At 59.1% G+C, this 55,625-nt stretch carries 65 protein-coding genes and 1 other RNA gene (2 of these 66 only partly in view); 62 read left to right on the top strand and 4 right to left on the bottom strand.

Annotation, left to right across the window (positions count from 1 at the left end):
* The 7 genes from rnr to ssrA form a co-directional block, all read left to right on the top strand.
* Positions 1–1,638 carry the 3' portion of a ribonuclease R gene (gene rnr / locus E0E00_RS05125; protein ID WP_130811434.1) on the top strand. Its footprint begins 414 nt before the window's first position, so 1,638 of the gene's 2,052 nt are visible here — the last part of the coding sequence; the start codon falls outside the window, past its left edge; the stop codon is at positions 1,636–1,638.
* Between the two features lie 83 nt (positions 1,639–1,721).
* Positions 1,722–2,666 (top strand): hypothetical protein, encoded by a 945-nt coding sequence (locus tag E0E00_RS05120; protein WP_130811433.1) that lies wholly within the window; start codon positions 1,722–1,724, stop codon positions 2,664–2,666.
* Positions 2,650–3,126, top strand: a complete 477-nt coding sequence (smpB, locus tag E0E00_RS05115; RefSeq protein WP_130811432.1) for an SsrA-binding protein SmpB — start codon at positions 2,650–2,652, stop codon at positions 3,124–3,126. The genes E0E00_RS05120 and smpB overlap by 17 nt, the downstream gene beginning before the upstream one ends.
* Before the next feature lie 57 nt (positions 3,127–3,183).
* Complete coding sequence (locus E0E00_RS05110) at positions 3,184–3,870, top strand: flavin reductase (protein WP_242622130.1); 687 nt, start codon at positions 3,184–3,186, stop codon at positions 3,868–3,870.
* Positions 3,871–3,958: 88 nt separating this feature from the next.
* Complete coding sequence (locus E0E00_RS05105) at positions 3,959–4,102, top strand: rubredoxin-like domain-containing protein (protein ID WP_032111290.1); 144 nt, start codon at positions 3,959–3,961, stop codon at positions 4,100–4,102.
* A gap of 252 nt (positions 4,103–4,354) precedes the next feature.
* Positions 4,355–5,077 (top strand): YoaK family protein, encoded by a 723-nt coding sequence (locus E0E00_RS05100; protein WP_130811431.1) that lies wholly within the window; start codon positions 4,355–4,357, stop codon positions 5,075–5,077.
* Positions 5,078–5,346: 269 nt separating this feature from the next.
* Positions 5,347–5,717: a transfer-messenger RNA gene (gene ssrA, locus E0E00_RS05095) on the top strand.
* On the opposite strand, the gene E0E00_RS14310 is transcribed toward ssrA, so the two are convergent.
* The 3 genes from E0E00_RS14310 to E0E00_RS05075 form a co-directional block, all read right to left on the bottom strand.
* Positions 5,671–7,161 carry a recombinase family protein gene (locus E0E00_RS14310; protein WP_165443558.1) on the bottom strand — a complete coding sequence of 497 codons (1,491 nt, stop codon included), beginning with the start codon at positions 7,159–7,161 and terminating at the stop codon, positions 5,671–5,673. The genes ssrA and E0E00_RS14310 overlap by 47 nt on opposite strands.
* A gap of 93 nt (positions 7,162–7,254) precedes the next feature.
* A complete protein-coding gene (locus tag E0E00_RS05080; RefSeq protein ID WP_130811429.1) occupies positions 7,255–8,154 on the bottom strand; it encodes a 3'-5' exonuclease in 900 nt (299 codons plus the stop codon).
* 15 nt (positions 8,155–8,169) lie between these two features.
* Entirely contained in the window at positions 8,170–8,412 is a 243-nt protein-coding gene (locus tag E0E00_RS05075) for a helix-turn-helix transcriptional regulator (RefSeq protein ID WP_130811428.1), read from the bottom strand.
* A 156-nt stretch (positions 8,413–8,568) separates the two neighbouring features.
* On the opposite strand from E0E00_RS05075, the gene E0E00_RS05070 reads away from it, so the two are divergent.
* The 55 genes from E0E00_RS05070 to E0E00_RS04810 all read left to right on the top strand — a co-directional run bounded on the left by E0E00_RS05070 (position 8,569) and on the right by E0E00_RS04810 (position 54,899).
* Positions 8,569–8,772, top strand: coding sequence for a helix-turn-helix transcriptional regulator (locus tag E0E00_RS05070; RefSeq protein WP_130811427.1), 204 nt, complete (start codon positions 8,569–8,571; stop codon positions 8,770–8,772).
* 82 nt (positions 8,773–8,854) lie between these two features.
* Positions 8,855–9,268, top strand: a complete 414-nt coding sequence (locus E0E00_RS05065) for a hypothetical protein (RefSeq protein ID WP_130811426.1) — start codon at positions 8,855–8,857, stop codon at positions 9,266–9,268.
* A complete protein-coding gene (locus E0E00_RS05060; RefSeq protein WP_130811425.1) occupies positions 9,255–9,713 on the top strand; it encodes a hypothetical protein in 459 nt (152 codons plus the stop codon). The genes E0E00_RS05065 and E0E00_RS05060 overlap by 14 nt, the downstream gene beginning before the upstream one ends.
* Positions 9,689–9,988, top strand: coding sequence for a hypothetical protein (locus E0E00_RS05055; protein ID WP_130811424.1), 300 nt, complete (start codon positions 9,689–9,691; stop codon positions 9,986–9,988). Before E0E00_RS05060 ends, E0E00_RS05055 begins: the two co-directional genes overlap by 25 nt.
* Positions 9,981–10,424, top strand: a complete 444-nt coding sequence (locus E0E00_RS05050) for a Lin1244/Lin1753 domain-containing protein (protein WP_130811423.1) — start codon at positions 9,981–9,983, stop codon at positions 10,422–10,424. The genes E0E00_RS05055 and E0E00_RS05050 overlap by 8 nt, the downstream gene beginning before the upstream one ends.
* A gap of 272 nt (positions 10,425–10,696) precedes the next feature.
* The gene (locus E0E00_RS05045; RefSeq protein WP_130811422.1) at positions 10,697–11,242 is read left to right on the top strand and encodes a hypothetical protein; all 546 of its coding nucleotides are present in this window, start codon (positions 10,697–10,699) and stop codon (positions 11,240–11,242) included.
* Positions 11,243–11,857: 615 nt separating this feature from the next.
* On the top strand, positions 11,858–12,157 hold the full coding sequence (locus E0E00_RS05040) for a DUF3310 domain-containing protein (RefSeq protein ID WP_207302663.1): 300 nt from the start codon (positions 11,858–11,860) through the stop codon (positions 12,155–12,157).
* Between the two features lie 150 nt (positions 12,158–12,307).
* Entirely contained in the window at positions 12,308–12,523 is a 216-nt protein-coding gene (locus tag E0E00_RS05035) for a hypothetical protein (protein WP_130811421.1), read from the top strand.
* Between the two features lie 171 nt (positions 12,524–12,694).
* Complete coding sequence (locus tag E0E00_RS05030) at positions 12,695–13,912, top strand: site-specific integrase (protein ID WP_165443557.1); 1,218 nt, start codon at positions 12,695–12,697, stop codon at positions 13,910–13,912.
* A 137-nt stretch (positions 13,913–14,049) separates the two neighbouring features.
* Positions 14,050–14,301: a hypothetical protein gene (locus E0E00_RS05025; protein ID WP_130811419.1), complete on the top strand. Its 252-nt coding sequence runs from the start codon at positions 14,050–14,052 to the stop codon at positions 14,299–14,301.
* A 12-nt stretch (positions 14,302–14,313) separates the two neighbouring features.
* Positions 14,314–14,637 carry an integration host factor, actinobacterial type gene (gene mihF / locus E0E00_RS05020; protein ID WP_130811418.1) on the top strand — a complete coding sequence of 108 codons (324 nt, stop codon included), beginning with the start codon at positions 14,314–14,316 and terminating at the stop codon, positions 14,635–14,637.
* Positions 14,634–15,035, top strand: coding sequence for a single-stranded DNA-binding protein (locus E0E00_RS05015; protein WP_130811417.1), 402 nt, complete (start codon positions 14,634–14,636; stop codon positions 15,033–15,035). The genes mihF and E0E00_RS05015 overlap by 4 nt, the downstream gene beginning before the upstream one ends.
* 170 nt (positions 15,036–15,205) lie before the next feature.
* Complete coding sequence (locus E0E00_RS14305; protein WP_165443556.1) at positions 15,206–15,382, top strand: hypothetical protein; 177 nt, start codon at positions 15,206–15,208, stop codon at positions 15,380–15,382.
* Positions 15,383–15,386: 4 nt separating this feature from the next.
* The gene (locus E0E00_RS05010; RefSeq protein ID WP_130811416.1) at positions 15,387–15,836 is read left to right on the top strand and encodes a hypothetical protein; all 450 of its coding nucleotides are present in this window, start codon (positions 15,387–15,389) and stop codon (positions 15,834–15,836) included.
* 116 nt (positions 15,837–15,952) lie between these two features.
* Complete coding sequence (locus E0E00_RS15160) at positions 15,953–16,270, top strand: HNH endonuclease (RefSeq protein WP_130811415.1); 318 nt, start codon at positions 15,953–15,955, stop codon at positions 16,268–16,270.
* 164 nt (positions 16,271–16,434) lie between these two features.
* Positions 16,435–16,860: a hypothetical protein gene (locus tag E0E00_RS05000; RefSeq protein ID WP_130811414.1), complete on the top strand. Its 426-nt coding sequence runs from the start codon at positions 16,435–16,437 to the stop codon at positions 16,858–16,860.
* A gap of 31 nt (positions 16,861–16,891) precedes the next feature.
* On the top strand, positions 16,892–18,571 hold the full coding sequence (locus E0E00_RS04995; protein ID WP_130811413.1) for a terminase large subunit: 1,680 nt from the start codon (positions 16,892–16,894) through the stop codon (positions 18,569–18,571).
* Between the two features lie 2 nt (positions 18,572–18,573).
* A complete protein-coding gene (locus tag E0E00_RS04990; RefSeq protein ID WP_130811412.1) occupies positions 18,574–19,863 on the top strand; it encodes a phage portal protein in 1,290 nt (429 codons plus the stop codon).
* Positions 19,844–20,491 carry an HK97 family phage prohead protease gene (locus tag E0E00_RS04985; RefSeq protein ID WP_130811411.1) on the top strand — a complete coding sequence of 216 codons (648 nt, stop codon included), beginning with the start codon at positions 19,844–19,846 and terminating at the stop codon, positions 20,489–20,491. The genes E0E00_RS04990 and E0E00_RS04985 overlap by 20 nt, the downstream gene beginning before the upstream one ends.
* Before the next feature lie 3 nt (positions 20,492–20,494).
* Positions 20,495–21,727 (top strand): phage major capsid protein, encoded by a 1,233-nt coding sequence (locus E0E00_RS04980; RefSeq protein ID WP_130811410.1) that lies wholly within the window; start codon positions 20,495–20,497, stop codon positions 21,725–21,727.
* Positions 21,728–21,745: 18 nt separating this feature from the next.
* A complete protein-coding gene (locus tag E0E00_RS04975) occupies positions 21,746–22,066 on the top strand; it encodes a DNA-packaging protein (protein WP_130811409.1) in 321 nt (106 codons plus the stop codon).
* On the top strand, positions 22,063–22,371 hold the full coding sequence (locus E0E00_RS04970) for a hypothetical protein (protein WP_130811408.1): 309 nt from the start codon (positions 22,063–22,065) through the stop codon (positions 22,369–22,371). The genes E0E00_RS04975 and E0E00_RS04970 overlap by 4 nt, the downstream gene beginning before the upstream one ends.
* A complete protein-coding gene (locus E0E00_RS04965) occupies positions 22,364–22,744 on the top strand; it encodes a hypothetical protein (protein WP_130811407.1) in 381 nt (126 codons plus the stop codon). Before E0E00_RS04970 ends, E0E00_RS04965 begins: the two co-directional genes overlap by 8 nt.
* The gene (locus tag E0E00_RS04960; RefSeq protein WP_130811406.1) at positions 22,741–23,070 is read left to right on the top strand and encodes a hypothetical protein; all 330 of its coding nucleotides are present in this window, start codon (positions 22,741–22,743) and stop codon (positions 23,068–23,070) included. The genes E0E00_RS04965 and E0E00_RS04960 overlap by 4 nt, the downstream gene beginning before the upstream one ends.
* Positions 23,071–23,082: 12 nt before the next feature.
* Positions 23,083–23,691 (top strand): major tail protein, encoded by a 609-nt coding sequence (locus E0E00_RS04955; protein ID WP_130811405.1) that lies wholly within the window; start codon positions 23,083–23,085, stop codon positions 23,689–23,691.
* A 14-nt stretch (positions 23,692–23,705) separates the two neighbouring features.
* The gene (locus E0E00_RS04950; RefSeq protein WP_130811404.1) at positions 23,706–24,140 is read left to right on the top strand and encodes a hypothetical protein; all 435 of its coding nucleotides are present in this window, start codon (positions 23,706–23,708) and stop codon (positions 24,138–24,140) included.
* Positions 24,141–24,422: 282 nt separating this feature from the next.
* Positions 24,423–27,164 (top strand): phage tail tape measure protein, encoded by a 2,742-nt coding sequence (locus tag E0E00_RS04945; protein ID WP_130811403.1) that lies wholly within the window; start codon positions 24,423–24,425, stop codon positions 27,162–27,164.
* Positions 27,154–27,891: a distal tail protein Dit gene (locus E0E00_RS04940; protein WP_130811402.1), complete on the top strand. Its 738-nt coding sequence runs from the start codon at positions 27,154–27,156 to the stop codon at positions 27,889–27,891. The genes E0E00_RS04945 and E0E00_RS04940 overlap by 11 nt, the downstream gene beginning before the upstream one ends.
* Positions 27,882–29,810, top strand: coding sequence for a phage tail protein (locus E0E00_RS04935; RefSeq protein WP_165443555.1), 1,929 nt, complete (start codon positions 27,882–27,884; stop codon positions 29,808–29,810). Before E0E00_RS04940 ends, E0E00_RS04935 begins: the two co-directional genes overlap by 10 nt.
* Before the next feature lie 9 nt (positions 29,811–29,819).
* Positions 29,820–30,257 carry a hypothetical protein gene (locus E0E00_RS04930; protein ID WP_130811400.1) on the top strand — a complete coding sequence of 146 codons (438 nt, stop codon included), beginning with the start codon at positions 29,820–29,822 and terminating at the stop codon, positions 30,255–30,257.
* Complete coding sequence (locus E0E00_RS04925) at positions 30,254–30,988, top strand: BppU family phage baseplate upper protein (protein ID WP_130811399.1); 735 nt, start codon at positions 30,254–30,256, stop codon at positions 30,986–30,988. The genes E0E00_RS04930 and E0E00_RS04925 overlap by 4 nt, the downstream gene beginning before the upstream one ends.
* A gap of 9 nt (positions 30,989–30,997) precedes the next feature.
* Entirely contained in the window at positions 30,998–31,900 is a 903-nt protein-coding gene (locus tag E0E00_RS04920) for a DUF6273 domain-containing protein (protein ID WP_130811398.1), read from the top strand.
* 65 nt (positions 31,901–31,965) lie between these two features.
* Positions 31,966–32,373, top strand: coding sequence for a hypothetical protein (locus tag E0E00_RS04915; protein ID WP_130811397.1), 408 nt, complete (start codon positions 31,966–31,968; stop codon positions 32,371–32,373).
* Positions 32,374–32,385: 12 nt separating this feature from the next.
* The gene (locus E0E00_RS14945) at positions 32,386–32,523 is read left to right on the top strand and encodes a DUF6273 domain-containing protein (protein ID WP_256386403.1); all 138 of its coding nucleotides are present in this window, start codon (positions 32,386–32,388) and stop codon (positions 32,521–32,523) included.
* Between the two features lie 210 nt (positions 32,524–32,733).
* A complete protein-coding gene (locus E0E00_RS04910; RefSeq protein WP_130811396.1) occupies positions 32,734–33,843 on the top strand; it encodes an RNA-directed DNA polymerase in 1,110 nt (369 codons plus the stop codon).
* Between the two features lie 69 nt (positions 33,844–33,912).
* Positions 33,913–34,359 carry a carbohydrate-binding protein gene (locus tag E0E00_RS04905; RefSeq protein ID WP_130811395.1) on the top strand — a complete coding sequence of 149 codons (447 nt, stop codon included), beginning with the start codon at positions 33,913–33,915 and terminating at the stop codon, positions 34,357–34,359.
* A gap of 5 nt (positions 34,360–34,364) precedes the next feature.
* Positions 34,365–34,715, top strand: coding sequence for a hypothetical protein (locus tag E0E00_RS04900; protein WP_130811394.1), 351 nt, complete (start codon positions 34,365–34,367; stop codon positions 34,713–34,715).
* A complete protein-coding gene (locus tag E0E00_RS04895) occupies positions 34,708–34,977 on the top strand; it encodes a phage holin (protein WP_130811393.1) in 270 nt (89 codons plus the stop codon). Before E0E00_RS04900 ends, E0E00_RS04895 begins: the two co-directional genes overlap by 8 nt.
* 55 nt (positions 34,978–35,032) lie before the next feature.
* Entirely contained in the window at positions 35,033–35,674 is a 642-nt protein-coding gene (locus E0E00_RS04890) for a C39 family peptidase (protein ID WP_165443553.1), read from the top strand.
* Positions 35,655–36,701 carry a GH25 family lysozyme gene (locus E0E00_RS04885; protein ID WP_130811391.1) on the top strand — a complete coding sequence of 349 codons (1,047 nt, stop codon included), beginning with the start codon at positions 35,655–35,657 and terminating at the stop codon, positions 36,699–36,701. Before E0E00_RS04890 ends, E0E00_RS04885 begins: the two co-directional genes overlap by 20 nt.
* A gap of 286 nt (positions 36,702–36,987) precedes the next feature.
* Positions 36,988–37,881 (top strand): patatin family protein, encoded by an 894-nt coding sequence (locus E0E00_RS04880; protein WP_130811390.1) that lies wholly within the window; start codon positions 36,988–36,990, stop codon positions 37,879–37,881.
* Positions 37,882–38,209: 328 nt separating this feature from the next.
* A complete protein-coding gene (rplM, locus tag E0E00_RS04875) occupies positions 38,210–38,650 on the top strand; it encodes a 50S ribosomal protein L13 (RefSeq protein WP_130811389.1) in 441 nt (146 codons plus the stop codon).
* Positions 38,651–38,653: 3 nt separating this feature from the next.
* Positions 38,654–39,049, top strand: coding sequence for a 30S ribosomal protein S9 (gene rpsI, locus E0E00_RS04870; RefSeq protein ID WP_130811388.1), 396 nt, complete (start codon positions 38,654–38,656; stop codon positions 39,047–39,049).
* Between the two features lie 225 nt (positions 39,050–39,274).
* On the top strand, positions 39,275–40,612 hold the full coding sequence (gene glmM, locus E0E00_RS04865; protein ID WP_130811387.1) for a phosphoglucosamine mutase: 1,338 nt from the start codon (positions 39,275–39,277) through the stop codon (positions 40,610–40,612).
* A gap of 171 nt (positions 40,613–40,783) precedes the next feature.
* The gene (glmS, locus tag E0E00_RS04860) at positions 40,784–42,634 is read left to right on the top strand and encodes a glutamine--fructose-6-phosphate transaminase (isomerizing) (RefSeq protein WP_130811386.1); all 1,851 of its coding nucleotides are present in this window, start codon (positions 40,784–40,786) and stop codon (positions 42,632–42,634) included.
* A 3-nt stretch (positions 42,635–42,637) separates the two neighbouring features.
* Positions 42,638–43,240 (top strand): holo-ACP synthase, encoded by a 603-nt coding sequence (gene acpS / locus E0E00_RS04855; RefSeq protein ID WP_130811385.1) that lies wholly within the window; start codon positions 42,638–42,640, stop codon positions 43,238–43,240.
* A gap of 6 nt (positions 43,241–43,246) precedes the next feature.
* Positions 43,247–44,869 carry an NAD(P)H-hydrate dehydratase gene (locus E0E00_RS04850; protein ID WP_130811384.1) on the top strand — a complete coding sequence of 541 codons (1,623 nt, stop codon included), beginning with the start codon at positions 43,247–43,249 and terminating at the stop codon, positions 44,867–44,869.
* Between the two features lie 11 nt (positions 44,870–44,880).
* Positions 44,881–46,038, top strand: coding sequence for an alanine racemase (gene alr / locus E0E00_RS04845; protein WP_130811383.1), 1,158 nt, complete (start codon positions 44,881–44,883; stop codon positions 46,036–46,038).
* A gap of 43 nt (positions 46,039–46,081) precedes the next feature.
* Entirely contained in the window at positions 46,082–46,699 is a 618-nt protein-coding gene (locus tag E0E00_RS04840; RefSeq protein ID WP_130811382.1) for a uracil-DNA glycosylase, read from the top strand.
* Positions 46,700–47,203, top strand: a complete 504-nt coding sequence (gene tsaE, locus E0E00_RS04835) for a tRNA (adenosine(37)-N6)-threonylcarbamoyltransferase complex ATPase subunit type 1 TsaE (protein WP_130811381.1) — start codon at positions 46,700–46,702, stop codon at positions 47,201–47,203. It abuts the gene before it with no gap.
* A 220-nt stretch (positions 47,204–47,423) separates the two neighbouring features.
* A complete protein-coding gene (locus tag E0E00_RS04830; RefSeq protein WP_165443552.1) occupies positions 47,424–48,890 on the top strand; it encodes an RNA-binding domain-containing protein in 1,467 nt (488 codons plus the stop codon).
* Positions 48,891–49,298: 408 nt separating this feature from the next.
* Complete coding sequence (gene tsaD, locus E0E00_RS04825) at positions 49,299–51,728, top strand: tRNA (adenosine(37)-N6)-threonylcarbamoyltransferase complex transferase subunit TsaD (protein WP_130811379.1); 2,430 nt, start codon at positions 49,299–49,301, stop codon at positions 51,726–51,728.
* 220 nt (positions 51,729–51,948) lie between these two features.
* Positions 51,949–52,890, top strand: a complete 942-nt coding sequence (locus E0E00_RS04820; protein WP_130811378.1) for a transporter substrate-binding domain-containing protein — start codon at positions 51,949–51,951, stop codon at positions 52,888–52,890.
* Between the two features lie 19 nt (positions 52,891–52,909).
* Entirely contained in the window at positions 52,910–54,109 is a 1,200-nt protein-coding gene (locus tag E0E00_RS04815; protein ID WP_130811377.1) for an amino acid ABC transporter permease, read from the top strand.
* Positions 54,110–54,218: 109 nt separating this feature from the next.
* Positions 54,219–54,899, top strand: a complete 681-nt coding sequence (locus E0E00_RS04810) for an amino acid ABC transporter ATP-binding protein (protein WP_242622162.1) — start codon at positions 54,219–54,221, stop codon at positions 54,897–54,899.
* Here the strand turns inward: E0E00_RS04810 and E0E00_RS04805 are convergent.
* Positions 54,894–55,625: the final stretch of an ABC transporter ATP-binding protein gene (locus E0E00_RS04805; RefSeq protein ID WP_130811375.1), read on the bottom strand. The gene runs 915 nt beyond the window's last position; only the last 732 of its 1,647 coding nucleotides appear in the window; the start codon falls outside the window, past its right edge; the stop codon is at positions 54,894–54,896. The two genes, E0E00_RS04810 and E0E00_RS04805, sit on opposite strands and share 6 nt — an antisense overlap.

Here is a 55,625-nt window from a genome sequence, read left to right as displayed (position 1 = left end):
GCTCGCATTGTGGAATACCCTACGCGCAACAGTGCTGCAGTGGTGACGCTTGAGCGTCGCGTGGGCTCTTCGGATGAGCTTGACCTCAACATAGAGTCGGTCATCGCCTCCTATGGGCTGGCCACGGAATTCCCGGCAGCGGCACTTGCCCAGGCAGGGTCCATTCGCGCGGACGTCGAAGGTGCGCTTGAGCGCGATTGCACCCGTCGTGACCTGCGCTCGCTTCGTTGTGTGACCATCGATCCCGTCGATGCGCGCGACTTCGATGACGCGGTCTTTGCCACGCGGCTGTCAGGTGGGGGCTTCGAGCTGTGGGTCCACATTGCCGATGTGACGCACTACGTAGGCTGGGACACTCCCATCGACCATGAGGCCAAGCGCCGTACCTGCTCGGCTTATCTTGTCGACCGCGTGCTGCCCATGCTTCCGGAGCACCTCTGCAACGACGTGTGCTCGCTTAAGCCGGGAGAGGACCGCCTGACCATGAGCGTGCATATGAAGCTCGACGCCGCTGGCAACCTCATCTCGGCTACAGCCATGAACTCGGCGGTACGGTCGACCGGGCGGCTTGACTACGACACCGTGGATAACTTGCTCCAGGGTCGCGTGGATGCCTCGGTGCTGCACGACGATTCGACGGATGCCGTCGCCCTGGAAGATGCCCTGCGCACGCTCGATTGCATCCGGGGCCTTCGCGAGCGCATACGTCAGGAGCGTGGGTCCATCGACTTCGATACCGTTGAGCCCAAGGTGGTCCTGGACGAGGAGGGGCATCCCACGAGTGTGACCGTGCGTACGCGCACACGGGCAACGGGGCTGGTGGAGGAGGCGATGCTTCTCGCCAATGAGTCTGTTGCCCGGATGCTTGCAGACCGTGAGGTGCCCTGCGCCTACCGCGTGCACGAGCGTCCGTCGCCGGAAGACCTCCGCGCAACGGTGCGCCCCCTCATGGAACTGGGACTTATTGGGGGGAACGACCAGCGAGACGCTCTCATCGCAGGTGAGCCTGCGGCGATAAACGCCGTGCTGGACGCAGCCCGTGGGACCACCGGCGAGTACCTTGCGAGCGCCCTGCTCCTCCGTGCGCAGAAGCGCGCGGTCTACCTTCCGACCAACCAGGGCCACTACGCGCTTGGGGCACGGGCGTACTGCCACTTCACCTCGCCCATCAGGCGCTATCCGGACGAGCTGGTGCATCGTGCGCTCAAGGCGCTTCTCGCTGGGGCGCTCGGGAGCTGTGAGCAGGAAAACATAGCGAGCCAGCTACCGCAGCTTTGCGCTACCTGCTCGCAGATGGAGCGCGCGGCAGATGGGGCCGCGCGGGACAGCCAGCGCATCAAGATGGCCGAGCTCTACGCCGACCACGTGGGTGAGGTCTTCTCGGGCGTGGTCTGCGGCTGCGAGCGCTTTGGCCTCTTCGTGATGCTCGACGACACCTGCGCTGAGGGGCTTCTTCCCGCGCGTGCCCTTGGCGGCGAGTGGCTCGAGTACGACGAGGACCGCATGACACTTATCGGTGAGGAATCGGGGCGTGTGTGGGGGTTGGGCACGCGCGTGCGCGTGGTGGTCACCGAGACCGATGTCCCACGCGGCAGGATAGACTTCGCGCTCGCCAACGCGCGTGGTGGCGAGCGATAATGGGAAGACTATCGGGCAGGCGGCGTATATGCCGCGCACCTCGCGCGTTGATGTTTGGTCCAGCGGGGCCAGGGGAGAGGGACATGGATCAGGAGCAGAGCCAGGGTACGCTAACGGATGGCCTCGAGCAGGCGGAGGGCCTCATCCTTCAGGGGCGGGATGACGCAGCGCGGGAGCTTCTCGCCCGTCTTGCCGAGGACGCCGAGGAGTACGTGGACCGCAACTGTGCAGCTACGGAGACCGACCAGTGGTTTAGCTTCCCTACGGTCTTCGACCGCCTGTGCTATCGACGCGTGGAGCGGGACCCCCGTACCCTGCACGATGTCGGCGAGCCACTGGACCGTCTCTATGCCGACCTGGCCCTTGCCTGCGTGCGTGCGGGTGACTACAACGCTGGTACCGAGGCTCTCAAGCAGGCTGTGCGCTGGAACCCCATGAACTGTGGCTATCGCCTTGACCTGGCCGAACTCTTCCGCACCAACGGTGACATGCAGGAGTACTTGGCGCTCACATACAGCTGCTTTGAGCGTGCGAGCGAGGCGCGTCACCTTGCGCGCGCGTTTCTCAACTTTGCGGGCTACTTTGAGGCACAGGACAAGCCACGCACCGCTGCGGCGGCGCTTCGCGCGGCAAGGAGGCTCGAGGTGAAGGACTCCGCGCTCGCAGCGGCGCTTGACCAGGCCGGCGGCACCGAGCGAGACCCTGATGGCGTGAGTGACAAGGAGGCCGCAGACTTTCTCTCCGCGGAGGGGCTGCCCGACGGGGCAAACGCTGAAGTGGCCGTCTGCCTTCTCATGTGCGCCCAGGATGCCGCTGCCGCAGGTGGGCGTGACGTGGCAACCAACCTCACGCTGCGTGCCCGCGACCTAGTGGGCGAGCCTGCTGCCATGGCGCTGTTGCAGCTCATCCGTGACACGGACGCCGAGATGGCCCGCGAGTCCGCAGAGGGCTCCGCTCGGGATGACGCGCCCAACATGTCAAATGCGGCGCAGGGCGATGGGGGTGCGGGCGATGTCCAAGCCAACTAGGCGAGAAAGAAGGACCATCGCACGCAACCGCGCCGCGCGTCACGAGTACTTTGTAGACGAGACCTTCGAGGCGGGCGTCGAGCTCACCGGCACCGAGGTCAAGAGCCTGCGTGAGCGCGCGTCACAGATTACCGACGCCTTCTGCCTCGTCCGTGGGGGAGAGGTGTGGCTGCACGGCATGCACATCCACCCATACTCAAACGGTGGCGTGTGGAACGTGGATCCCGACAGGAAGCGCAGGCTCCTCCTCCACCGCCATCAGATCGACTACCTCGACGGCAAGCTCCGCACAAAGGGCATAGCGCTTATCCCGCTGGAGCTCTACTTCGACGAGCACAACCGCGTGAAGCTCTGCATTGGCCTGTGCCGCGGCAAGAAGCTCTACGACAAGCGCGACGACATGGCCCGCCGTGATACCGACCGCGAGATTCAGCGCGCGCTCAAGGAGAGGAGCCGATAAGATGAGACAAGGGAGACAAGGGGACAGCCCCTTTGTCTCACGTGGAGTCTGGTCCGCATGGCTGAAGAGAGGAGACCGATGGACGCAAAGGCGCTGTTTAGCTTCTCGTATGGGCTCTATGTTGTATCGGCCAACGATGGCGAGAACGTGGGTGCGTGTCTCATCAACACGGCTCTCCAGGTGACAAGCAACCCGCTGCAGGTAGCGGTTACGCTCAACAAGGAGAACCACACTACCCAGATTGTGAATGAGGCGGGGCACTTCACCCTTACGGTGGTCTCCAAGACGGCTGATATGCCGTTCATTGGTCGCTTTGGCTTCAAGAGCTCGGCCGACGTCGACAAGTTCGAGGGCTTTGACACCAAGGCCTCGCTGCTCTTCGACCCCTACACGACCGAGCACGCCTGCGCGATGGTCTGCTGCGCGGTTGTGAACACCGTTGACCTTGGCACCCACATCATGTTTATTGGGGAGGTCTCCGACGCTGAGCGCATCTCGGACGAGGAGCCCATGACCTACGCTTACTACCACGGCGTCCTCAAGGGCAAGACGCCGCCCAAGGCATCCTCCTACATTGAGGGCGAGGACCCAACCAAGCCCGTGGTGTCCGTCTCGGCGCCCAAGCACCACTTCCGCTGCAACGTCTGCGGGTATGTCCATGAGACTACCGATGGGGAGCTTCCAGCGGACTTCCGTTGTCCCATCTGTGGTGTCGGGCCAGAGAACTTCACAAAGATTGACTAGGGTTCTACCCGTGGTGCGCCACGGTTGATGTACGTTTGGCAATGGCATGTGTTGGCAAGGTATGCGTGTTCAAGAGAGAGGAACTACCATGGCTGACGAGAAGAAGACCTACACCTTCCGCTGCACCGTCTGCGGCTACGAGGTCACCGTCGACACCCCCGAGCTTCCCGAGGACTACGTCTGCCCCGTCTGCGGCGTTGGCCCCGACATGTTCGAGCTCGTCGAGGAGTAACTCGGAGCTCCAATCACAGACCGCCTCGCTCTGATGGGGTGACCCTGGCGATCCCGAGCTGCACATGCGGCATGGGATCGTCTCTTTTTCGGTCTCTTTACATGCGGGTGGCTATCCCCTGTGGCTTTCGCCAGGCCGTTCGTCCCGCGCTACAATGGCGAAGCCGTGGCGGCTTGGGACGGCCGCTGCGGGTGCGACCAGCAGGGCGCAAGGCAGTGGGATGTGCTCTGAGAGGCAAGGAGGCCCTGGTAGATGAAGCGCGCTCAGCAGACATCGGAGTCCATCGAGCTGGCGGCGATCCTCGCGTTTTCGGGTGGGCTCATGGATGCCTATTCGTACCTTGCGCGCGGGAAGGTCTTTGCCAACGCACAGACCGGCAACATCCTGCTTTTTGGCGTGAACCTCGCCGATGGCGACGTGCATGGCGCCCTCCACTACGCGGTTCCCGTGGTGGCATTTGCGGTGGGCATTGCCCTTGCGCACTCCATCAAGCTCCTCTCAAGGGAGCGCCGCCTTCACTGGCGGCAGACCGCCCTTTTCGTCGAGGCAGCGCTTCTCTTTGTGGTGTCATTTGTCCCCGACGACCTCAACCTCATCGCAAACAGCCTTACCTCGTTGGGTTGTGGAATTCAGGTCCAGGCGTTTAGAAAGCTCCACGGCAACGGCTTTGCCACCACTATGTGCATTGGTAACCTGCGCAGCGGAACCCAGCAGCTCATTGACTATGCGCACGAGAAAGACCGGGCTCACCTTGAGGGGAGTCTTCTCTACTACGGGGTGATTCTCTGCTTTGCCATTGGGGCGATTGTCGGCAGCCGTGCCATTGGCGTGCTAGGGTCCAAGGCGATTCTCGTAAGCACGGCATTGCTTCTGGTCGCCTTCTTCGTGATGTTCCAGGACCGCGAGAAGCGCGCCCGCGAGCGTGCGCGAACCACCGTAGCAGAGAAGGCTGACGTCACGCTTGGGCAGCGCTGATGCCTTGCAGGTATGGCGAGAAAGGCCACTTCCGCGTATGCATGACGGGGCTTTTCTGTCATCCGGGGCCTCTACGGGCCTCGGCCTGTCAAAACTTCCGCATCGTGCGTATGCATGTCAGTTGCATGTGCTGGGGGTTGCCCGCCGAGAAACCCCTTGCGTCCTCTCGCCACGTCCGTGGCGCGCCGTTTTGGGTACACTATCCCATGCGGCTGCATGCCGTTGCTCTTTGATAACGCGTATGGTGGCAGCGTCCCCATTCCATCTCTGGGGGTGACTGGTTTCGACAGGGTGCATCTGAGATGGGCAGCAGGCCGTGGTCTCCTCGCCACGCTAAACAGGGGAACCGTCAAATTGAATTGACGACAATTCTTCTTACGAGCCTCAGTTGGCTCTCGCTGCTTAGTCTTACTAACCAGTGCGTCAAACCGGGGGTCTCTCCCGCTCCCGGGGCGGCGTCATTCTAGGGAGACGCTCGCGCGGATGTAGTCGGTATGCCGCGCGCTAAGACCAAACCGGCTGGGAGGCCAAGCGCGGGCTACCGGGTGCGCGGCCTCCAAGATCTAACCGGCAGCTGAGCCTGGAGACACCTGTCAGGGATGTGCCTTGGACCGGAGTTCGATTCTCCGCACCTCCACCATAAGAGAATTACACGAACTAGCCCGCTTCTTGGCTAGTTCGTGTCTGTACTTCGGCGGCGTGAAATCATCGCCGTAGTAATCGAAGGCAAAAAACAGCCTTACAACGTCACCCTCGATTTCGGCGGCGCGAATGAACATCTTCAAAATTTCTTGTGGCGTCAGATGTTCCGCCATATTGTCGAGCCAACTTTTTAGATCGTCGTAGTTCGGTTTTGCCGATTCGTTGGCTTTCGCTATATGGTATTCGGTTTCAAGTTCGGTCTTGCGTTCCCGCAATTCCTGAACCCGTTCTTTGCCATCAGGCGGCGCGATGCCGTCTTCTATGGCTTGCCAGATTCTTTCAAAGGCGTTGTCTATGCGCCTAATTTCCCCTTTTATTCTTTCGCTTTCAAGCGGCGTATCATCGCATTGCGATGCCTGATATTGCGCCATGCCATACGCGATGTTCTCGCGAATGTCGGAGCGCTTCACCGCTTGGCAAACCATATCCACAATTGCATCTTCCAAAATGTCGCGCCTGAACGTGCGCCCGCACTTGCCGCACTTGTAATAGGCGTATGTCTTGCCCGTGGCGCTTGTGCCGCTGGTTCCGAACAAGGTTGAATCGCAGCACACGCACCACAGCTTACCGGTTAGCGGCCATTCTGACGCGCTATCAATGCGCCTATGCGGCTTATGGCGGCGTTTCAGAATGGATATGATCATGTCTTGTTCGGTCTTCGACCAGAGCGCGGGCATTCCGCCATCAACGACAACGCCCGCATAAGAGTACGTGCCGCCGTTATGCACCCTTAGAAGAAGCTTTGTGGCGGTATCTTGCGTCAGCTTCTTGCCGTTGCGCGTGCGCATGGCAGAGACGCCGCGCACGACTTCTGCCATGGTGGAGCCGCTAAACAACATGTTCTTCATCTTGCGCAGCCAATAGGCTTCACGTTCGTTGATTTGGTATTTGCCGTCTACAATGTCCCAACCGTAGAGCGTGCGCCCGTTCGCCATGCACCGTTCGGCATTCTTCTTGATGCCGTCCCGGATGCGTTCGCTATCAATTGCGCTTTCGTATTCGGCTAGAACTTCCAACATCCCAAGCTGCAAAACGCCGCTGGAACCGTCGGATATTTCCTCACCGGCATAGAGGATTTCGACGCCGGACTTGCGCAGCATGATTCGCGCGAGGGACATTTCATCACGGTTGCGCATGATGCGCGTCACCTTGTAAATGACCACGTAATCGAACAAGCCCATGCGGGCATCTGCCATCATGCGTTGAAATTCGGCGCGATCAGTGTTGCGACCGGTCTTTGCGTAATCCGTATAGGTGCGCACGACCTCAAGCCCATGTTCGCGGCAATAGGCTGTAGAGTTCTCAACTTGTATTTCGATTGATTCCGAACGCTGGTTATGAGACGAGAAGCGGGCGTAAATCGCGGCGCGGTTCTTACTCATGCTAAACTCACTTCCTAGAGCGAGCGCCACAAAGCGCCCTGCTTCTTGATTTGCCCCACGTGCGTTCTGCCAAGTTCCCGCGTGGGGCTTTGTCTATTTGTTTCCCTTTGCCACAAGCGCCAATATCACGCCAAAAGCCAAAAGCAGAATGCCAACGACAGGAGCACCCGAGAAGGTTATTAGCAAGCCCACGATGACGCACAGAACGCATACAACCACAAGTGCGGGCTTTGCCTTGCCAAGCTGTTTGCTTGCTTCCTGATGCGTTTCAGGTTTTGGAGTGACGCTTTCGTATTGCGTGTTGGTGTCGGTAGATGACGCATTCTCTGCAGTCTCTTCGGCATACCCGCTAGAAACAATCGTTCTGTATTCTTCATCGTCATATTCGGGGTACGTGTCCCCGAATTCGTCTTCAACCATCTTTGGGCGGCGGCGCGGCTCTTCAAATAGAAAATCATCGAGAATAGATTTATAGCAATGAGAAGTTGCCTTCACGTCAGCCAATGCGTCGTGCGCTCCAAAGTCTCGATAATCGTAATACGCGGCGCAGTCTTCGAGCTTGCACCATTGCCATTCTTCAAATTGCGGGTTCCATTCGCCATGAATCTTCGCAAATTCCTTCATCACGTCGAATGTTTGATGTTCTGGCACATCAAGACCGGCTGCACGCAAGAAGCCTAGGTCGAAGTCTGCGTTATAGGCGACATAGAGCCTTGCGGATTTGAATATCGGTTCAATCTCGCCCTTGCGTTCTTCTATCGTCTGCTTGTCCTTCACCATGTCGGGGCTAATGCCATTGATTGCTTCTGCCTTTGACCAACGCTTGCGGTGCGTAGGCTTGAACGTGTCATAGAAGAGAACGTCACCAGCTATGTTCATCACTGCAAGCGATAGAACTTCATCGTTTCCGCCAACGTTGGTGCCGGTGGTTTCCGTGTCGAAGACGATTACATTCTTCGGGTCTAGCTTCTGCAAGGTCTCTTTACGTGTCATGATCAGCCTTTCGACTTATTTTTCCCTGACAGTCAATGTGTCAGATAACCCCAAAATGAAATTAGCTGAACAGCCTAGCAGCTCAACCAACAAGCGTATTTCCTCGCCATTGGGTACGCGTTCGCCGCGTTCCCATCGCGAAATAGTCTGTTTGTGAACGTTAATTGCCTTTGCTACTTGATCTTGGCTCATGTCAGCTGCTTTGCGTGCTATGGCGATGCGTTGCCCAATCAGCCGCTTTAAGTTCCCTGCTTCCATTGCCGAATCCCTTTCAACAGTAATCGTTGCGGATAATTGTATACAAATAATTATTGACGCGCTAGACCGTTCGGCTTATTATCGAATCTGTAAAGTAAGCCGAATGGCTTACTTACAATACAAAACGGATTACAGCTTGTGCGAGGGGGTGAGCTGATGAACAACTACCGCAAGGCACGTGAGCAAAAGGGATACACCGCGCAGGAAGCCGCAACATCACTTGGAATTTCAATCACAACGCTTAGTTCATGGGAGAACGACAAGACCTATCCAACGGCACTGAAGCTTATTGAGCTTTGCAGGCTTTATGAGTGCTCAGCAGATGAATTGTTGGGGGTTGAGCCGTTGAAACACGTGTAGGGCTTGACGGTCTAGCGCGTTACCACAGCTTAGCCACCGCCAAAACCAAAAGTTTTCAGGAAGGAAGGAAAGGAGAAGTTGAATGAGAACCACGACGAAAACCATTGGAATTACCAAAGGTTTAACCAATGGTAATAACGTACACCGTAGACCGACGCCGCGAGCATCAGGACGCTACGCAGAAGGCTTTCTTTCACAGTCTTGCGAACGGTACGGATTGCCGGAAAAAAGAAGCAAGCGCACGGCTGGAACTCGCACGCTTACAAGCCAAAACCGCTACCCGCGATTTGACGAACCCATTATAACGCCGCTGGATTGGCTGAAGAAAGGCGTCTTGTACGCCTTCACAGTGCTCACAATCACCGGCATTCTGCCAATGGCTGTTGCTGTCTTCCAAATCCCCCTGATGGACGTTTACGGCGATGCGGCGTTTCTTGCAGCCATGGGCTTTGACGCGGCGTTGTTCTATGCGGTGGTGCGCTATGTCAACCGCTAAGACGCTTGAAGCGCCGCAAATCAACGTCGATGACTTCACGTATCCCATTGAAGCCGTCGTGGCGCAGGAACGCGCGGCAACCTACCCGATACCGCTTAAGGCTCGAAGCTACGTAGATCTGTTCATGGCGTGGCTCAAGGCTAACCCGAAGGCGGCTCATGAGATAGAAGCCGTTGCGCTTGGCATCGACGCTAGGGGCTTGACCGTATCGACCAAGTACCTAATCGAGCGCCAACGCTACGAGGGGCGCACACGCCTTGTTGCGGTGCCTTACATCGACCAATACGGCGCAGAGCACAACTATTGCATCAACAACACCGTTACGCCGCTTCTGGCGCGTTGGCTGCTTTCAATGCACCCCACGTTGCGGATTGAGAAGCGCAAGTCAATGTTCGATGACCTCGAAAAGGAAATAGCAGAATGCCTAAGAAATCAGAGCAGATAGCAAAGCGAATCGAGACGCTTTACTGCCTTGCATACGACACGGATTGCACCGTCGATTTGGTCAACGGCAAGACGCACGAAACCATAACGCTCGACAAGTACGCCATCAAGGCGGGGTTTCTCGCAGGGCTTGCCGCCGCTGGTTCGATTGTCGATGACGTGAGCGCGGGCGACAGCACGCGGATTGCAGAGTGCTACAAGCAAGCGATTCTCGCGGCGGGCAAAGCCTACGTTGAAATGACGTTGGACGAATCGGGCGTAGTGGATCATGGCTAAGCTCGCAACAGACGCAGTAGCCGCCCTTGCCCTAAAGCCGATGAAGTTCTTCCCTCACGATTCTAACGCGTCGGCGGACATTAAATGCCAACGGCTCATTAGGCGCATGGGCTATGAGGGATACGGGCGCTGGTGGCGCTTGTGCGAACATCTGGCGGCTTCTGACGGTCACACGGTGCCTTTCAGCACAGCCGAAGACAAGCTGATTCTTGGCGGCATCTTGGGGTTCGACCACAGCAACTTCGAGGAAGTAATAACCATCGAGGAAACCACCGCTTTTGTTGATTGCCTTTTCGAAATCGGTCTGTTGAACCAAGCGGAAAACGGCGAACTCTACAGCAAACGAATGTTTGAGAACTCACTCTATTTCGGGCGCAAGCGTGCCGGTGGGCGCATGGGTGGCAGACCAAGGAAAAACAGCGACAAGGAAGAGTAAAGGAGCCGTCACGGTGTTTGAGATTAGAGCAGAAAGCACAGTGAAAACCATTGCTAAACCTTTGATTTCCGTTGTGGCTAAGCAACTAAACAAAACAAGACAAGACAAGACGGTTTGGTTTGGTACTACACCAAACCAAACCAAACCGTCGTACTTGTGGCGTTGACTAACAAGAACGGTTTTCTTCCTTGCTTCTTCCTTCTTTTTGAATCCACAGAGTTTTCAACAGGTTTTCAACCAAGTTTTCAACAACGCCAAAGGAGCGATGAAAAGTGATTCTCAACGAAACCAAGCTGACGCGTGACCAAGCGCGCAAGCTGTTCAACGACAACCTGACCTATTCGAAGGTTTCAGCCAACGACGTTCGAGCGCTTCAGGGCTTCTTGTGCATCGAGTACGCACAGCATGAGCGCAACGGCGAGCACATGGAAATGCGGCCTTCCTATCGCAAGAGGACCGCGCCGCAAATCACCGTTGCCGAATCAGGCATAGGCATTCAAAGCGCCTACCTGTTCGTTTCAGGCTTCTACTTCCACGGAAGGGAAGCAATCAGCTTCAACGATGACGGCTATATCGGCTTTGCCGGTTGGGCTAATGGCACAACTATACAGCCCTTCTTGCGTGCCTTCATGCGTTGGATTTCCGAGTGGATGGGCGTTGAACGCGCCGTCTACCGCACGGCGTCTGCAAATGCCGCTTCAACCGGTCTTGCACCGGCTTGCTATGGGACGGACGCAATGGGCCACGGAGAAGCCGCGAGAGCGACGGAAACAACGAAAACGGAAGACACACCCGCAAAAGGACGCGAAAGAGCCTGAGACGTGAAATTAGACGGCAATGCGGGCACTTCTGGAACACGCGGAGGGCGGAACTTGAAGAACAAGAGCGATTACCGCGACGTGTGCGGCATCTGCAAGCACTTCGAGCGCGATTTGAAGCGAGAGCGTAGGCGTACAGAGATTTACCCGTGGATGGAAGGTCAAGAGATTTGGAGGTGCAGCGAGCACGGCATAAGGGTTGAGCCGTTCGACAGTCCGAACAACTGTTGCAGCGCTGCTTGTGGGTGCATGGAGTTCGAGCCGAAGAGACGGAGAAAGGAACGGAAGCATGAGCGATAACACGTGCGCACGAAAACAGCGGGTGAATCAAGCAGCGATTCTTCCGACACGTTGGAGAGCGTCACACGCGACCTTTACGCGTTCGCTGACGAAGCAATCAACAGCGGACACCACACCAAGCCGAAAGAGACGCTAGAGCGCTTCAAATCGCGTCTTGATGCGCTGGGGGGTGTCGGTCGATGGATGACGTGAGCGCATCACAGCCCGAAGCATCAGCAGCCAATGGATGGCACATCGAACTAACAGCGACGTTTATTGACAAGCAGTTTCTAAGCGAGCTGGTAAAGCAATCAAAGCAGAGAGAAGGATCGCGCAATGAGCGAAAAAAACGGAGCTATGAACGCTATTTCGCACCCGTCCCATTACGCCAACGGCGATATTGAGTGTAAGGACGCTATGAGGGCTGCAATGGGCAACGATTACCTCGATTGGTGCAATCACGCAATCGAAGCAGTGAAGTTCTTTTCGCCGATGGCGTTCTATTGGTGGGGATGCGCATTCAAATACCTTTGGCGTTGGGACAAGAAGAACGGCATCGAGGACTTGCAGAAGTGCAAGCAGTGCATCGACTTTCTGATTGAAGAGATCAACGGCAGAGATGGCGGCGAGCAGTGAGACGCCGCAAAGCCATTCCGTTTGTTATCGCCATTGCAGCCGCTACATGCGCGTTGCTGCTTGTCTTGTGGGCTATCGAGCAACTAAGGCTTTTCATCCTTGCAGTTGCGTTCATTACGTCAATCGTTGCCACGTTCTAAGGGGTATTTCATGAACTCAAAGACCATCGAAAACAACTTCTCATACCACGTGCCGAACCAAGACCAAATCGAGCTTTACGAGGAAATCAGGTCACAGGCTAAGGGCTTTGCGCTAACCATCCTCAAAGATTGCCCCGAAAGCCGCGAGCGTTCGTTGGCTAACACGAAGCTTGAAGAATGCGTCATGTGGGCTAACGCGGCAATCGCCCGGAACGAAGAGGAATAGCGATGAATAACGGTTGTCTAGCCGTCGTGCTGCTTTTCGTCGTTATCCCTATCGGAGTTGGAATCGCCGTCGGCGTCTTCTGTGGCGTCTTGTTCGGGCTGCTTGCCTATGTGCTGACATGCCTTGCGTCATTCATGATAGCGGCTTATGGCATCGGAAGGGCTATCAAAAATGGCTGGCGTTAAGGTCAAATGGGACGAAAGGCGCGGCGTCTGGGTGGCACGTCTGTTCATCGGGCGGACGGATGACGGCAAGAAGGTAGAGAGACAACACGACCTTCCGGACGCTAAGACCGAAGGGCAAGCAATCAAGCTTGCGGAAGCGTGGGAAGCCAGCCAATACGCCAACGGTCTTCTTGGCGGTGCCCTGCTTTACAACCTGCTTAACGAGTTCATAGACATGCGTTCGCTTAAGGGCTACTCACCAAACAGCGTGCGTGCCTACAGAAGGTTTGCAAAGTATGTTTCCAAGTACCTTCCCGGCGTCAACGCCCGTGACGTTAGCAGCTTTGATCTATCACGCTTTGAGCAAAGGTTGCTCACGCCAAAAGACAAAGGCGGGCAAGGCTTGTCGCAGAACAGCGTTCGCGGCGTTCATGACTTTCTCAACGCCACCTTTACCTTCTTCGTAAAGATGAAGGTTTGCGATTCGAACCCGCTGCTAAGCGTCGATAAACCGAAGCTTGTTCATCATGATGCGCAAGCGCTGAACATAGGCGATTTCAGGACTATTGAAGCACAGCTAAAAGCATTGCTTAAACCATCAATTATAAACCGCAAGACGTACAGAAAAGCAATGAACGCGTTTGCCGCTTGGATGGCGCTCGAAACCGGAATGCGCGTTGGAGAGGTGTGCGCCGTGCGCAACTGTGACTATTCGAAGGATGCGCAGAAGAACAAGAATCCGCAAATCATCGTTGGCGGAACCGTGCAAGAAGAGACAGGAAAGAAGCCCTATAGGCGCAATGAGACAAAAGGGCGTGTCTCACGGCCAATCACCCTTAACAAGTCAGACATTGAAACGATAGATGGCTACATACAACTACGCACCTCATTCTGTGGCGAGCTTCCTCCAGACGCGCCGCTGATCACCTTCGATGGCGGCTATTGCAGACCGACCACCATATCGAAGGCGTTTAAGCGCATCGCCGAACAGTCAGGAATGCCCAAAGGCTTCACGTTCCACGACCTACGACACACACATGCCACATGGCTTCTTATGAGCGGCGTTGCGGTTCAAGAGGTATCGCAACGCTTGGGTCATGGAGACGCGGCAACCACGTTGCGAATCTACGCACATGTGCTTCCGGGAAGCGATGCCCGCGCCGCAGCGGTGTTTGAGGAAGCCGTCAACGACGTAATGGCAAGCGGCGAAAGTGTGTCGGGATGAAGTCGGGATGGCTATTTTTCACGCATGGCAGAGAACCGCCATTAACGCGCAGGTGCGACACCAAAAACGCGCTACCAGAAAACGGCTAGTGGCAGATAAGAAGTAATTATCAGGAACACGTAAAAAAGGGCGGTGGAATGGATCAGACCGAGGGCGAAATCAGACCGACCGAAACGCACATGTCGAAGGAAATGCAAGCGCTCATGGAGAAGACCCACGAAGCCCTGAAGCAGAAGTGTGCGAACGAGAAGCAGGAAGCGCAAACGGTCTATGAGATTGCAATACCCGCACAAACGCTAACCATCATCGGCAAGGAGGATGCGACCTACACAATCAACCACCTGAAGGCGTTGAAGCTTCAGGGCACGTATCGAATCACGAAACGATAGAAGGGATTGAACATGCTACCGGAACTGACGAAGGAACAAAGGCTTGCCAACCTCGATAAGAGCATGGCACTACGCAAGGCACGCGCCGAGCTTAGGAAGCAGCTTGGAAAAGGCGCGATGACGGTAACCGACGTGATCAGCCTTGCGCATGGCGGCGACCAAGCAGCAAAGGGAATGCGCGTGAAGCAGGTTATCAACGCCCTGCCAAACTACGGCTTCAGCCGCACGCAATCGCTCATGAAGGAACTGCACATAGCGGACAACCGCCGTGTCGGTGGGCTTGGAGCCAATCAGGTTAGGGCGCTTGTCGAGAAGCTGGACGGGGTGGAGTCATGAGCCTGAACAAAGTTGCCATATCGGGAAATCTTGGCAAGGATTCGGAGTTGCGCGTTACGCAGGGCGGCACCGCAGTTCTCACGTTCTCCGTTGCCGTTAACGAGCGACGCAGACAGCAAGATGGCGCCTATCAGGACAAGGCGAACTGGATTGATTGCGTGATGTTCGGAAAGCGTGCGGAGGGCATACAGCCTTACTTGCGCCGTGGCTCGAAGCTTGCCTTGACCGGTCACCTTAACCAGAACAAGTACGAGCACGACGGCAAGACCTACAGCCGAATCGAAGTTGTTGTGGACGAAGTGGAGCTAATGAACACCCGCCGCGAGACGCAGCAACCAGAAGCGGCACCGGCACAGCCGAGCGAACCCGCCATTTCCGACGCTGGCATTCCGTTCTAAAGAGCGGCGATGATTGAGGATTGCGAGAACAGGGGTGCGGTTGTCGGCGGCAAGAAATGCTATTGCGTGCCGTGGCAGCTTTGGACGAATTGCCTTGAAGTTGGCTTTTGCGTGAGAGCAAAGCTAAAGCACGATGACCAACCAACTTTATTCGATTTGGAGGAAGAGGAATGCAGGGAAGAAGACTGAACATGCGCCTTAACGACGGCGTGCAGGTTCCGGCATACGCGCACAATGGAGACGCTGGGCTAGACTTGCGCATTGTGCCTTGCACCGTCAATCCGATTGAAGAGCTGGAAGAGACGGAGCGCGGCGCGGGTGGCTTTGGAAGCACCGGCGTTAGGTAGGGACATGTTGGCGCAAGAGTATTTCGAGCAGATACGCGACACCGTTAAAGAGATACAACGCACAGATGAAATGCTTGCAGTGCTCATGGCTCAAGAAGGCGTGAAGGGCATCAGCTATGAACCGCACTATGGCGTCGGCGGCGTCGGCGATGCCATGGACGCAATCAACCGGCGCATTGAAATGCAAGAGCGGTTGAAGGAGCGTATCAAGGAAACGTCAACCGTTCTGGACGAAGCGACCGCGATACTGTACGGCGCGAACGGTCATGGCGGATTGGCGAAGCTGAAGGGCAACCGATATGCAGACGTGCTTTACATGGCGTACCTTCAGGCGATGCCATGGAAGGAAGTTGCGGACGTTATGTGCTGCACGCCCAAATGGTGCTGCGAGCTTTCGGCGGCGGCGTTCCGCTATATCGACAAGAAGGGAATAGCCATTGTGCGCGACGCATGAAAATTGGTACTTCCCTTCACTTCCGCGCTTGTGCTAAAGTTCGATACGGTGGATTCGGTAACAAGAGGGCGCACGGCATCAAGCCGCGTGCCCTTTTCTTTTAGGCGGTGTGCATAATGGCAAAGCCTTTCAGCTATGCGTTCTACCATTCCGCCGCATGGGCCCGCGCCCGCGAATCCGCGTTGATCAGAGACAACCACCTTTGCCAGCGATGCTTGAAGGCTGGAGAGATAACACCGGCGACCATGGTTCACCACATCCAAGAGCTGACGCCGGACAACATCAACGACCCTAACATCACGTGCGGGCTAGACAACTTGGTTAGCCTTTGCGACAGGTGCCACAAGATAACGCACGGCTGGGCGCGAGACGGAGCCACAAGGCAAGGGCTTGCGTTTGATGACAACGGCAATTTAATCTGCCTGAACGAGTGACGAAACCAAACGCAACACAACGCAAGACAAAAATAACGAACACAGAACCGCAGGTAAACGCGACACATCATCCCCCCGATTCACAAAAAACGCTCGATGCCTAGGGCACCAACGCCGGGAGGTAAATTTTCGTGCGCGTTGGATTTTGAAAGGGGGGTGGTCTTGTGAAGTCTAAGAAACTGTGCAATAATTTGAAAGTTTCGGCTCAAAGCGCCGCAACCTCGAAGAAACGCAAGCCACCTTCCACGCAAGCACGCGTCAACGCCGAACTGCGCAAGCTTCAACGCATCACCAAGGACGCAATACCCGAAGAGAAGCGCAACGTCGTGCTTGGGATGCTTCCAAACATCGCCTTCATGAAAGTGAAGCTGGACGAATCGCGCAAAGAGCTTCTCTATGAGCCTATCTATTGCGAGTATGACAACGGCGGCGGACAGTCTGGGTTGCGCGAGCATCCGGGCTTTGCCGCCTACAACAAGTTATTCACGACTTTTCAGCGGGGCATAAAGCAGCTTTGCGACCTCATGCCAGCGGGCGCAAGCGCCGCCGACGTCCTGACCGAATACCTCGCAGAAACACGGTATGACTAAGCGCGAGAAGGTGGGGCGTTGCGAGTGTGCAATGAGGTCTTACTTCGGCGGAATCCAAGACGGCACTATCACGGCTTGCCGCAAGATGAAGCAGGTTGCCGAAATCGTTTTGCGCGACATTGACAACAAAGACCCGCTTTACCCGTATCACTTCAGAGAGGAATACGCGGCAAAGCACGTCGGCTTCATCGAACGCTTCTGCCGCCTACCTTCCGGCAAGCTTGGGCACGCCTTCAACCTCGAACCGTTCCAACTTGCAATCCTTTCGGTGATTTTCGGATTCGTGGACGCCGAGGGGTTGCGGCAATACCGAGAAGTCTTGTGGATCATGGGGCGCAAGAACGGAAAGACGGTGCTTGCTTCGGCAATCGAGCTTGATTTGCTCATAAACGATGACGAGGGCGCGCCGGAAATCTACAACGTTGCGACCGCCTACGACCAAGCGGCAAAGGGCTTCAACAACGCCTTGCGCATGGTCAAGACTTCACCGGCGCTGGCAAAGCACGTGCGGAAGCGCGTTGCTGACTTGTATTGCAACCTGAACATGGGTGTCATTCGCGCCCTTGCGGCTAACACAAACTACCTAGACGGCTTGGACGTGTCGGGCGCAATCATTGACGAGTTGGGAGCCATGCGCAACCGAGACTTGTACGACCTGACGATTCAAGGCATGTCGGCGCGTCGGCAGCCGCTGGTTCTTGAGATCACGACAAACGGCTTCGTTCGTGCGGGCATCTTCGACGCCCAATATAAGTATGCCGCGAACTGGCTTGACGGCAAGGCAACCGGCGTCGATACGGAGCACTTCATTGCGTTCATCTTCGAGCTTGACGATAGGGAGGAATGGCAGGATGAAGCGGCTTGGAGCAAAGCCAACCCCGGCTTAGGGCAAATCAAGTCACTTGCGGCGCTTAGGAAGAACGTTGCGAAAGCCAAGAACGACCCTACGTTCTTGCCGACGCTGCTTGTGAAGGACTTCAACCTAATCGAGAACCAGAGCCAAGCTTGGCTTACGTGGTCAGAGATTCACAACGAAGCGACCTTCGACCCGTCAGACGGCTTCAAGTACGGAATCCTTGGCGTGGACGCGTCGGACACAACCGACCTGACGGCGGCTTGTATGCTCATGAAACGCCCGAACGACCCGAACATCTACGCAATGCACATGGCATGGATACCGGAAAGGGCGCTCGAACAGGCAGAGCGCGAGGGACGGCGCGGAGGGCGCGACGGCGTGCCTTACGACGCGTGGATTGCCAACGGCTACCTACGCACGTGTGCAACGCCCATCATCGACAAGCGCGTTGTACTTGACTGGGTTCAAGAGATTCAGGACAAGTACGGCATCTATGCCGCCGCGTGTGGCTACGACCCGTGGCACATGCGCGACGTTCCGACCGTCGAAGCATACGAGGGATATTTTGGAGCCGACTACTTCAGGCGTGTTGTTCAGGGCGCACAAACCCTTTCAATGCCTATGAAGGAGCTTAGGGCGCTTTACCGCGAAAATAGGATTGTAGACAACGCAAATCCTATCGCGGAATGGTGCCGCTCTAACGTTGCCGTGCGCAGCGACGCCAACGGCAACATTGCGCCCGACAAGAAGAACCAAGACCCGCGCAACCGCATCGACGTTTGGGCGGCCGAGTGTGACGCGTTCGTTGTCCTAAAGGACATGGCGGACGAATACCAATCAATGATAGGGGGTTAGACGTGGCAAGAGTGAAAGGGCGTCGGCGCTTGCGCTCCATGTTCGACGCAGTGTTTCACCGCCCACAGGTCAAGGCGGTTAACGGCTACTTTTCGACCTTCACCGCCTATCAGCCGAGCTTCACGACGTGGACGGGCGGAATCTACGAAGCAGAGCTGACGCGTTCGATTATCGAGAGCGGGGCGAACCACGCAAGCAAGCTGAAGCCGGAGATACAGGGCGTTGCCCAAAGCCAAGCCACGGCGTCTTTGAGGTTTCAGCCCAACCCGTGGATGACAACGCCGCAATTCATCAAGCGCGTTTACACGATGCTTCAGGTGAACGATACGGCTTTGATCATCCCGATTTTTGCCGAAGACAACATCACGCAGGTTGGCTACTACCCCGTGTTGCCGAACACCTGTACCGCGTATGACGTGGACGGCGAGTTGTGGCTAGGGCTTGACTTCCCCACGGGGCAGATGGTCTATGTAGAGTGGTCAAGGTGCGGCGTCATGACGCGGCACCAATACCGCTCAGACCTTTTCGGAGACGGCACCAACGTTCTCAACCCGACGCTTGAATTGCTGCACGCGCAGAACGAGGGCGAGCAGAACGCAATCAAGCAAAGCGCCTTCATCCGCTTCATAGGCAAGCTATCGCAGAACAGAAACGAAGCCGACAAGGAGAAGGCAAAGAACGACTTCAACCGTCAGCTTGCGCCCGAGAATTCGGGCGGCATCGCCGTATATGACCGCATCTTCGATGACGTGCAGCAAATCACGCCGTCGAACTACACGGTAGACGCCGAGCAGATGGAGCGCATCGAGAAGGCGGCTTACCGCTTCTTCGGAATCTCCGAAGACGTGGTTCTCAATCGTGCCGACGAAGAGACCTATAACGCGTTCTATGAAGGCAACATAGAAACATTTGCCGTGCAGCTTGGGTTCGTCCTAACGACGATGACATTCACGAAGACCGAGATTGCCCACGGAAACGAAATCATGTTTTCGGCAAACCGGTTGGAGTTCGCGAGTAACCAAACAAAGCTGAACGTTGCAACGGCGATGTTCGACCGAGGAATCTTCAGCGGCAACCAAGTAGCCGATATTTTCCAATCTCCGCACTACGACGGCGGCGAGCGCCACGTCATACGCGGCGAGTACATCGACCTTGCGCTGATCAGCGAGCACACGGCGGAAGCGGCGGCGAACGCAGCCGAGACGAACGCGAACATTGCGCTTGCCGACCAGCTGGGGAGCACGACAAGCGAGACGGAAGAGGGGGCAGACAATGCCAGCGAAACCGAATGAAAGGCAGTACCGCGCCTTGTCGGCGGCGCTTGCGCCGGTCAAGCGCATTGACGGCGCGACGGATGAACCGAAGAAACGCCTTGATTCAGAGTTCTACGTCGAGGGCTACGCATCGACGTTCAATGACCCTTACGTTCTGTTCGAGGACTTCGACGGCAACAAGTACAGCGAGACCATAAGCCCTGACGCGTTCAGGGACGCCGACATGTCAGACGTGATAATGCAGTTCGACCATGAGGGGCGCGTATACGCCCGCATGAGCAACGGCACGCTGATTGTCGAGCCTGACGAGCACGGCTTGTTCATCGCCGCCGACCTATCGCGCAGCCAAGCGGCACGCGACCTTTACGAGGAAATCGACGCAGGGCTTATAACGCGCATGTCATGGGCTTTCACCGTGGCGGCTGACGAGTACGACCGCGAGACGCACACGGACACCATCACGCGCGTGAAGAAGGTTTTCGACGTGTCGGCGGTGAGCCTTCCGGCTGACCCCAACACCGAGATAAGCGCACGCAACTTGCTTAACGGAGAGATTGAGCGGACGCGCAAGGAGATTGCGCGGCGGCGCATGACGCACGCGAGGGCGTGCGCCGTAATGTCAATCGTGAACGCAAAGAGAGGTTAGAAAATGAATCTGGACGATCTGCTTACCGAGCTTCAGGCACTTATCGACAAGTACGCCGACGGAACGCCCGAGGGCACCACGGGTGACGAAGCCGCGCAGGACGAAGAGCGCATGGCGCAGCTCACTTCCGAGATTGAGCGCATCACCAACGAGCAGAAGACCGCACGCGACGCACGCAGTGCCGCGCTTGCCCATGCCCGTTCCGCAATCGAGAGCGGCAACGCTGCCGTCGTTTCCAACGTTCCGCTTGCACGCAGCGCGAACGCAACCGGCGTCGTGCAGGACAAGACGGACTATGCAGCCGCCTACCGCCGCGCTTGGGTGAAGGACGTTGCGACCCGTGGCGGCATTCAGCTTGCCGGTGGCAACGACTTCAACACCGTAGAGCGTGCAGCCTTCACGCACACCACCGACAACACCGGCAGCGTTGTGCCCAAGGAGATTCAAGACCAAATCATTACCCTTATCGATAATTCGGCGGTGCTGTTCGGCGACGCTTCCCGCTCGAACCTCAAGAACCAGTTTGAGATTGTGCGCCACAAGGCAATCACCGCAGGTGACGCCGGAAAGACCAACGAGGGCGTGGCACCCACAGACGAGCAGAACAGCTTCGACACCATTTCCCTTGTCGGCGAGGAGATCAAGAAGACCGTCAAGATGTCGCGTAAGATGGCTGTTCAGTCCATGGACGGCTTCGAGCAGTACATCATCAACGAGGTTGCCGCCCGCCTTTCCGTTGCGGCTAACGCCTTCTGCCACGAGCGCGTGGGCGACGCAATCCTTGGCATCGCGAGCGCAAACAAGGTTACGAGCGGCGCGACCAAGAAGCTTTCCAAGGCTGACATTACCAAGGCGCTTGCGCTTCTTAAGACCTATGGCAACCCGACCACCAAGGGCGCAATCTTCTATGGCAACTCCGATATGATCTGGAACTACCTTGCCATGATCGAGGACACCACCGGGCGCAGCTACTTCGTAGACGAGAAGACCGAAGACCCAGCCGTTCAGGGGCGTATCTTCGGAAAGCTTGTCAAGCAAGACGATTCCATGGCAGACGGAACGCTTCTTGTCGGCTATCCCGACCTGCTCAAGGGCAACGTCTTCGACGGCATCGACGTTCAGGGCTACGTTGCCACGGACGGTTCGCAGAAGCATTGCTTCGACGGCTATCTTCTCTACGATTGCGGGCTTGTCGTGCCCGAGGCGTTCGTCGAGATTTCCGTCAAGCAGGCTTAGTGCTAGAGGGGGTGCAACATGGCTGACAGCGAAGCAGACCTTCTAGCCGCTTGCCGCGCCGCGTTGCGCATTCCAGCCGACTGCTCAACCTATGACGGAGAGATCGCAGACCTCATAGACGCCGCCCGTTCCGCGTTGCGTGCGGGCGGCGTTACCGAAGCCATGGCGGCAAGCAACGATGATTCGAGCGTGTGCGTGGCAATCAAGGTCTATGTCAAAGCGAACTTCGGCATGGACAACCCCGACGCCGAAAGGCTCATGCAGTCATTCCGAGACATGCTTTGCCGCATGGCTGGGAGCAGCGAGCACGGCACCGCGACCAAAGCGGGCGCACAATGAGCATGTGGGCTGGCATGTGCCAGCTAATTACCGAGGCGCAGAAGCGTGACAAGCGCGGCGTCGTGTCAACCGAGACAACGGAGCGCGACGCATACTGCAACGTCTACAGCATCAGCGCCGCCGCATACTATGCCGCGAGCGCCGCTGGCATCCGACCGCAAGCCGTCATAGAGCTTAGGGCGTGCGCGTACCGCAACGAATCGCTTGTAAGGTTCCGTGGCACCGTGTACGCCGTCGAGCGCGTGGAGCGCACGCCGGACAACGTGCGCCTGACGCTTGTCGAAAGGGTGGGCAACCGTGGCTAAGGCAGCGAATAACGATATTGAACGAACCATAAACGCATACATGCGCGAGTGCATAGACGAGAACACCGAGGTTTTGGAAGAGCGGGCGCGAAAGGCTGGAAGCGATTCGGTAAAGGAGTTGAAGAAGGAAAGCCGCAAGCGTTCTGGCAAGTACGCTAAGGCTTGGAGGTCAAGCGTCGATAGCGGAGAAGCGGGCGTAGAAGTTACCGTCCATGAAACCGCACGTCCTACGCTTACACACCTTCTGGAAAACGACCACGCTATAAAGAACCAGACCGGCAAGACATACGGCACGGCAAAGGGAGATTCGGTAATTTCAACCATTGCTGATCGCATGGGGCGCGAGTTCGCGGCGGGCGGTGATGCCACGTGATCAAGCTAGACGAGCTTTGCGCGATGCTTGACGGCTTGGGCATCCCTTGGACGAACGAGGGATACACGGACGAAGACCGACCAGAGCCACCGTACATCAGCCTTGAAGCAGACCTTGGCGGAACGTCCTATGCCGACAACGTGGCATGGGCAAGCTGGATGAACTACGAAATCTTGCTTTACACGACGCACCGCTCATATGAGATCGAAAGCAAGATTGCGTCGGCACTTGACGCGGCGGGGTGCGCCTTCAGTGAAACGGTAACGCACGTTGACGGCGAGCACTTGGTAGAAGCGTCTTTCTATGTCAGCGTGCAAGAAGAGTAAAGGAGCCTTGAAATGGCACGTAACGGATATTTCGGCGTGCGAAATTCGCACATCGCGATTTGCACCGACGAAGACAAGCTGACCTACAAGAAGCCCGTCCACATTCCGGGCACGGTTGAAATCAGCATGGAGCCGAGCGTCGAGAGCGGCACAAGCCATGCCGACAACGACGTTTGGCTGGACGAGCAGCAGGACAACGGCGGTTCGGGAACCATGAGCTTCTTCGACACCGAGGGAACGCCCGAGATGCGGCAGCTTATCGCCGACCTTGTGGGCTACGAGATCACCAAGGACGGGCGGACGAACCTCAAGGCTAACAAGAAGCCGAAGCCGTTCGCGTTCATGTGCGAGCAGCCGGGGCACGTTCTGGGACGCCGCCGTTGCCTTCTCATGTGCCAGCTTTCAAAGCCCTCTCTTGACATGAAGACCACCGAGGATTCGCCCGAGATCACTCAGCTTGACTACCCCTTCACGTGGAAGCCGATTGTCCCGCCCGGCGGCACTTCCGATGACCGCACGAGCGGATACGACAGCTTCACCGGTCTTGCCGACTATGCGACGTTCTTTGATGCAGTCAAGACCGAGGGGCTTCTTGAGAGCGCGGCTAATGTGAGCCAGTAGGAAGCAGGTTGCGAATGGTAATCAAGATTGGGGAAGCCGAGTACGAAGTGGCGTTCAACGGATTCACGCCTATTGTGTTCTCGCGCTGCTTCACCGCGCCGAAGCTTGACGCCAACGGGAAGCCAACGGGTGTTTACCGCCCGAAGGACATTAACGAATCCGTGGGGCTGCTTGCCGATTCCTTGCAGTCATACGGTGTGCCCGCGATGGCACCGCTTCTTGAAATCCTTTATGCGTGCATCAAGACGGCGACGCCAAAGTTTGACGTTCCGTTCGGCGATTGGGTCAAGGCTTTGCCACCCGGCACGTTCGACCTTCAGAAGGGGGACGGTTGGGCGGCTGACGTGATAAAGATTGTCGAAGACAATTTTTTTCCTTCAGCATCCCATGGAGTGGCAACCAAGACCACCAAAAAGACCAGCGCCGCCGCTACCAAGCAGCCTAAGTGACGCGTGCGACGCACGCTATCTGTACGACTGCCAGCAATGCGGGCTTACCGTCACCGACCTTCAGAAGCTTAGCTATAGGCAGGTTAGAGACCTGCTAGAGATACACGCGTTCTATGCGGACGCGGCGGCTAACTACGAGGATGACGAGAAGGCACGCAAGGCGGAAGCGGCGTTCTGGGGCTGACCATGAACGCTTCACGGCAACGCACCCGCTACCCATTGGGCGGCGGGTGCGTTGCTTGAAACGCTCACGGACTTTGACAACCGAAGAGGGGCGAAGGCATGGCGGTTAGCTACAAAGGACTTGTGATCAAGTTCGGCGGCGATACGACCGAGCTTCAGGGCGCCTTGAAGAAGGTTCAGAAGGCATCGCGCGACACGCAAAGCGACCTGAGAGACATTAACAAGGCGCTTAAGTTCAACCCCGGAAACACCGAGCTGCTGGCGCAGAAGGTCAAGACGCTTAACGCCGCTTACGAAGAGACAGAACAGCGGCTTGACGCCTACAAGCAAGCCTTGCAGACGCTAGAGGAAAAGAAGCAGTCTGGCGCAAAGCTCACCGAAGAGGAAGAAAGACAATACGACACTCTCAAGCGCTCAATCATCGAGTGCGAATCGCAGCTAGATTCCTACGACGAGAAGATAAAGGCTACCGGAACCGAGCTTGAAGCATCGCAAACGAAGCTTTACCAGCTTGGGCAATCCATCAAGGACAACGCCGACAAGTGGGAAGAGCACGGAAAGCGCGTCGAGACGGTGGGAAAAACCGTCATGGGCGCGAGCACGGCGGTTGCAAGCGGTGCCATAGCAGCCTTCAACGAGGTTGACGCGGGCGCGGATGTTGTCATTCAGAAGACGGGCGCGACCGGAGAAGCTGCCGACAAGCTCAACCAATCATTCGAGAACGTAGCCAAGCAGTCTTCCGCTTCCATGGAGGAAATCGGAAACGCCGTCGGCGAGGTTTCAACGCGCTTCGGTCTCACAGGCGAGCAGCTGGAAACCACATCGCTTCAGTTCTTGCGCTTCTCCGAGAACACAGGCGTTGACGTTACGGCGACTTGCGAAGATGCGTCAATGGCAATGCAAGCGTTCGGCGTTGACAGCTCACAGGCTGGCAGCGTACTTGGCATGTTCCAAACCGTATCGCAGCAAACGGGCATCGACGTTCAAACGCTCATGTCGGACGTTAACGCCAACGGCGCTACGTTCCGCGACATGGGGCTTAGCATCCAAGATTCGGCGGCGCTGCTTGGAAGTTTCGAAGCAGCGGGCGTGCCCGCCGACCAGATGCTGACGGGACTTAAGAAGGCGTCTGCCAATTGCGCGAAGAGCGGGCAAGACCTAGGCACGACGCTGCAAGACCTCACGAAGCGGCTGCAAGACCCCGCCACACAGGCACAGGCGACGCAGGACGCAATAGACCTGTTCGGCTCGAAAGCGGCAATGTCGTTCGTTGACGCCGCCGAATCCGGGCGCGTCAACCTTGGCGCTTTGGGCGGTTCGTTGGATGACTACGCTACCGCCGTAGATGACACGTTCGAGGGCACCGAAGACGCGCCGGACAAGATGAAGGAAAGCCTTCACGCGCTTCAGATTTCCGGAGCCGAGCTTGGCGCGGACATTCTGGATACCCTTCTTCCCGCCGTGCAGAAGGCGGCGGACATTGCAAACCAACTGAAGGGGGTCTGGGACGGTCTTTCACCGGCGCAACAGCAGCTTGCGGCAGACGTCGTGCTTGGCGGAATCGCGTTCGGCGGGCTTGCAACCGGCATCGGCAAGGCAATGCAGATGGCGGACAACATCGGCACGACATTTCAGAATGTCGCAAAGTTCGGAACGACGCTCACCGGCGCGGCTGGGAAGGTCAAGGGAGCTTTCAGCGGGCTAACGTCGGTTCTCATGGCTAACCCGTGGGTGCTTGTCGTTGCCGGAATCGCCGCCGTTGTCGCCGGTCTTGTCTGGTTCTTCACGCAGACGGAGACAGGAAGGCAGCTATGGGCGCAGTTCACCGGCTGGATTTCCGAGAAGTGGCAGGCGGTGCAAGACTTCTTCGCAGGGGTTCCCGCATTCTGGAAAGGCATCTGGGATAACGTCACCGGCGTTGTTACCGGCTTTGTCGATGACGTGGGCGAGAAGTGGGACGCGCTCAAGCAAGGGGCGTCGGACACATGGAACGGCATCAAGGACGGCGCTTCCACGGCGTGGAACGGCATCAAGGACACCGTGGGAAACATCGCGCAAGGTGCCGTGAACGCCGTTTCCACATGGTGGGGCAACCTTCAGACAAACACGCAGACGGCGTTCTCCGCAATCGGGCAAACCGTGCAGGGAGACATGAGCACGGCGCAGACCGTTGCGAGTTCGGCGGCTGGGGCGCTTCAAGCGGCAATGAGCGGCGATTGGTCAACGGCGCTTAGCGAGGCACAGAACGCCTTTGGCGCAATTCGTGACAACATTCAAGGCAAGATGGACGCGGCGCGGCAAGCCGCAATCAACGTTGCTGACAGGATCGGGGAGAAGCTAGGCTTTCCCGGCTTGGGTTCTAAGGTTGCGGGCGTCTTCGACAGCGTAAGGAATGCGATAACGAGCAAGATTCAGGCTGCTTGGGACTTCGTAAGCGGCATTCCCGGGAGGATTTCAAGCGCCTTTAGCAACATGCGCATTCAGTTGCCACATATCAACTTGCCGCACTTCAAGATTGACGGCAGCTTTTCCCTTGACCCGCCGAGTGTTCCGCACTTGGCGGTTGACTGGTACGCACGCGGCGGCTACTTCGACAGCGCAAGCATCATCGGCGTTGGCGAGCGCGGCGGCGAGTACGTAGCACCTGAAAAGCAGCTTTGGAGCTTCATTGAACGCGCCGTTAACCGCGCGTTCGACAACCAGAGCGGGCAGCAGGTAAACGTTGCCGTCGAGGTAAACGCGACGGTTGCGGGCAGCATGGACGCATACCAGACCGGGCAGCAAATCGGATTGGGAATCGCAAGCAAGCTAAAGCAAAGGGGTGTGAGCGTTGCAACGTAAGCAGCTAAGGGCGCAGACCGACCGCCTGAAGTTCAACGGGCACGACCTAAGCGCCTTTGTATCATGCAAGGTGAACCGCCCCATCATGCCGCCCGTTGACGCGACCTTCGAGAGCGTCAGCGGGCGCGATGGCGAGGTCTTCAAGAGCGCCCATTTCGGCGGGTACGACTTGCCCGTTGACGTGTGGCTTAGGAGCGATGACAGAAGGGACGCGGCAGAGGTTCGGCACGCGTTGGCACAGATGCTTTACGCGACCGAACCCGCGCCGCTGTACCTTCCCGATGACCCGACGCGCTACCTTCTGGCAATCGTCAGCGGAGACACCGACCTAGGCGAGATCACGGACAACAGCCCGTCAACGACGATAACCTTCCACGTGGGCGACCCGTTCTATTACGGGCGGCACCGCCGCATGGATGTGTCGGCGGGCACGTTTGCGATAAACGCGGGCGGCAACCGACCAACGCACCTGAAAATCACGGCAAAGCCCGCGTCTAGCGCGGCTTGGTACGTGCAGAACGTCGATACGGGCGAGCAGGTAAGGATTTCTTCAGGCGTGACAAGCTCAAGCACCGTGCGCGTCGATATGGCGCAGGAGCACGCGACCGTCAACAACAACCTTGCAGCCGTGACGCTTGATTCCGACTTCTTCACCGTCGAGAGGCGCACGCGGTTGCATCTGAGCAGCGGTACGGCTGTGCTGGAATGGTGGGAACGATGGCTTTAGTTAGGCGAATCGGCTTCACGCGCTTCTCGCGGTTCGGCGCGAACCTTGGGCGCTTGCACGTCTCGAGCGCCAAGCACACAGAAGCGCTTGACAGCACCGACGAACTGAACATCACGTGCAGCGATGATGTTAGCAAGGGCGATTACATCGTCTGGATTGACAACCAAGGCGTGAGCCATGAGCACATCGTGGATGACGTTCAGCGCGAGCACGGCGAGGATGGGACGCTAAAGACCACGTTCACGGGCGTCAACTCAATTGCCGAGCTTTGGGACGATTGGACGGATGACAAGCGCCCATCGGGTCAGGTTGCCACGGCGCTTCAAAGCGCACTCAACGGCACCCGCTGGGCGGTTGGCACGTGCGACGTGACAACGAGCGCGAGCGTCGTTCTATACCATCAGAGCGTGCGCGAATCAATCTCCGACATTCTGGAAGCGTGGGGCGGAGAACTTGAGACGGCAATCACAACCAATGGATCAGCCGTCACCGCCCGCAGCGTCTGCGTGCGCCGGTTGCGCGGCAACCAGCAAAGCCCGAAGCGCTTCACGTGGACGAAGGACATTAAGAGCATCACGCGCAAGGTTGCGAGCGACAACCCTAAAACGCGCGTCTACGGCTTCGGCAAGGGCGTAGAGACCGAGAGCGGCGCATACGGGCGGCGCTTGACGTTTGCGAGCATCAACGGCGGAAGGTCTTACGTCGAGGACGCGGCGGCAACGAAGGTCTGGGGACATCCCGGAACGGGCGGCACCATCCTTCCCGCTTGTACAAGCTTCGTTGACGAGCAGTGCGAGGATGCCGCGCAGCTTCTCAAGGAGACGAAGGCATATCTTGCCGAGGTTTCAGAACCGAAGGTCAGCTACGAAGCGAGCGTCATAGACCTATACGCCTTCGGGCGCGACTGGGAGGGCGTGGGCATCGGCGACCGCGTGGCGATAATCGACAAGGGCTTCAGCGAAGCGGGCGTGCGTCTTACGGGGCGCGTGTCGAAGCTCGAACGCGACCTGCTGAGCGGAGAAGCAGAAGTCACGTTCGGCAACCTGCAAGACAGCATGGCGGACATGTGGCAATCGGTAAGCCAGACGCTTAAGGCGCAAAGCCTTGCCGCTGCTACGTATGACGCCGTGGCGGGCGCGTCGGTTGGGTGGCTTGTTCAGCTGCAAGCCGCGCTCAACGATCAGTTCAACGCGGTTGGCACGTACAAGGTCGAGACGTTCGAGCTTGGCACCATCTACAGCAACGTTCCGCTCAACGCGAAAACGGGCTTGCCGGTTCGCAGCGTGTCTAACATGTGGGCGGTGAACATCTCAGGGCGCGGCATACGCCTTGCGTCGAGCCTTACGAGTTTCGGGCAATGGAACTGGCAGACGTTCATCACCGGCGCGAGCGTCACCGCCGACCTTATCAACGCGGGAACCATGAGAGCCGACCGCATTCGCGCCGGATTGCTCACGGATAACGTAGGGCGCAACCGCTGGGACTTGACCAACGGAACGCTCAGGACAAACTACATGACCGCGAACAACGCCACGATCAACGGTAACTTCACGTGCGGCGATACGTCAAACATGCTGAAGCTTGTCAGCGGACAGATACAGGGCTGGGAGAACGGTTCGCAAATCGGGTTCATTGACTATTCGGGGCACTTCCGGAACATCGACATGGGCGAGCAATACAGAGGGTTGCAGCTTCAGGCAGAGTACGGAATCCGCATGAGTTCGCTGCAAATCGCGGTTTCGACAAGCGCCAACACAAGCGCTGTCGCGACCATCTGCTACACCGGGAAAATATCTCAGCCAATCATCAGCGAGATTCACGACGCCGGAAACGGCACCGTTAATTGGCATTACGGCACGTTCTACTTGAAGTTCACGAACGGGCTATGCACGTCCTATGGCACCGTCGGCACAGGATAAGGGGAGATTATGACACCATACATTTACGTTGCGCACGACCCGTTGGCGATGACCGAAGCGCAGGTGACCGAGTTCGACCAATCGTTGCTTGCACAGGCGCATGACGCCGGAATCGTCTTCATCAGGCAGGACATTAACGGGAACCGCGAGATTGTGGAATACACGGACGTTGTGCCGCCCGAAGCAGCCGAAGGCGGCGACGTATCGCTTGTTAAGCCCGAATACGTAGATGACCGCTTGCAAGCCGTCATTGACGTTTTCGACGCCCTGAAAGCCGTCATGTTCCCCGCGACTGGGACAACAACGGCTTCAGATGGGACACATACGGCTTCAGGTGGGACGCAGACGAAGCCGCGCAGGGCGGCGCGAAAGGTCACGCCTGAAGCAGCCTTCGAAACCGCCCTTGCCGCGCTGAAAGAGATCGTGCAGGGCGGTGAAGAAGAGTGAACACGCAGACGCTAGAACTTGACCTAAGCAAGGATGGCTTGGGAACGAACCTTTTGCGCGTCGGTCAGGGCGACGATGGCGGAACGACCATCAGGGCGCTTGTCTATGACAGCGGCACGGATGCTTCGCTATCCGGCTATTCGGCATATCTAGAAGTGCTTTTGCCAGACCGCACGCACTACTACCGCGCGGCGGCTACCGTTTCGGGAAACGTCGTCACGGTGACCGTGGACGAAAGCAAGCTTTGCGCCGTTGCCGGATTCACCGACCAAGCCTATTTCGCCTTCGAGCAGGGCCATACGCGCTATTCTACGGAACGGTTCTCAATCGAGGTGCTGAAGAGCGTCACCGCCAACGCGCAACCGGCGCAAAGCTGGGATGACGCGATAGACCGCCTTATCGATCGTGGAAATTCCGCCGTCAACGCAGCCAACACGGCGGCGACCAATGCGAGGAACGCGGCAAAGTCCGCCAACGATGCGGCATCAAAAGCAAACGCCGCGAGAATCGCCAACAGCCTTGCGGCATCAATGGCCGCCTACGAATCTTCGGTGGCAGAGCTGAAAAGCGCGAACGCCGTTCTTGCGACCACGCTTGCAGGGTTACAGGACAACTACGTTGTCATGACCGAGACGGCATACATGCCGACAAGCCGCGTCACCGCGCTTGTAGGCGAAACGCTCACTTGCGCAAAGGCAAGCATGAGCGGCGCATCTGCAACGCTCAAATAAGGGGGCACCATGTCAGACCTTTCCAAATTCTCAATCAACGGCACGGCTTACGACCTGAAGGACACCGCCGCGCGAGCTACCGCCGCCGCCGTAACCACGGCGGAGGAATACGACAGGCAGGTTGCCACGTTCACATACGGCGGGCGTTCCCTTGCGGATGCTTTCGCAAGCGAGATTGGTTCCTCGAACGTCTATGCGTGGCTGCAATCCCGCGTCAAGGCGGCGGACTTCTACGGCTTGCGCATCGGAGACTACATTGACGTGCCCGTTGCGGCAGGTTCCAACGTGCCCGCGCAGACGGTGTGCTATCAGATAGGCGCTATTAATCAGTATTTCGATTGCGGCGACATCGCCAAGGGGCACCATATCGTAATGGTGCCGAGCACACCGGTCACCATCACAGGCTCCAAGGCTGTAAACAACATGAACATTTATTGGCGCGACACCAACGACAACAACGGCACTTCATCAGAGCAGCACCCTTACTTGGTTTCGAAGCTCCACGACTGGGAAATCAACGACTGGTTGCCCGCGCTTCCCGCCGCCTTGCGAAACGTGCTCATGACGCAGCGCGTACTGCTCGAAGAGCGCTATTCGTCCTCAACGAAGCTGACCGAATCGGGCAGTTGGTCTTGGGTTGACCTAGGCAAGGTTTGGTCACCTTCCGAAACCGAGGTATACGGTCAGTGTGTGTGGGGAACCAAGGGCTATTCCGTGGGATTCGACAGCCAATTCCCCATCTTCAACAACACGTCAAACCGCGTGAGGGGTTTGCGCTGCGCTTGGTGGCTCCGTTCGGTGGTTGGTGGTTCTTCGTCCCTCGCGTGCTATGTCACCCACTACGGCACTGCCGACCACAGCGCGCCGACGAGTGGGTGGATACGCCCGCGCCCGTGCTTCCTAATAGGCTAGGAGCCGTGCTAATCGCCTGACAGCGCCCGCCGCAAGGTGGGCGCTCATACCAAGAAAGGCTTGCTTTGAGTACCGTATTGGCACGCTACCGGAACATCAGCGGATATGAGTATTTCAACACCGCGCTTAGGTTGCGCCGCGAGATAACGACGCTTGTAACGTCAGCCGCAATGCCTAAATCGTACCGCTTCATTCTCGCGGTTCCCATGGCGCAGACGGCACGCGAGATAGTGGGCAACATCGTTACCGCAGACGCCTTCTATCCGAGCAACGATCATAACGTCACGTGCAGAAGGCACCATCTGACGCTTGCCATTGCAGCTTGCGAAACGCTTCTGCAAGACCTTCAGTGCCTTGCAGACCTTGGAATCGTGAAGGTGAGCAGGTGCGAGCGCCTAGCGGATGACCTAGAGACGGAAATCAAGCTCATTAGTGGCGCTCGAAAGGCTGTGAAGCTCATTGGCACGCGATAGAATGGAAGGGCGTTGCATCTTGTCTCGCGCTACAATTGGTGGCTCCGTTCGGTGGTTGGTGGTTCTTCGTCCAACGCGTGCTATGTCAACAACAACGGCAATGCCAACAACAACGCGCCGACGAATAAGTGGATACGCCCGCGCCCGTGATTCCTTTGCAATGCCAGACATTGCGGACACGTCCGCAATCCGTGCGCATGAGGAAGGAAGATGCAACGTTCGGCGCTTGCGCCGTAAATACGCACCCCGTGGGCACCGCAGACCGCTTCTTGCATGGCGTGGGTTTCGGCGTTCGCCTACGTTTCATTGCCGGTGCCTAAGCGGCTATGGAATGCCGATTGCAAGCCGTGCGGGGTGCCTATGAACTCCGAAGAGCGGCGGGCGGCACGACGCGCCCGCCGCGATGCCAAGAGGGCTGCAAACCGCGCTAGGCGCATCGAATCATGCACGCTCGAACAGGTTGCGGACGTTGACAACCTTTACAGGTGCGCACGCGCTTGCAGCGGCGGCGTCTGCTGGAAGGCGTCTGTTCAACGCTACATGGCGCGGTGCCTTCCGAACGTTCGCAGGGCGCGTGATGACCTGCTTTTGGGCAAGGACATTCGGCGCGGATTCTTCGAGTTCGACATTTGCGAGCGCGGAAAGATGCGGCATATCACGTCGGTTCACTTCTCTGAGCGTGTCATACACAAGGCGATTAACCGATATGCCCTTGTCCCGGCAATCATCCCGACGGTCACCGCCGGATGTTCCGCGAACATCAAGGGACGCGGCACCGAATACGCGCTAAGGCGGCTCAAACGGCAGCTTGCAAGGCACTACCAGAAGCACGGGCGAGAGGGTTACATACTGCTTGTGGACTTCTCGAACTACTTTGGCAACATCGACCATGACGCAGCCAAGCGCTTTGTCGATAGGTGCCTTGATGACGAGCGATTGAAAAGGCTTGTCTACGCTCAAATCGACGCCCACGGATCACGTGGTCTTGGGCTAGGCAGCGAGCCTAACCAAGTTTTGGCAGTGGCGCTTCCAAGCCCCATAGATCACATGCTTTTGCGCACGCCTTGCGTGCTGGCAAGCGGGCGTTACATGGACGATACCTATTGCATTGCGTTAGACAAAGCAGACCTTCACGCCGTCATGGAAGACATACGCCAAGAGTGCGACAAGCTGGGAATCGTTATCAACGAGAAGAAGACCCGCATTGTCAAGCTATCGCGTGGGTTTACCTATCTGAAGAAGAGGTTTGAATATGGCAAAAATGGCAAAGTCATTGTGCGCCCTTGCCGCGCCGCCGTGACACGCGAGCGGCGCAAGCTGAAGAAGCTTGCCGTCTTTGTCGAGCGCGGGGAGATGACGCGAGAACAGGCAGTGCAGAGCTACCAATCTTGGCGCAGCTCCATGCTGAAGCTTGACGCACGCAGGACGGTTAGGAGCATGGACGCGCTTTTCTCGCAGCTTTTCGGCTGACCGCAAACACACAACCAACTAGCAGCCACAAGCCCGCACACGCGGGCTTTCTTATTGTGAGGGGCAAACATGGCATTCACAGAAGAGGAAGAAGCGGCGTTGCGCGGCATTCTTGCGATCTACAAGACGCAAGCGCCCGCGTTATCAAGCGACTTGGCGGAAATCGCGCCCGCCATCTATCAGGCGTGGATGGGCGACGGTCACGCCTACGCATCGGGCGAGCGCGTTTCATACGATGGCACGCTGTACACGTGCCTTCAGGCGCACACGTCACAGGCTGATTGGTCACCTACGGCAGCGGCGAGCCTTTGGGCTAGGACGCTTGAAGCGGGCAACGCCGACACGCCCACAAGCGAGGTTCCCGAATGGGTTCAGCCCGATTCGACCAACCCATACGCCCAAGGCGCACGCGTCAAGCACGGCGGCAAGGTCTGGGAATCGACCGTTGCGAACAACGTCTGGGAGCCGGGCGCGACCGGAACCGAAGCCCTTTGGCGTGAGGTGACCGAGGACTAATAAACATGGCAGATATTTTTCTATCGGTGTTCAGCATCGTAATGACCGCCATTGTCGGTGTGCTAAGCGCGACCATCCGCGCACAGCGCGAGAAGGCGCGGGCATTCGATGACCGTTACAAATCTGAACATGACTTGCTTCTAAAGGGAATGCAGGTGCTTATGAGGGCGGAGCTTTTCAAGCTCCATCAAGAGTACGTGCAGAGCGGAAAACCCGTGCCGCTTGACATTAAGGAACAGGCAAACAGCGTGCATGAAGTCTATGCGAGGCTTGGGGGAAACGGCGTCGGAACCCACCTTTGGAAAGAGCTTATCAACGCGCACGCTTCGACTGAAAGAGAGTACGACCATGATTAACTTCACCGCACGAATCAAGAACAAGACGTTTTGGCTGACGCTCATTCCGGCGGTGCTGCTTCTGATTCAGGTTGTGGCAGCGCCGTTCGGCTACAACTGGGATTTCGGCGCACTTGGAGAGCAGCTTACGGCAATCGTAAACGCGCTGTTCGCAGTGCTTGCAATCCTTGGTATCGTTACCGACCCGACAACCGCAGGCATCGGCGACAGCAAACAGGCGATGACCTACACCGAGCCTAAGCGCGACGATGCGAACGAGTAGCCACCGCATCCCCTTGCCAATTGTTGCGGCGTTCCTTTGCGGCGTCTTGGCGTCTATGGCAATAGGTTTTGCGCTCATGGTCAGCGCAGCCAACGAGCGCCAGCCCGCAACGTCAGCGCACACGACACAGCTTGAAGCATCAGACGTGCCCGCCGTTGAGAAGACGGCGGGCACTTTCATGCCGCTGTACCTTCAGGCAGAACCGCAATGGGAGAACGTGTCGTATGCGGGCGGCACCATAGGCGACAGCGGTTGCGGGCTTACGTGCGCCGCCATGGCGACTGTGTACCTCACTGGGCAAGACGTGACGCCGCAAGACCTTGCCGCCGCCGTCGGCGATTCGTGCCTAACGGACGGCGTGAACGACCCCGAGAAGTTCGCGCAATGGATCGCGGCTACCTATCCGGGATACGGCATCACCGCTACAGCAAAGCTTTGGAGGCTTGATGACGCGCTGGCACAGGTTGACGCGGGCGCAATCGCATTCGCAGGGGTTCACAACGGCACCCTTGGCGACGCCGCCTATAAGGGGCACGTCATCATGATATGGCGGCACGACGGAAGCGGCTATTGGGTGCGCGACCCGGCGAGCGCCACTAATTCAGCGCGTGCCTTCACGCGTGAAGAGCTGGAACAAGCAAACCTTGTCTATTTCGTCTGCATGGAAAGGGGCAACTATGACGATGCAGGGCATTGATATAAGCAACTGGGAGAACGGCATCAACGTTGGCGTTCTTCCAATCGACTTCGTTATCTGCAAGGCGACGCAGGGAAAAAGCTACGTTTCGCCCGATTGCGACAGGCAGGTTCAGCAGGCAATCAAACGCGGGCTTCTGTTTGGCGTATATCACTACATCAACGGAGCTGGCATCGACGCCGAAGCCAATCACTTTGTGAACAGCATCGTTGGCTATCTGGGAAAGGGAATCGTTGCGCTTGACTATGAAGAGCAGGACAACGCCGCTTGGGGCAACACGGCGTACCTTAATGCGCTTGTCGCAAAGGTCAAGGAGCTTTCGGGCGCAGTCCCAATGATCTATTCGAGCCAAGCGCATTTCCCATGGGACGTTGCCAAGAAGTACGGTTGCCCGACGTGGGTTGCACAGTACGCCAACATGAATCAGACATTATTGCAGAACAACCCTTGGAACGAGGGCGCATACTCATGCGACATTCGGCAGTATTCGAGCGCTGGGCGTCTCAATGGCTTTGGCGGCAACCTTGACTTGAACAAAGCCTACATGGATGCCGCAAGGTGGCAGAGCCTTGCAGCCGTCGGCGGCAACGTGCAGCCGACGCCCACGCCCTCAGCACCCGCAACCGGCGTCGAGAACATGGACGTTCTAGACCTTGTGGCGGGCGTGTGGCGCGACGATTACGGCAAGGGCGAGACGCGCAAGCAGAAGTTGGGAAGCCGCTACAACGAAGTTCAATCCATGGTCAACCACATTTGCAGCGCGTCGGCAGAAGAGCTTGCAAAGGAGACGTGGGCGGGCAAGTACCGCAACGGAGACGAGCGCAAAGCTATTCTCAACCACCGCTGGAAGGACGTAATGGCGGTTATCAATGGTCACGTGCAGAGCGGAAAGACGTACACCGTAAGAAGTGGCGACACGCTTTCCGGCATCGCGTCGAAGTTCGGCACGACCTATCAGAAGATTGCCGCCAAGAACGACATTTCTAACCCGAATTTGATCTACGCGGGGCAGGTTCTCAAAATCTAGCGACAAAACGGGGCACCCTGATAAGGGGTGCCCCGTTTTCGTGCGTTATATGGGCTTACAGCGAGCCGCCGAACTGGGCTTTTATATATCGCTGATAATCACGAACCAATTGCTGTTAACTTGCAAATAGCCGCTTTTTAGCTTTATCGTGTATGCGTTCGCACTGGTTCGCCCCGGCTCCACCAAAAGCGTAAGCGTCGAACTCCGTAGTGGAGCTCGACGCTTTTGTAGTTGGGTGGGCTGTGCCATGCGCGGCAGCTTGGTGGGACGTTTTTGGAGGCGGTCTATGGGCAGCAACGACAAGCCCGCCCTCGTGCTCGAGGGCGGTGGCTATAGGGGCATCTTCACGGCTGGCGTGTTGGACGTCTTTCTCGAGAACGGCATCTACGCCAACTCCTTCAAGAGCGTGTGGGGCGTCTCGGCCGGTGCGCTCAACGCTGTGAGCTTCCGCTCGCGTCAGATTGGCCGCACCATGCGTGTCATGCTGGCCTTCCGCGATGACCCGCGCATGATGTCGCTGCTCTCGCTGGTCCGCACGGGAAACCTTGCCGGGGCCGACTTCATGTACGACGAGGTCCAGAACCATATTGACCCCTGTGACATGGACGTGTACAGCAAGGACCTCACGCCCATGTACTTCGTTGCGTCCGACGTGCTTTTTGGCGCGCCCGCCTACCTGCAGGCCAAAGGCGAGAAGTTTGATGCCACCAAGGCCCGCGCCTCAGCGTCCCTGCCAGGCGTTTCGACGGTGGTCGAGATTGAAGGCCACCGCTACCTGGATGGTGGCACTACAGACTCGATTCCCTTTGCCGTTGCAATGGGGCTCGATGGCGCCCCCGAGGTACCCGGTGCAGAGCCCGCAGGCCGTGCGCTGGTGGTGCTCACACAGGATCGAACGTACATCAAGGACGGAGCCACCGAGCGCACCATCTTGAGAACCCACCGCTACGACGCCTACCCTTACTACGAGCAGGCCCTTTCTACGCGTGCCGACCGCTACAACGCGCAGCGAGAGGAACTGGCGGGCCTTGAGGCCGAGGGCCGCGCGCTGGCGCTTCTGCCACCTGAGCCGGTGCGCATTCGCACCTCGGAGCATGAGGGCGAGCCGCTCTTGCGCCTTTACCTGCAAGGTCGCCAAGAGGCTGTAGCCCATCTCGATGAGATTCGCGCGTTTTTGTAGGCTGACGGTAGCTAACTCGTGGGATTTCGCCGGTTAGGCCCGGCTAAGCGTTCGGAAAAATCGTAACCGGCGAAAAATCACAAGAAGAGGGCGACGCTCTGGGATGGTTCTGTCAGCTGACCGTCGTACGCCTGCACTCCCCAGTCCCGATGTAATTTTGGGGGTCGAGTTTTGTCGAGTTTGTGTGAGGAAAAGACCTGCAAACGAAGACTTCTGAAGCTGTATACTTTTAAGGCTTTTCCACCCAGAGCCCCGTAACCTCTGTTTCGAAAAAGCATGGCGGCCTGTCCAGAGGCAGCCATTCCAAGATGTGTGTAGGAGGAGTCAAGTGAAGAAGTCGACTCAGTTCGCCAAGATGGGCGAAGTCGAGCGCAAGTGGGTGCTCATCGATGCCGACGGCATGACGCTCGGTCGCCTCGCGACCCAGGCTGCCATGATTCTCCGCGGCAAGAACAAGCCCCAGTACACCCCCAATGCAGACACTGGTGACTTCGTGATTGTCATCAATGCTGACAAGGTCGTCCTTACCGGCAACAAGGCAAATACCAAGTCCTATTGGCGCTATTCCGGCTACCTTGGCGGACTCAAGACCGAGTCCTTCAAGGAGGCTATGGCCAAGCACCCCGAGCGCGTGATAGAGCACGCTGTCAAGGGCATGCTCCCCAAGACTACCCTTGGTCGCAAGCAGGGTATGAAGCTCAAGGTCTACGCTGGCCCCGAGCATCCGCATGCCGCTCAGAACCCCGTCAAGATCGATGTGGAGGCTTAATCGATGGCTGAGAACACCGTTGTTTATACCGGCACTGGCCGTCGTAAGGAGGCCGTCGCTCGCGTCCGTCTCGTCCCCGGCACCGGCAAGATCATCGTTAACGGCCGTGACGCTGCCCAGTACTTTGGCCGCCAGCAGCTCGTTGACAACGCCGCTGCGCCCCTTCGTCTGACCGAGACCGCCGAGTCCTTCGACGTTCTCGCCCGCTGCGATGGGGGCGGCATCAATGGCCAGTCTGGCGCACTTCGCCTTGGCATTGCCCGCGCCCTCCTTCAGGCCGGTGAGTATCGCAACGAGCTCAAGAAGGCCGGCTTCCTCACCCGCGACTCTCGTGCCGTCGAGCGTAAGAAGTACGGTCTCAAGAAGGCCCGCAAGCGTCCGCAGTTCTCGAAGCGCTAGTTCTTCTCACCATTTGTTCCTTATCGGGGCTCGCCTGCGTGGCGGGTCCCGTTTTTTTGCTGGCGGTGACGCGGGAGTGCGCAGGAATGTGCCTTTTGGCGTCACCGAGGTGCCGCCCATCGCCCGTCGGCCGCAGCCGCCCGTCTCCTCACGGTGAGCTCACACGCAACTGGTAAGATAACCGCCGTCTGTGCATGACCGGTATCCCGAAACAAGGAGCGAGAAATGAAGTACTTCGGAACCGATGGCTTTAGAGGCAGGGCAAACGAGGGCCTGAACGTTGACCATGCCTATAAGATCGGCCGCTTCGTTGGCTGGTACTATGGCGCTCGCCGCGACGCCAAGGCTCGCGTACTTATCGGCAAGGACACCCGTCGCTCGAGCTACATGTTTGAGTCTGCGCTGGTGGCGGGTCTCGTCGCTAGCGGCGCCGATGCGTACATGCTGCACGTTATCCCCACGCCGGGCGTATCGTACGAGGTCATCGACGGTGGCTTTGACTGCGGCGTCATGATCACGGCAAGCCACAACCCCTTCACGGACAACGGCATCAAGCTCGTGAACCGCGAGGGCTACAAGATGAACGAGGACGTCCTCGAGCAGGTGGAGGACTACATCGATAGCAAGCTCGAGGTTCCTCTCGCCACGGGCGATGCCATTGGCTGTACCGTAGACTATATGCAGGGCCGTAACCGCTACATCGCATACCTCATCGCGTCCTGCGGCTTCTCCATGCAGGGCGTCAAGGTAGGTCTGGACTGCGCGAATGGTGCCGCCTCCAGCGTGGCGCGGCCGGTCTTTGACGCCATGGGCGCCGAGACCCACGTCATCAACAATGCGCCCAACGGCTTCAATATCAACGTGGACTGCGGCTCCACCCATATCCAGCGCTTGCAGGACTTTGTGGTGAGGAACGGCCTCGACGTTGGCTTTGCCTACGACGGCGACGCTGACCGCTGCCTGGCAGTGGACGAGCGCGGTCGCATGGTTGACGGCGACCTCATCCTCTACGTATGCGGCACCTACATGGCAAAGCACGGTCGTCTCGCCAAGAGCACCGTGGTTCCCACCGTCATGAGCAACTTTGGGTTCTTCAAGGCGCTCGACGCGGCCGGCATCTCTTACGAGAAGACCGCTGTTGGCGACAAGAACGTCTGGTCTTGCATGATGGAGAACGGCTACACGCTTGGCGGCGAGCAGTCCGGTCACATCATCTTTGGCGACCTCGAGAAGACCGGCGATGGCATCATGACGAGCCTGCGCATCATGGAGGTCCTGCGTGCCGAGCGCGAGAAGCTCTCCGAGCTCACTCGACCCGTCACTCTCTATCCACAGCAGCTTGTAAATGTCCAGGTCGCCGACAAGGACGCGGTCATGGCGGCGCCCGAGGTCAAGGAGGCCGTGGCAGAGGCGGAGAAGTTCCTCGAGGGTAACGGTCGCGTGCTGGTGCGCGCCTCGGGCACCGAGCCCCTGGTACGCGTGCTGACAGAGGCCCCGGAGGAGCGCCTGTGCCAGGAGGCCAACTCCATCGTCCTCAAGGCACTGGAGCCGTTCAAGGAGTAAGGGCATCCGTCCGGCTGCGCCACCGAGCTGCAGGCTCGGCGGCGTGGTTTCTCTTAGACGATACCGGTTGGGCTACAGGTGCGCTTCCGTGGCTGATAGACTCTATTGCATCGTCTGTCGCATCAGCGCAGATGCACAAGCAAACCGTGACCTGTGTGCGAGGGAGCAAACATGTGCGGAATCGTGGGATATACCGGGAAAAAGCAAGCGGCTCAGTTCCTGCTCGACGGCCTGTCGACCCTCGAGTACCGCGGCTATGACTCGGCGGGCGTCGAAGTGCTCTCGTCCGATGGCAACCTGCACGGTGTGAAGTGTGCCGGGCGCGTGGCCGTGCTTGCCGAGCGCTGCCAGACGGCCAACCTGACCGGCACCACCGGCATTGCGCATACCCGCTGGGCCACGCATGGCGCACCAACTGACAAGAACGCCCACCCGCACCTGGATTGCACCGGCCGCATTGCCATTGTCCACAACGGCATTATCGAGAACTACCGAGAAATCCGTAGCTACCTGTCCCGTAACGGCCACGACTTTGCCTCCGACACAGACTCCGAGGCCATTGCGCACCTCATCGAGGACGCCTGGGCGGGCCCCTGCAAGGGAGACCTGGTAGCGGCTGTGAGCAATGCCGTGAGCCGCCTCGAGGGCTCCTGGGCGCTCGCCGTTGTGTGCGCCGATGCCCCTGACCAGCTCGTGGTTGCGCGCAACGGCTCACCCCTCGTGGTGGCCAGCACGCCCGATGGTGCCTATGCCGCCTCCGATGTCACGCCGCTTGCGAGCGTGACCTCTCACGTTATCCAGCTCGAGAACGGCCAGGTCGCCCTGCTCGAGCAGACCGGCAAGGTCACCGTCTACGACAACGAGGGCACCACCGTCGAGCACCCCAGCACCTTTGACGTCGACTGGGACGCCTCTGCGGCCACGCTTGGTGGTTACGCCGACTTCATGGAGAAGGAGATCTCCGAGCAGCCCGAGGCCATCGAGCGCCTGCTCAAGGGCCGTCTGGGCGAGAAGGGCATCCTTCTCGACGAGTTGCGCATGAGAGAGGAGGACCTGGCGGCTGTCGACCGCATCTTTATCATCGCCTGCGGCACCTCCTACCACGTGGGCCTCATCGCGAGAACCCTCATCCAGACCTGGGCACACGTTCCGGTAATCTGCGAGTACGCCTCCGAGTTCAACTACGAACAGGACGTTCTCATCACCGACCATACCCTCTGTATGATCATCACGCAGTCTGGAGAGACGGCAGACACCCTCACGGCAGCACGGCGCATGAGGGGCATGGGCTGCAGCATCTTCGCCGTGACCAACGTGCTGGGCTCCTCTGCTGCGCGCGAGTCTGACGGCGTGCTTTACGTGCAGGCAGGTCCGGAGGTCTGCGTGTGCTCCACCAAGGCCTACACCGCCCAGATGGTTGCCTGCGCACTCTTCGCGCTTCGCCTGGCGCAGGCCAACGGCCACATGGGCACAACCGAGGTGAGCGGCCACTACGCCAACCTCGCCGCGCTGCCCAACCTCATCCGCACCGTGCTCTCACGCGCATGGCAGGACAAGCGGGCTGCGACCGTCTTCCGCCGGGCGCACTCGGCGCTCTTCCTCGGTCGTGGCGTCAACTCCACCACCGCCTACGAGGGCGCACTCAAGCTCAAGGAAATCAGCTACCTGCACGCCGAGGCATACCCTGCCGGCGAGATGAAGCATGGTCCCATTGCCCTGCTCGAGCCGGGATTTCCTGTGGTGGCCATCGTCCCCGAGGACCGCGTGCACGACAAGACCATCTCCAACATCCAGGAGGTCATCGCCCGCGGCGCCACCTGCGTTGCCGTCGCCACCGACGGTGACGAGTCCGTGGCGTCGCTCTGCGAACACGTGCTGTGGATCCCACCCGTCGACGATGAGCTGCTCGTCCCCATCGTGGCCGTGGTTCACCTGCAGGTTCTTGCCCGTTACGTTGCCCGCTCGCGCGGCTGCGACGTGGACAAGCCACGAAACCTCGCCAAGTCCGTCACGGTGGAGTAGCGTATGGCCCTGGCTGGCATTGGCGTCGATATGCTCGAGATAGCGCGCATGGAGCGCACCATGCACCGCAGGCCGTCGTTTCTCGCCCGTGTGTTTACCGAGGAGGAACGCGCCTACTGTGATGCGTGTGCACGCCCGGCCGAGCACTACGCCGCGCGCTTCGCGGCGCGCGAGGCGGTGGTCAAGGCGTTGGGCACGGGCTTCTCGAATGGCGTGGGCTTCTCGGACGTCTCGGTGACCATGGATGCCCACGGGAGGCCCCATGCGCTGCTCACCGGCCGTGCCGCCCAGACCGCCCGTGAGAGCGGCGTACGCGAGGTTGCGCTCTCGCTCTCCTATACGCGCGAGGTGGCCGTGGCCAACGCCGTGGCGGTGACCGACGAGGTCCGCCCCCAGCCGGACACGCGTCCAGACCCGGAACGCGAGCTTGCCGCGTCGTTTCGTGAGGCGCGTTCTGTTTTGGACGAACTCGAACAGGCGCAAGATGGGATAATGGCTGATGTGTCGGGAGAGCGTTCCGTCACCGACACCCAGATCACACAAGAGGACGGCAATGCCGGGGGAGCCGCGGATGCATCCGCGCCAGCTGAGCCAGCCAAGGAGTAGAACAACATGCAGCCCGTACTCAACGTCGAAGACGTAAAGCGCGTCGAGGTCGCGCTCACCCGCGCAGGCGTGAGCGTCTCAGAGCTCATGCACCGTGCCGGTTGTGCCGCAGCCCAGGAGGTGCTTGCCCTAGGCGACGTGCAGAATGCCGTGGTCCTCGCCGGCATGGGCAACAACGGTGGGGATGGCTGGGTTGCGGCAGAGGCCCTGCTCGCCCACGGCGTCAACGTGAAGGTAGTTACGCCCATCGGGCCCGACCAGCTCTCCGGTGACCTTGCGCGCCAGGTGGCACAGCGTGCCGTGCGTGCGGGCGTCTCTACGCTGGTGGGGCCGTCGCGCGACGAGCTTGAGGGGCTTCTCTCGGCGTCCGACGTCGCGCTCGACTGCATGCTGGGAACGGGCTTCCACGGTGAGGTCCGCGCACCATTCGACATTTGGATTGACTGCGTGAACAGCTCGGGCGTACGCGTGGTTGCTGTGGACGTCCCCAGCGGCCTCTCGGCGCAGACCGGCCACGCCCCTGGCTTCTGCGTGGTGGCAGACCTTACGGTAACCATGCTGGCCTTGAAGCCCGGCCTTCTCGCCGACGACGGCCGTGACGTATGCGGATCCATCGTAGTGGCCCCGCTTGCCGAGCAGACCGAGCAGATCGTGGTCGAGGCAGATCCGGTGGCTTGGCGCACCGACCTCGAGGACTACCTTGACGTGATGGTGCCGCCTACTACAGCTGTGGACAAGTTCTCGCGCGGGTCGGTGCTCGTTGTTGGGGGGTCGTCACGCTTTGTGGGTGCTCCCATCTTGGCAGCGCGTGCGGCTGCCCGCGCCGGTGCCGGCTATGTCACGCTGGCGGTTCCTTCGTACATCGTGCCGCAGGTACAGGCCCATGTGCTCGAGATCCCTGTCGTGGGGCTTCCCTGCGATGAAGACGGGACCATCTCCAAGGAGGCTGTGCCCATAGTGACCAAGCTGGCCGAGAAGTGCTCGGCCGTGCTTGCGGGGCCTGGCATGCGGGTCTCTGGTGGCACCGTTGCGGTTGTCTCGGCACTTCTTGGGACCTCGACACCGCTGGTGCTTGATGCAGACGCTCTTAACTGCATTGCCCGCCTCACCTCGGGCAAACTGCCCGACTTCCCCGAGATTCTCCGCAGGTCGACGCCGCTTGTGCTCACGCCGCACCGTCGCGAGCTCGGTCGCCTGGTGGGCAGGGAGGAAAACCCACCCTCCTCGCTTGTGGGCCAGCTCGAGGACGCACGCAAGATCGTGTGGTCCGACGGTGGCTCTGAGCTGGTTGTTGTCACCAAGGGCACCGCTAGCGGCTGTGTGGGCGTCGAGCAGGCCATCCTTCCCAAGCCCGGTCCGGCGGCTCTTGCCACGGCAGGTTCGGGCGACGTTCTGAGCGGGATCATCGCATCCAAGCTTGCGCAGTCCTATGGGCGCGTGGACAGCCTGCCCCTGCTCTGCTCGCTCTGCTGCGAACTCCATGGCTATGCAGCCTCGCTTACAGCCGAGCGCATGGGCTCGAGGGGCGTCATGGCCTCGGACATCATCGACGAACTGGGTGTTGCGGATGACGCCTTGGGGGAGCGCGTGACCTTCCCTGACGCCGATGGCGGCGACGAGAACGAATAGGGAGCGAAGGCATGGCAGTTCAGAGCCCTGCGAGCAGGTGGTCGTGGGTCGAAATTGACCTTGCTGCCCTCAAGGGGAATACGCGCAAGTTCAAGGCTCTCTTGGGGCCTGGCGTCAAGATGATGTGCGTCGTGAAGTCCGACGCCTATGGTCACGGTGCCGAGCGCTGCGTCCGCGCCATGCACTCTGCCGGTGCGGACCAGTTTGCCGTTGCCACCGTGGAAGAGGGCGTGAGGCTTCGCCGGGCGGGCATCGAATGGCCCATCCTGCTGCTCTCCGAGCCGCCCGTGGAGTGCGTGCAGACCCTTGTGGACCACGACATTATGCCCTCGGTCTACACGGCCGAGTTTGCCCTTGCACTGGGCGAGTGCGCCGCCGCTTTGGGCAAGGTGGCTCGCTACCACCTGGCTGTCGACACCGGCATGACGCGCATCGGCGTGTGCCGCGAGGACGTGCTCGAGCTGAGGCGGACCGTCGACTTCCACCGTGGGCTTGAGTGCGCAGGCATGTTCACGCACTTCGCCACCGCCGACCTTATTGACGATTGGGACTTTGCGCTCCAGCTCAACCGCTTCAAGGAGGCTGTCTCTATTGTGCGCGAGGCCGGCCTGGAGACTGGCCTTGTCCACTGCGACAACACACCGGGTACCGTCTTGCACCCTGAGTGCCACTTCGACATGTGCCGTGTGGGAATTGGCCTCTATGGTCTGCAGCCTGCCGAGACCACGACACCGCGCATCCAGCTCGAGCCTGTCATGAGCGTGCGTGGGCGTATCGTTCGGGCCATCTACCCTAACGTGGGTGACGGCGTTGGCTACGGCCTCACCTGGCGCGTCCCCAAGCAGAACATACAGGTGGCCACGGTACCCATCGGCTATGCCGACGGCCTTGCGCGCACGCTCTCGAACAACATGGACGTTATCGTGAATGGTGTGCGCTGCCGTCAGGTTGGCCGCATCTGCATGGACCAGTTCATGTTTGCGGTGGATGTGAACAACGCGCGCGCATATCGCCCGGCAAAGCCGGTCAAGATGGGCGATGTGGTAACTGTCATTGGTCGCGACGGTGACGAGGAGATTACCGTCGACGAGATGGCCCAGCTTCGCGACACCATCAACTACGAAGTCGTATGCGACTTTGGCATGCGTCTTGAGAAGGTCTATGTCTAAGCGTCGGCGCGGGCGCGCCAGCCTCTTGGAGGATGATGGAGAAATGTCGGTGATGCATATTCCCGGCCATGAGCATCAGGGGCCGCAGGAGGTCACGCTCAAGGAGATTCGCTCCGTTATGGGCGACTGCCAGCTCTGCCCCCTGGGGCAGACGCGCACGAATCTCGTGTTTGGGGTTGGCAACCCCAATGCGCGTGTGATGTTCGTGGGCGAGGGTCCCGGCCGCAACGAAGACCTGCAGGGCAAACCCTTCGTGGGGGCCGCCGGCCATAAGCTCGACTCGCTTCTCTCGCTTGCCGGCCTTACGCATGACCAGATCTACATTGCCAACGTGGTCAAGTGCCGTCCACCTGGGAACCGTAACCCCAAGCCCGAGGAGATTGCGGCCTGCTCGCCTTTCCTGCGCGAGCAGATCCGCTCCGTGTGGCCCGACGTTCTTGTGTGCCTGGGCAACTTTGCCTCTCAGTTTGTGCTGAGAACCGAGGCCGGCGTCACGTCGCTGCGTGGCAAGCTGTATCAGACGGGGCACTTTGTGGTGTGTCCCACGTTCCATCCTGCCGCCTGCATTTATCACTCTGACTGGCAGCCGCTCCTCGAGAGCGACCTTGCGATGGTGGGCCAATGGCTGCGAGACAACCCACCTGGCCCGAGGAAGGGGTGACTGACTGTGGCACGAGAGGTCTCATTCAGGACCGCATCGCAGGAGGAGACCATCGCGCTTGGCCGCGTGCTGGGAGAGCTTCTCCGGGAGGGTGACGTGCTTGTGCTCACCGGAGACCTGGGTGCCGGGAAGACCCAGCTCACCAAGGGCATTGCCGCAGGCATGGGCGTCACGGAAGACGTCACGAGCCCCACCTTTACCATCGAGATGGTCTATCACGGGCGTGAGATGGACCTTGACCACTTTGACCTCTATCGACTTGATCGCGCGGAGCAACTCGAGGACACGGGCCTCTTTGACGTGCTGGGTGCCGATGGCGTCTGCGTGATCGAATGGGGCGAGCAGTTTGCCGACGAAATCGGCGTCGCCCGCGTGGATGTGTTTGTTACGCGACTCGAGGCCGAGGCGGCACCGGGTGAGGAGCCCCCGCGCGAGGTGCGCCTTGTCGCCCACGACGCCCGTGGCGAGGAGCTGGCCGACGCGCTGGCGGAGGCTACGGCATAGGGTCTGCGGTGCTGCGGCGGCCACGCCTGGCGGCGTTGCCAAGCGCGACGTCTGCGGGCTTCACTTGCAGCTCACTTATCAAAAAGGGGCAATGCCCGCGCGGCTGGGAGTGGCGCATCGCCCTCACCTGCGAGTCTTCAACCCCGATCACTTGCCTCTCGCTTATCACTCACTTATCATTCACTTATCACCGAACTTTGCTTTGGCTGCGGGAGGCAAGATGACCAAGACCACCCCAATGGACCTTCTGTACCAGCTTGTTGGATATCCGAACGAAACTGAGTGGATAGAGTTCAAGGAGAACAATGCCGATCCGGTGCGAATAGGTCAGGATATCTCTGCGCTTGCAAACTCTGCCGCATACTACGGTCGCGAGTCTGCTTACAAGGTTTGGGGCGTCGCTGATGATACGCACGAACTTGTCGGTACTACGTTTGATCCGCTGTCCGCAAAGGCTAAGGGCAACCAAGACCTTCAGATTTGGCTGCAGAGGATGCTGTCACCTAATGTCAACTTCGATTTCGTTTCTATCGAGCATGATGGACGCTCGTTTGTCGTGGCGGTTGTGAGTGCGGCCTCTGGGCAGCCTGTCTATTTCGAGAAGAAGGCATACATTCGCGTTGGAAGCAGCACAAAAGAGCTGGTGACAGCCTCTAACCGCGAGGCTGAGCTGTGGCGGCGCCTGCAGAGCTCAAACTTCGAAGAACGCATGGCGGTGGGTGACCTCACTTGCGCCGAAGCTGCGGATTACCTAGATCTTGAAAGCTTTTTTAGGCTGCTGGGGCTGCAGGCACCAAGCTCTATTGAAGCTTGCATGGTGCCCCTGTGCGAGCAGGGCCTTGCGAAGAAGCAGGATAACGGTCTCTATGCAATCACGAACCTTGGAGCGCTTCTCATCGCTAGAAGGCTGACAAGTATCCCAGGCCTTCGGAAGAGGGCACTTCGAGTCCTACGTTTTGCCGGGAGGGGTAATACCCGGATACTTGACGATAAGACCTTTGATGAGGGCTACGCAATGGCGCTTGGAAAGGCCGAAGAATATGTCATGTCCGTGATTCCTGCGCGAGAACAGACTGATGGTGCGTTTAGGCGTGTCGTGAGGGCATACCCACAGACAGCGATTCGCGAGCTCCTCTCCAACACCGTCATTCACCAGGATCTGACGGTAACGACAATGGGGCCGCTTGTTGCAATCTACGAAAACAGGGTGGAGTTCTCTAATCCAGGGGCCAGTCTCATTCCGCCGGATAGGGTTCTCAATGCCCTGCCAAAGACGAGGAATACCGGGCTAGTCAACATCCTGAGGCAGATGGACCTTTGCGAAGAGGGTGGAACGGGCTGGGACCTCGCAGTCGAATCGTGCGAAGAGACGCACCAGCTGGGACCAAAGATGGTAAGCGACGAGGTGCAGGGGACCAGGGTCACGCTCTCTTCGGGCAGCAGTTATGACCGAATGACAAAGCAGGAGAGAAAAGAGGCGGTGTACTGGCATACATGCCTGATGTACGCGCAGGGGGAGGCGGCGAGCAATCAGACGGTACGAGGTCGCTTTGGTATGTCTTCTACTCAGAGAGACCTCGTAGCGATCTCTAGACTCCTTAGGGAGTGCTGTGCAACGGGGCTGATAAAACTCGAAGACGAGGATGCGAGCGCAAGGTATCGTCGCTATGTTCCGGGGTGGTCGTAGGGGCAGTCTCCCCGTCATCCCGCGGGTTTCACTTGCAGCTCACTTATCAAAAAGGGGCAATGCCCGCACGGCTGGGAGTGGCACATCGCCCTCACCTGCGAGTCTTCAACCCCGCTCACTTGCCTCTCACTTATCACTCACTTATCAGCCACACGTGGGCCGCGCGAGGTGCGCCTTGTCGCCCACGATGCCCGTGGCGAGGAGCTGGCCGACGCGCTGGCGGAGGCTACGGCATAGGGTCTGCGTCTCGTCGCTCTCGGCGCAGGGCCTTGCGGGCCATTGAGGCGCTTTCAGATGGAACAGGGGTCACGTGCACCATTATGTGTCTGAAAACGTCTCGACAGCCCCTGGTGGCTGCGCGCTACACTATCCCCCGTGAAGATGCCACGTTTCTGGAGACAGATGAGAATGACAGGCGATACCAACCCCCAGGGCCTTGCCCTGGCCATCGATACGTCCACCGACATGCTTGCCTGTGCGGTGGTCTCCTGGAGGACCGACGCGACCCCGCACGTCCTTGCGGCGCGCGACCACCTGTGCCGCCGGCAGGCCAACGTCGAGCTGGTCACCACGGCTCTCGCGGCCCTCGATGACTGCGGCAACACCATGGCTGACATCGACTGCGTTCTTGTGGGCCGCGGTCCCGGTAGCTTTACCGGCGTGCGCATTGGCATCGCGACTGCAAAGGGTCTCTCGTGCGGCCTCTCGAAGCCGCTCCACGGAGTCTCGGTCATGGATGCCACGGCATGGGTTGCCTGGCGGGCGGGCGTGCGCGGGCTTCTCGGCGTGGCCGATGACGCTATGCGGGGCGAGGTATACCCAGGCACCTACCGGCTGGATGACGCTGGGGTCCACCGCGCGTTTGCCACCGAGACGGTCTGCAAGGCCGATGAATGCGTGGCGGCATGGGCGGCACGCGGGGATGCGTCCCAGCTCATCCTCACTGGCAACGGGCTCAAGAGGTACCGCGCGCGCTTTGAGGCGGCCGGGTTCGCGAACATCCTCGACGAGAGGCTCTGGTACCCCACGGGCGAGGGCCTGGCGCTTGCGGCCGCCGCGCAGCCCCTTGGCCCGGGCGATCCGGCACTGGTGCTGCCCATCTACACGCGCCTCTCGGATGCCGAGGAGAACGAGCGCAGGCGCCTTGGCCTCAAGGCTCCCGCAAGCGTCGAGGTTACCGGAGTGGACGACGCGCTGGCCGACAGGCACCTGCAGCTGCGTCCCATGTCCGTGAACGACCTCTCCGCCGTTGCTAAGCTGGAGGCGGCGGCCTTCTCGGGCTCCTCTCATACTCCTTGGACCGAGAAGCTCTTCTACGAGGAGCTCTCGCAGCCGGGTCGCAGTTGGTGGGTCGCGCACGACCTTGGCCGCATCATCGGCTTTGCCGGTGGCATGATGGCCGGTGACAACTTCGAGATCTGCGATGTGGCTGTGGAGGAGGGGCACCGCCGCCAGGGCGTTGCTTCCCGCCTGGTGGCGCGCCTGTGCTACGATGCGCACGTGCTCAACGCAAAGACGGCTTCTCTCGAAGTGGACGAGAAGAACGGTCCTGCCCTAACCACCTACTTCCACCTGGGCTTTGTTGAGATTGGCCGCCGTCCGGGCTACTATGCCGGTGGACATGACGCCCTTATCTTGAGCGCGGAGTTCCCGCTTGCGGGTGACGTTGAGTCTTTGGGCAAGCGCCCCGAGCCGCACGCCTCCATCCGCCCGTGGCCCATCCTTGCGGGCCCGCGCGACACCGCATGCAAGGAGGCGCTGGCTGCCGCCGGCGACCTGGTCCTCTCGATCGAGTCTTCTTGTGACGAGACGGCCGTTGCCGTGGTGGACTCGCACGGCGCTGTCTGCTCGAGCGTAGTTGCTACCTCGATTGACTTCCACGCACGCTTTGGCGGCGTGGTGCCCGAGATTGCCAGCCGCAAGCACGTCGAGGCTATCGTGGGCGTGTATGAGGAGGCCATGGCACAGGCTGGTGCGCACTTTGGGTGCGACACGCTTACCGCGGCAGACCTCTCGGCCGTGGGGGTCACGGCTGGTCCTGGCCTTGTGGGTGCCCTTGTGGTGGGCGTTGCGTTTGCGAAGGGGCTTTGCGCATCTACCGGGTTGCCGCTGATTGCGGTGCATCACCTTGAGGGGCACCTGCTCGCCAACCTCTTCGAGACGCCGGACCTTGAGCCCCCCTTCGTGGCGAGCCTGGTCTCTGGCGGCAATACCATGCTGGTCTACGTGCGTGGATGGGGAGACTACCAGATTCTGGGGACCACCATCGACGATGCGGTGGGCGAGGCCTTCGACAAGGTGGCCAAGGCGCTTGGCCTGGGGTATCCCGGCGGCCCCGTCATCAGCCGACTTGCAGCAAAGGGCAACCCGCGTGCCATCCACTTCCCGCGCGCGATGATGCACAGCGGAGACTATCAATTCTCGCTTTCGGGCCTGAAGACCGCTGTCATTACCTACATCGAGGGCGAGAATCGTGCCGGTCGACCTATCGACCTGCCCGACCTCGCGGCGTCTTTCGAGGCGGCAGTGATTGACGTGCAGGTGGCCAAGGCCGTGACGGCCGTTGAGCAGACGGGCGTCTCGGACTTCTGCGTGGGCGGCGGCGTCGCTGCCAACCCACAGCTGCGCGCGGCGTACCACGAGGCGTTTGGCAAGCGCGGCGTGCGTGTGACCGTTCCGCCCATGAGGGCATGCGGGGACAACGCGGCCATGATCAGCGTTGCGGCCCTGCGCAGCTACCGTGCACGCAACTTCGCGCCGCTTACGCTTGACGCGGACCCCAACGCGCCACTGGGGGCCTGGTCCACAACCGATGCCCCCGTGCCACCCAGCTGGTAGGGTGGCAGCCGGTCTCCCGTCCGCATGCATCCCGGCCATTGTTACCTCGCTGTGACCATTGGGACGCGCCGCCGTCGGAGGAGTATCGTTTCCCTGTGCGCGTAACTTTCTCGCATCGGGTCGCAGGGGTGGGCCCCGTTTGCAAGGGGGAGGGGAATGGGTCCCCTCCGGTTGCGCCGCGCGAAAGGGGAACAGCGGGAACCGTCCAAGGAGGACAACCATGAAGAGGCATCCCATCCAGCGCGTGTCTGGCTCATTTTCTCGTCGAGACTTTCTTAGGGCCTCGGGCATTACGGCCCTCACCGTTGGGGGGATGACCGTCCTCACGGCATGCGGCCCTGCCGCCCAGTCGGGCGACGCGTCCTCGGCCTCCTCGTCGGCCTCCTCGACAAGCTCCTCGCCCTCGGACTCTCTCAAGCTCGGTGACGGCAAGACCCTGCGCGTTGGCATGGAGGCTGCCTACGCCCCCTACAACTGGCAGGAGTCCACGGCGAGCGATACCACCATTCCCATCGAGAATGTCGATGGTGCCTATGCCGACGGCTATGACGTGCAGGTGGCCAAGAAGATTGCCAGCGCCCTCAACATGGATCCGGTCGCGGTGAAGATGGAGTTTGGCAGCCTCGTCGACTCGCTGGTTAACAGCCAGATCGACATCATCTGCGCGGGCATGTCCGTCACAGACGAGCGTGCCCAGTCCGCAGACTTCTCCAACTCCTACATCGACGACGAGGTCATCATGGTCGTCAAGCAGGACTCGCCCTACGCCAATGCCACCAAGCTCTCCGACTTCTCGGGTGCCTCGGTCCTTGGCCAGAAGGACACCTTCTACGACGACCTCATCGACCAGATTCCCAACGTGAACCACCTCACGCCGGTGGCAACCGTTCCGCTGGTGGTCGACGGCCTCATGAATGGTACCTGCGACGCCATTACCTTCTCGTCCCTCTCGCTGCCGCGCCTCCTCAAGAGCTATCCCACGCTCAAGAGGGTTGACCTCGCCGAGGGCGAGGGCTTCACGGACGCCTCCAACCCCGACAACGCGGCCATCGCCAAGGGCCAGGATGCGGTTCTCGCCAAGATCAACGAGGTCATCGATGGCATCTCGGCGGACGAGCGCCAGAGCATGTGGGATGGCTGCATGGACCGCCAGCCGGAATAGCGGCAAGGAGCGAAGCACAATGACAGACGCGTTATCCGCCAAGCCCACCACGCGGCGCGCACGCCTTGCCGCGTGGCTGCGCCGAGACCACCGCTACGTCCTTCTCGGCACGTCAGCCGTGGCGTATGCGGGCATGTGGCTCTCCAGCCAGCCGCGGCCGTCGCTGAGCTTCCTCGCTCATGCGTATACGGTCGAGGTCGTTATGTACTACGTGCTGGCTGCGTGGCTTGTCCTCTCGGCTGTGGCACTTGTGTTCAAGCTCACGCACTGGGATGCATATGCCGAGGCGTCGCCGTTTACGCGTCCGCGTGCCCAGCGCGCACTGCGCCTTGGGTCCTACGCTATCTGGGCGCTTGCCATCGTGCTGTTCGTTGACCGCGCGGTGATGGGCTTTGCCAGCGCATGGGTAACCGCTTCGGCAGCCACCTCCATGCCGCAGGATGACATGCTCATCCAGACCCTCTACATGTTCCAGCAGGGCTACTCGACGTATCTCCAGGGTATTGCCACTACCATTGAGCTGGCAGTTTTTGGCACGGCCATCGCGTTTGTGCTGGCGCTCCTTCTCGCCTTCGTGCGCATCCAGCAGATTGACCGTCCCGACAACGACCTCATCCGCTTCCTCAAGAAGGTTGGCGTGGGGTTTGCCGGGGTCTACAGCACGGTGGTGCGTGGCACGCCAATGCTTGTGCAGGGCGTGATTATCTACTATGCGGGCTTTGGCCTGTTCAGTGGGTCGGGCATGTCGGTGACAGAGATCAATGCCGTGTGGTCGCGCTTCATCGCCGGCCTGGTGGTTGTCTCGCTCAACTCCACGGCGTACATGATGGAGGTCCTGCGCGGCGGCATCGAGTCTGTCGACAAGGGCCAGATGGAGGCCGCGCGCTCGCTGGGGCTTTCGCAGTGGCAGGCCATGGTGAAGGTCGTCTTTCCGCAGGGCATTCGCTACGCCATCCCCGGCCTCTCGAACGAGTTGGTCATCAACATCAAGGACTCCTCGGTGCTCTCGGTGATTGGCGTGTTTGACCTTGCGTTTGCCGCCTCTACCATCTCTGGCATCTACTACAAGCAGCTCAATGCCTATCTCGTTATCGCCGTGTTCTACCTCATCATGACGGCAACGGCGTCGTGGCTTTTGGGCAAGCTTGCCAAGCGGCTTGACGCCAAGACCGAGCTCGTGCTGGGAGTGTCCAATGTGAAGGTGGGAGGCGAGAAGTAGCATGGCAACAAGCGGGAACGGCGCATGCGGCGTGAGCGCTGCGGCCTCCGGCGCAGGCTCCGAGGCCGTCGTGCGCGTGGAGGGCCTCCGGAAGTCCTTTGGCTCCAACATGGTGCTTCGCGGCATCGACCTCACCGTTATGCCGGGGCAGGTCGTGACCATCATCGGTGCATCGGGCTCTGGCAAGTCGACGCTCTTGCGCTGCATCAACCTGCTCGAGACGCCGGACGCGGGACACGTGTGGTTCCGCGGTAAGGACCTTGCAGCCGAGCACGTTGACATCAACGCCCTGCGCGAGAAGATCGGCATGGTCTTCCAGAGCTTCAACCTGTTCAACAACATGAACGTGCTGGACAACTGCACGCTGGCACCGGTGACGCTCAAGAAGACGAGCAGGCAGGAGGCCGAGAAGGTCGCGCTGGCAAACCTCGACTCCGTGGGCCTCGCAGACTTTGCCGGCGCCGATGTCAACACCCTCTCCGGAGGGCAGAAGCAGCGTGTTGCCATTGCGCGTGCGCTCTGCATGAAGCCCGACCTCATGCTCTTTGACGAGCCCACCTCGGCGCTTGACCCCGAGATCTCTGGCGAGGTCCTCGAGGTCATGCGGCGTCTGGCGTCCCAGGGCATGACCATGGTCGTGGTGACGCACGAGATGGCGTTCGCGCGCAGCGTATCCGACGAGGTCGTGTTCATGGACGAGGGCGTCATTGCCGAGAAGGGCAGTCCCGAGAAGATGTTCACCGACCCCGAGAAGCCCCGTACCCGCGAATTTCTCGCCCGCTACCTATGAGACAAGGGGACGGTCCCCTTGTCTCTCGTCTTTCAGATGCCCATTTTTCATGGTGAGTACCTTGTCATAGCGAGCTGCATGCGTCTTGTCTAAATGGTGCGTTACGGCAATTACGGTCACTCCATCAAGGGAAAGCAATGCGTCTTCCACTTGAGCTGCGGTGTTGCGATCAAGTGCTGAGGTTGCCTCGTCCACAAGAAGCGTTCGCTTGCTGTAAAGCAGTGCTCTTGCAATGGCGACACGCTGACGCTCACCGCCCGAGAGACGCGTGCCGTTCTCGCTAACAGGCGTGTCAAGTCCCTGCGGGAGTGCTGCTGCAACATCATCGAGTTTTGCAAGGTGCATGGCTTGGGAGATGGCAGCGTCTGAGAAGCTACCTCCAAGCGTGATGTTCTCGCGTAAGGTTCCGTCAAAGAGAAATACATTTTGGTGGACAAAGGCAACGTCTGGTATTGCGTTGGCTTCACCATCAACAAGCAATGTTCCTGAGCTGGGCGCATGCATTCCAGACAGCAAGCCGAGTAGGGTAGACTTGCCACAGCCGCTCTGCCCACAAATGGCATATTTGCGTCCCGCGTCAAAGCGTGCAGTGCAGTTCTTTACTACTTGTGTGTCGTTCCCGTCATACGAGAAGGATGCATGATCGAGAGCAAGTGAATGATCTACCTGGTGAGTTGTGGCATCGGTATCACTGTGAGCAGCCCCATCAAGCTCAGCAAGTCGATC

Origin of the sequence: Olsenella sp. Marseille-P4559, from assembly GCF_900605015.1 — a bacterium.
GTDB lineage: Bacteria > Actinomycetota > Coriobacteriia > Coriobacteriales > Atopobiaceae > Tractidigestivibacter.
Note: the sequence above shows the minus strand (reverse complement) of the source record. Positions and strands in the feature narration are given on the sequence as shown.

Bases quoted from the DNA above. Each gene is read 5' to 3' on its own strand.
- E0E00_RS14310 (WP_165443558.1), bottom strand. From the start codon at position 7,161: ATGAGTAAGAACCGCGCCGCGATTTACGCCCGCTTCTCGTCTCATAAC.
- E0E00_RS04880 (WP_130811390.1), top strand. From the start codon at position 36,988: ATGGGCAGCAACGACAAGCCCGCCCTCGTGCTCGAGGGCGGTGGCTAT.
- E0E00_RS05070 (WP_130811427.1), top strand. From the start codon at position 8,569: ATGAACAACTACCGCAAGGCACGTGAGCAAAAGGGATACACCGCGCAG.
- E0E00_RS15160 (WP_130811415.1), top strand. From the start codon at position 15,953: ATGGCAAAGCCTTTCAGCTATGCGTTCTACCATTCCGCCGCATGGGCC.
- glmM (WP_130811387.1), top strand. From the start codon at position 39,275: ATGAAGTACTTCGGAACCGATGGCTTTAGAGGCAGGGCAAACGAGGGC.
- E0E00_RS04920 (WP_130811398.1), top strand. From the start codon at position 30,998: ATGTCAGACCTTTCCAAATTCTCAATCAACGGCACGGCTTACGACCTG.
- E0E00_RS04955 (WP_130811405.1), top strand. From the start codon at position 23,083: ATGGCACGTAACGGATATTTCGGCGTGCGAAATTCGCACATCGCGATT.
- E0E00_RS04900 (WP_130811394.1), top strand. From the start codon at position 34,365: ATGGCAGATATTTTTCTATCGGTGTTCAGCATCGTAATGACCGCCATT.
- E0E00_RS05105 (WP_032111290.1), top strand. From the start codon at position 3,959: ATGGCTGACGAGAAGAAGACCTACACCTTCCGCTGCACCGTCTGCGGC.
- E0E00_RS04945 (WP_130811403.1), top strand. From the start codon at position 24,423: ATGGCGGTTAGCTACAAAGGACTTGTGATCAAGTTCGGCGGCGATACG.
- E0E00_RS04815 (WP_130811377.1), top strand. From the start codon at position 52,910: ATGACAGACGCGTTATCCGCCAAGCCCACCACGCGGCGCGCACGCCTT.
- E0E00_RS04810 (WP_242622162.1), top strand. From the start codon at position 54,219: ATGGTGCTTCGCGGCATCGACCTCACCGTTATGCCGGGGCAGGTCGTG.
- E0E00_RS04985 (WP_130811411.1), top strand. From the start codon at position 19,844: ATGCCAGCGAAACCGAATGAAAGGCAGTACCGCGCCTTGTCGGCGGCG.
- E0E00_RS04885 (WP_130811391.1), top strand. From the start codon at position 35,655: ATGACGATGCAGGGCATTGATATAAGCAACTGGGAGAACGGCATCAAC.
- E0E00_RS05120 (WP_130811433.1), top strand. From the start codon at position 1,722: ATGGATCAGGAGCAGAGCCAGGGTACGCTAACGGATGGCCTCGAGCAG.
- E0E00_RS04840 (WP_130811382.1), top strand. From the start codon at position 46,082: ATGTCGGTGATGCATATTCCCGGCCATGAGCATCAGGGGCCGCAGGAG.
- E0E00_RS05055 (WP_130811424.1), top strand. From the start codon at position 9,689: ATGCCTAAGAAATCAGAGCAGATAGCAAAGCGAATCGAGACGCTTTAC.
- glmS (WP_130811386.1), top strand. From the start codon at position 40,784: ATGTGCGGAATCGTGGGATATACCGGGAAAAAGCAAGCGGCTCAGTTC.
- mihF (WP_130811418.1), top strand. From the start codon at position 14,314: ATGCTACCGGAACTGACGAAGGAACAAAGGCTTGCCAACCTCGATAAG.
- E0E00_RS04975 (WP_130811409.1), top strand. From the start codon at position 21,746: ATGGCTGACAGCGAAGCAGACCTTCTAGCCGCTTGCCGCGCCGCGTTG.
- alr (WP_130811383.1), top strand. From the start codon at position 44,881: ATGGCAGTTCAGAGCCCTGCGAGCAGGTGGTCGTGGGTCGAAATTGAC.
- E0E00_RS05065 (WP_130811426.1), top strand. From the start codon at position 8,855: ATGAGAACCACGACGAAAACCATTGGAATTACCAAAGGTTTAACCAAT.
- E0E00_RS05110 (WP_242622130.1), top strand. From the start codon at position 3,184: ATGGCTGAAGAGAGGAGACCGATGGACGCAAAGGCGCTGTTTAGCTTC.
- E0E00_RS14305 (WP_165443556.1), top strand. From the start codon at position 15,206: ATGCAGGGAAGAAGACTGAACATGCGCCTTAACGACGGCGTGCAGGTT.
- tsaD (WP_130811379.1), top strand. From the start codon at position 49,299: ATGACAGGCGATACCAACCCCCAGGGCCTTGCCCTGGCCATCGATACG.
- E0E00_RS05040 (WP_207302663.1), top strand. From the start codon at position 11,858: ATGAGCGAAAAAAACGGAGCTATGAACGCTATTTCGCACCCGTCCCAT.
- E0E00_RS05030 (WP_165443557.1), top strand. From the start codon at position 12,695: ATGGCTGGCGTTAAGGTCAAATGGGACGAAAGGCGCGGCGTCTGGGTG.
- E0E00_RS05015 (WP_130811417.1), top strand. From the start codon at position 14,634: ATGAGCCTGAACAAAGTTGCCATATCGGGAAATCTTGGCAAGGATTCG.
- smpB (WP_130811432.1), top strand. From the start codon at position 2,650: ATGTCCAAGCCAACTAGGCGAGAAAGAAGGACCATCGCACGCAACCGC.
- E0E00_RS04830 (WP_165443552.1), top strand. From the start codon at position 47,424: ATGACCAAGACCACCCCAATGGACCTTCTGTACCAGCTTGTTGGATAT.
- E0E00_RS04980 (WP_130811410.1), top strand. From the start codon at position 20,495: ATGAATCTGGACGATCTGCTTACCGAGCTTCAGGCACTTATCGACAAG.
- E0E00_RS05080 (WP_130811429.1), bottom strand. From the start codon at position 8,154: ATGACACGTAAAGAGACCTTGCAGAAGCTAGACCCGAAGAATGTAATC.
- E0E00_RS05035 (WP_130811421.1), top strand. From the start codon at position 12,308: ATGAACTCAAAGACCATCGAAAACAACTTCTCATACCACGTGCCGAAC.
- E0E00_RS04850 (WP_130811384.1), top strand. From the start codon at position 43,247: ATGCAGCCCGTACTCAACGTCGAAGACGTAAAGCGCGTCGAGGTCGCG.
- E0E00_RS05100 (WP_130811431.1), top strand. From the start codon at position 4,355: ATGAAGCGCGCTCAGCAGACATCGGAGTCCATCGAGCTGGCGGCGATC.
- E0E00_RS04970 (WP_130811408.1), top strand. From the start codon at position 22,063: ATGAGCATGTGGGCTGGCATGTGCCAGCTAATTACCGAGGCGCAGAAG.
- rpsI (WP_130811388.1), top strand. From the start codon at position 38,654: ATGGCTGAGAACACCGTTGTTTATACCGGCACTGGCCGTCGTAAGGAG.
- acpS (WP_130811385.1), top strand. From the start codon at position 42,638: ATGGCCCTGGCTGGCATTGGCGTCGATATGCTCGAGATAGCGCGCATG.
- E0E00_RS04910 (WP_130811396.1), top strand. From the start codon at position 32,734: ATGAACTCCGAAGAGCGGCGGGCGGCACGACGCGCCCGCCGCGATGCC.
- E0E00_RS04895 (WP_130811393.1), top strand. From the start codon at position 34,708: ATGATTAACTTCACCGCACGAATCAAGAACAAGACGTTTTGGCTGACG.
- E0E00_RS04950 (WP_130811404.1), top strand. From the start codon at position 23,706: ATGGTAATCAAGATTGGGGAAGCCGAGTACGAAGTGGCGTTCAACGGA.
- E0E00_RS05050 (WP_130811423.1), top strand. From the start codon at position 9,981: ATGGCTAAGCTCGCAACAGACGCAGTAGCCGCCCTTGCCCTAAAGCCG.
- E0E00_RS05025 (WP_130811419.1), top strand. From the start codon at position 14,050: ATGGATCAGACCGAGGGCGAAATCAGACCGACCGAAACGCACATGTCG.
- E0E00_RS04905 (WP_130811395.1), top strand. From the start codon at position 33,913: ATGGCATTCACAGAAGAGGAAGAAGCGGCGTTGCGCGGCATTCTTGCG.
- E0E00_RS04930 (WP_130811400.1), top strand. From the start codon at position 29,820: ATGACACCATACATTTACGTTGCGCACGACCCGTTGGCGATGACCGAA.
- E0E00_RS04995 (WP_130811413.1), top strand. From the start codon at position 16,892: ATGAGGTCTTACTTCGGCGGAATCCAAGACGGCACTATCACGGCTTGC.
- E0E00_RS04890 (WP_165443553.1), top strand. From the start codon at position 35,033: ATGGCAATAGGTTTTGCGCTCATGGTCAGCGCAGCCAACGAGCGCCAG.
- E0E00_RS04820 (WP_130811378.1), top strand. From the start codon at position 51,949: ATGAAGAGGCATCCCATCCAGCGCGTGTCTGGCTCATTTTCTCGTCGA.
- E0E00_RS04935 (WP_165443555.1), top strand. From the start codon at position 27,882: ATGGCTTTAGTTAGGCGAATCGGCTTCACGCGCTTCTCGCGGTTCGGC.
- E0E00_RS05010 (WP_130811416.1), top strand. From the start codon at position 15,387: ATGTTGGCGCAAGAGTATTTCGAGCAGATACGCGACACCGTTAAAGAG.
- E0E00_RS05075 (WP_130811428.1), bottom strand. From the start codon at position 8,412: ATGGAAGCAGGGAACTTAAAGCGGCTGATTGGGCAACGCATCGCCATA.
- E0E00_RS05060 (WP_130811425.1), top strand. From the start codon at position 9,255: ATGTCAACCGCTAAGACGCTTGAAGCGCCGCAAATCAACGTCGATGAC.